Genomic DNA, 57,671 nt, shown 5'->3' on the forward strand with positions numbered 1-57,671 from the left:
TAACAATATTTTCGATGAATAACGGAATAGATGTCCACTGCTTCTTCAAAAACGGCATTTATGACACAAATAACGGAACAAATGTCCACTTCAAATCGGATTTATCCGGGGGAACCTTCACGGAACCAAAGACGCTCAGTCCTAATGACTTTACCGTTTCTCTAGCATCCATTATGAAATACTTGAACACCTTGACCACCACTCCGTCTGCCTACTTCGTTTAATGCAATCATTGCACTGATTTTAAACTTGTAAGATATTAAAAAAGAGTACCCGCTGGATACTCTTTTACGCTTTTTGTTTTTCTTTATCTTTTTTGATCTGTTTACTCCGAAGCTGTCCACATGCTGCATCAATATCTGTACCGTGTTCAACACGGACACCACAGTTGATGCCATTTTCCAATAATACTTGATAGAAATCTAAAATCGCTTTTTTCTCGCTTCGATCATATTGATTGTGTTCATCAACAGGATTATATGGAATTAAATTGACATAGGACAAATGACGTTTGTCTTTTAACAAAGACACTAATTGTTCTGCTTCTTTTTTATGATCATTGACATCTTTAAGCAAAATATATTCGAAAGTAATGCGGCGGTTGGTTTTTTCTAAATAATAATCGATTGCCGGCATTAATTTCTCTAATGGAAAAGCTTTATTAATTTTCATAATTTTTGTTCGCAACTCATTATTAGGAGCGTGTAGGGAAAGTGCCAAGTTCACTTGTAAATTCTCATCTGCAAAATCATAAATACGTTTAGCTAATCCACTTGTTGAAACGGTAATATGTCTTGCACCAATAGAAAGCCCTTCCTGGTCGTTTACAATTCGTAAAAAATCCATCGTATTATCATAATTATCAAATGGTTCACCGATCCCCATGACTACAATATGACTTACCCGTTCATCTTTCCCTTTAGCATCCAAGTGTTTTTGCACATTCATAATTTGTTCAACGATTTCGCCGGCAGATAGATCACGATTCTTCGTTAATAAACCACTCGCACAAAACGAACAGCCAATATTACATCCAACTTGTGTCGTCACACAAACTGAATAACCATAACTAAATTTCATTAATACTGTTTCAATTAAATTACCATCGGAAAGCTTAAACAAGAACTTAATCGTTCCATCTTTCGATTCCTGTTTAATTTCCTGTTCTAATGTACCTAAATGGAAGTTTTCCTCTAATACCAGTTGACAATCTTTATTTAAATTATACATTTCTGCAAATGTATTCACTCTTTTTTTATACAACCAATTCCAAACTTGTTTTGCGCGGAATTTTTTTTGACCATGTTCTATTAACCATTCTTGCAATTGATCAAATGTCAATGAATAAATCGAGCTTTTCATCCAAATCCCTCATTTCCATAATAGCTCTAGTTTCCATCATTACATCATACTAAATTTCCGTAACAATAACAAGGTCATTTTCGTCTAACAAGGTCTAGGTAAAGATGGACGATAAGTAATAGAATGCCAAATCCCCATGTAATCCACGCCGGAAAAATAAATACATGAGAAATATTTTTTAGGAAAGGTATCGCTAGTGCCTCTGATAACTGATAAGTAGATGTTGTATACATCGCAAGCGGGAACACCATTCCCCACATCTGATAATCATAATTAATCGGAAAACGATGGACAATATAACGCCAATACATCAAGATAACTAACAATGGAATCCACCATGTACCCGTTACCCAGAAAAACAATGTGAAACCTTTAATAAATGACACGAATTGCTCAACTAAAGGTGAACCGACTGCATTGATAATAATTAAGGAACCAGCAAGTGTTGTAATGGCGACTGCTCCCATATTAATCCAATAAGGAGGTGTTAAGGATGCATGCTTTAAATGCAAAAAAGTAAAACGATAAAATATTAACGTTATGATACTTAAATACAACATACAACCTAAAAAAAACATAGATAATGTAAAAAAGTTGATAAATTCAATTAATACTTGATTTTCATAAAACGGGATCAATAACACCCCTAATATAGCAACCGATTGGGTAGCAACGGTCGCAATTAACCATGCTCCATTAATTCCTTCTGCCAGTGTTGGTTTATCATCTCTAATTGTAACTGCAGTAAAAAATGCATACATGATAACAACCCATAAAACGATGGAACACATCCACAGAATAAATGCAACACTGTACTTTTCCTCAAGAATAACAAGCTGACTGCCAAAAACATTAGTCCCTGCTACCAAAGTAAAGAAACCTGGCCCCTTTAAATGACTTGTTAAATCTTCTTTAACATTCTTAAAATAAAAAATGACCCTTATAATGGTTAAAATAGTTATCACTGTATAAAAAATCATATTACAAAATAAGAGCACCTGACTTATTTTTATAAACCCAAGTAGATGTGAAGCAATTGATAATGCACCTGTTGCCATAACTAATGCAAAATATCCAGTAAATAAATGTTTAATCTTTTCTTTTAAAACTGACATTTCGTCAACTCCTAACTAGATCCTTTCAATAAATGACTTATCACCTCTGAGCTTTGTTGCCGTGATAAACATCACAGATGATGAGTTGACAGCACCTTACAATGATATGAAAAGGGTAAAGGGATGAATTCATAATGCAACAAAATAAGAAAGCCGCCCATCATGATTCCAATATTACACAATCATTAAAATATATTGGGGTGGACACCATTTTTGGCTCTGTGTTTCAGTCATTATTGTTAAAGCATGACAAAGATATCGTACACCAACAATTAACACATGAGCAATCGATTATTCATGCAGCAGATGGTTACGCTCGTGCTACCGGCAGAACCGGTGTTGCCTTTATTACAACAGATTTCGGGATAACCAATGCAATAACCGGGATAGCAACTGCCCAATTGGATAGCGTACCACTATTAGTCTTTATTCAAAAAACAAATACACAAGATGAGTGCTTGGACATTGAAACAATGACCAAACCTTTATGTAAACATTACTTTCAGATCGAACACCCAGAAGATTTTCCATCTATCATTAGGGCTGCGGAACAAATTGCAAGTAGTGGACGGAAAGGTACAGTTATTATTGTACTGTCTAATCAATTAATAGAACAACTCGATTCACAACCGGTTCACTCTCGAGAGCTCTACACTACCGAGAAGGCACTTCCATCCATCCCTCTACCACAACTTAATAAAGCAGTCCAGCAAATTAAAAGAGCTGAAAAACCACTTTTATTAATTGGTGGTGGTGTGATTAGTTCAGGATCCACTCATATTCTCGAAACGTTTATCAATCAAACAAACATTCCTTTCACAAGCACATTAATGGGATTAGGTGCCATCGATGTGAATCATCCACTGCATTTAGGAATGGTGGGTATGCATGGTACCTTCGCTGCTAATCGTGCCGTACATCGTTGTGATTTACTTATTTGCTTAGGAGTACGCTTTAGTGATCGAATTACAGGGAAACCGAAGGGCTTTTCACCACATTCACTTAAAATCCAAGTAGATATTGATCCAGCTGAAGTGAACAAAAACATTCATGTTGATATTCCTATTATTAGTGATATTAAACCTGTTCTAACTGCTTTCACAAATCAATTAAACAGCACTAATTGCAACCTTTGGCTTAACGAAGTGTTGAACTGGAACAAAAATTCACCACAGTTTTCAGCTTCTACCAGCAAATTAAAACCCGATGATATTATTCGAATAATAGATCAATATGCTGGTAAAAATACTATCGTAGCCACTGATGTCGGTCAGCATCAAATGTGGACCGCATTGCATTATCCATTCCGCCGTCCACGTCAATTATTAACCTCTGGCGGCTTTGGAACAATGGGCTACGGACTACCAGCTGCTATTGGCGCCGCAGTAGGCAAAAAAGAGCAAACTGTTATATGTTTCACTGGTGATGGCAGTATTCAAATGAATATTCAGGAGCTCTACCATGTCGCACGTCATAACCTAAACATTAAAATAATTATATTACGAAACGGTTATTTAGGTATGGTGCGGCAATGGCAGCAACTATTTTATAAAAGTAAATATTCTCAGGTGAAAATTTGTTCCCCAAATTTTCTTACCTTTGCAGAAAGTTTTGGTGTCAAAGGGTACCGTGCATCAAATAAAACAGAAGCAGAATCAATCATTAGTCAAGCTTTTGCGTCAAAGCAGCCGGCAGTTTTAGACTTTCTTATTGAAGAAGAAGTGAATGTCTATCCGATTGTGCCACCTGGTGGAAATAATACAGATGCCATACATGGACCTGAACAAAATCAGCGAAAAAAGTAAAAACGAAAATATTTAAACATTGACTTGCAATTTCGATTTTATCTTGCTATAATTGCCTTAGCTATTTTGTTCGATGACACCTTCAAGTATCGTAACGTAAAGTTTTCGTTTTGAGGCAAGAGCAAGAATAGTAATACAATTGTGTGAACGGTTCACACTAGGAGGAAAAGAAATATGGTACAAGGTACAGTAAAATGGTTTAACGCAGACAAAGGTTTTGGATTTATCGAAGTAGAAGGACAAGACGACGTATTCGTACACTTCTCTGCTATCCAAGGCGAAGGCTTTAAAACACTTGAAGAAGGTCAAAGCGTAACTTTCGATATCGAAGAAGGTAACCGTGGACCACAAGCAGCTAACGTAGTAAAAAACTAATTTAGTGCTTAACAAAAAACCGCTTATGCTTTTTAGCATAAGCGGTTTTTTTATGTGAGATAAGAAAGAATATAACCATTGGTATCACAACTTTTTTATGAAAGTATGATAAGAAAATGCCATATCTTGGACTTTCACAGATAACCCAAGTTGCCAGGTCTGACATATGTTGTAGAGCAAATTTTAACGAAGGCCGTCCACTTCAACTTCTGTAGGAATCGTTAGACCTGAAGATCCACTTTTTCGAGTGGGTTTTGCTCGAAAAAGTTAGCTGTAGGACACACCCCACGGAAAGGGAAGTGGGCAGCCGCAGTGGTTGTCATACGGTCTATATATTTCATAATGTCTACTAAACGGGTTGCAGATCAACTTATCATTTAGTGATAAAGATTGAGCAGGTTGGCCTGGTTTTTCTTATAAAATTAACTCCTTCAGTATCACTACATGATTATACTGCTGCTCTTTCGCAGCAAACACTAATGTAATGTTATGCTCATACTCCTGATCATAAGTACGCAATTGATCTAGTGCTTCCTGTTTTTCTGCATCATGTTCTAATTCTTTTAAATATAACTGCTTAAACCGCTCAAATTTAGCAGGATCATGATCAAACCATTTTCTTAACTTAGGTGAAGGACCAACTTCTTTTAACCACATATCTATCTGTGCTCTTTCTTTTGAAACCCCGCGTGGCCAAACACGGTCAACAAGAATGCGAAAACCATCTTCATGACTCGCTTCATCATATATACGCTTTAGTTGAATGGAAATCACCCCTAGGCAAATTATTAGACCTTTGCTCCTTTTGAGCGTATCATTTCTTACATGCTCAAGTAAAACAAGGAGTGATCACATGGGAAATGCATTCTCCAATGTTAAATTTTCGATATTAGACTTAGCACCTGTCTTACATGGACATGATGCTACATTATCTTTTCAAAATAGTGCCGATTTAGCACAGTACGTGGAAAAATTGGGATACCACCGCTACTGGTTGGCGGAACATCATAATATGCCTGGTATTGCAAGTTCAGCTACATCACTCGTAATTAGTCATATAGCTAGCCACACCGAGAAAATCCGTGTAGGTGCTGGAGGCATTATGCTTCCCAATCATGCACCATTAGTTATTGCCGAACAATTTGGAACTCTCGATGCATTATATCCGGATAGGATTGATTTAGGATTAGGACGAGCACCCGGCAGTGACCAAGCAACTGCTCATGCTTTAAGACGGACGTTAAACAGTAGCCCGGAAGATTTTCCAAGTCAGGTAGAAGAATTAGAAGCCTATTTTGCAGGTGCGGCTCGGGTAAAAGCAGTACCTGGCCAAGGAGCAAATGTGCCGTTATGGCTACTGGGCTCAAGTGACTTCAGTGCTCGACTTGCAGCTGAAAAAGGACTACCATTTGCATTCGCAAGCCATTTTTCACCTGATTATACATTACCAGCATTACGATTGTATCGAGATCGTTTCACACCTTCAAATCAACTAAGTAAGCCACAAGCCATGGTTGGTGTAAACATTATAGCTGCTGAAACGACTGAAAAAGCAAAATGGTTAGCTACTTCTCAACAACAGCAATTCTTGTCCATGATACGCGGAAAACCATCTCAACTGATGCCACCTATTGATGATATTGATCAAGAGTGGACAATTTATGAAAAAGCATCAGTAGAAAAATCTGTAAATAGCAAATCAACTATTGTGGGAGATAAAGATGTAGTAAGGGAAAAATTAGCTTCATTTATTGAAGAAACAGAAGCAGATGAAGTGATAGTTAATTCTCAAATTTATGATCATGAAGAACGTAAAAATTCTTATCAAATCGTTTCAGATCTTGTTCACGCATAATAACGATAAAGTGCACTACACATGTACCCTTGATCTAATGGACGTGTGTAGTGCTTTTTCATACTTATCCTCTTTCTATTGGTAACCATGCTAGCACTTCTTGAATCTTTGCATCCCAGTATCCCCACTCATGAGCTCCCTCTGAGAAAGTATGTACTAGCGGAAGATTATTCGCTTCAGCAAATTGAAAAAATTTCTGGTTGTCCTCCCACAGAAAATCCTCTGTTCCACACGCTTGAAATAATTGTGGTAATTGTTGATCATTCTTTAGCAAATTGTTTATAACAAAAAATAAATCATGATCTGTCCCCTGGAGACCTTGCTCCCCATATACATGAAATAGTGCATTACCAATGGGATCATCTTGCTCACGATCTTTTACAATGTGTGTGGCAATATCCAATACACCTGACAAACTTGCCGCTGCCGTAAATTGTTCCGGTTTACGCAATGCCCACTTAAAAGCACCATATCCTCCCATTGATAAGCCTGCTACAAAATTATCCTCTCTCTTTGCAGATAACGGAAAAAAGGATCGAGCAATTCGTGGCAGTTCTTCAGAAATGAAGGTCCAGTACTTTTTGCCGTACTGCATATCTGTATAAAAGCTATGATCGACTTGAGGCATAACGACCGCAATCCCATATTCCGCTGCATATCTTTCGATCGATGTCCGTCTCGTCCAGATTGTATGATCATCACTAAAACCGTGTAACAAATACAAAACTGGGACCTTTCCGTCTGATCGATTATTTTTAAGTCCAATTTGTGTCGTGGTTTCTTCCGGTAAGATCACCGTCATCGATGTACTAATCGTTAATACCTCTGAGAAAAAGTCGCATTTGATCAGTGCCATATAAATTCCTCCTTACAAAAGTGCGCCATAAATGACATTACGGATTCTTGGTTGATGATAAAACTCAAAGTTTGGCAGCATTTGCTGCATATAAACCGCCGAAAGTTTTTCTTTTGGATCAATAAATACATATGTACCTGCCAAACCTGACCAACCAAACTCACCGATGGAACTATTACTTCCTCCTCTAGTCTGATCGATCATCACTCGTACACCTAAGCCATAACCATAACCATTTTCATCATTCCAGCCTAACTCTGGCAGCAGCTCATCTGGTAAATGATTTTGTGCCATTAACTCAATCGTATGCTTGCTTAGAATCGTTACATGATTGATGGTTCCACCTAATGCTAAGCAGTGAGCAAATTTTTGATAGTCTTCCAAAGTAGAATGAAGCCCTGCGCCACCACTCTCAAAAACAGCGATCGGTTCCGCATAACTATCTAATTTTGTATTCTTTACTAGTTCACCAGTTTCTTTTCGATCATATAAAGTTGCTAATCGATGTTTCTTAGCAAGCGGGACGTTAAAGAAAGTATCCTGCATACCTAACGGCTGAAAAATGTTTTCAGCTAAGTATTCTCCAAATGATTGACCACTTACCTCTTCAATTAATGCACCAAGCACATCATGGCTAAGTCCATATTTCCAATGGGTGCCTGGATGAAACTCTAATGGATTTTTACTCAATTTTTTTGTCAACAATCGCAATTTTGATACATTTAAAGAACGTTCTTCATCGCGAACCTCTGCCATCACTTGACTGGTCATTCTCTCTACCTCTGTACGTTCCCCGCCATAGGTTAATCCAGAAGTCATCGTACACAAATCCTTAACCATTATTTCCCGTTTTGCTAGTACAAGCTGGCCATTTTCTAACACTTGCATGTTCTGAAATTCTGGTAAATAGGCGGAAAGTGGATCTGTCAGCAAAATCTTTCCTTGTTCCATTAATTGTAATCCTGCTACACACGTAATTACTTTAGACATGGAATAAATACGATAAATCGTCTTGCTATTTATCTCTTTTTGTTTTGACAAGTCTGCATATCCAAAATAATTTTCATAGATTGATTGCTTATCTTTCTTGACAGATAAAGCTACACCTGCTGGTCCGTTATTTAAAAACCCTTGTAATAAATCGTCTAACCGATTCTGAATCATGCTATTCCCTCCTTGTGTTATCGCTTTCTTTATTTTATCATATATGTTCCTCATTTGCTTTTTTCATACATGTTTGCTAATTTCTGATACAATAGAAACAGCTTATAAAAAGGGACGGACGCATATGCCAGAAAAACAGACGAATCGGCCACTCGTTCTTGTTTCACTTGTTTTATCGATGTTCATGGCAGCAATAGAAGGAACAATTGTAGCGACGGCAATGCCTAATATTGTTGCTGACTTGGGTGGTTTTTCTTTATACAGTTGGGTTTTTTCTAGTTTTTTATTAATGCAGGCTGTCACAACGATGATCTATGGAAAACTTGCAGATCTCTTTGGCAGAAAGCCTATCTTTATTATCGGTGTTGTGATCTTTTTAATCGGATCGATTCTTTGTGGACTAGCACCAACCATGGGACTATTAATCGTATTCCGATTAATTCAAGGACTTGGTGCTGGTGCGATTCAGCCGATTGTCACTACTATTGTAGGCGATATGTATACCGTTGAGGAAAGGGCAAAAGTTCAAGGGTATTTAGCTAGTGTGTGGGGCATCTCCTCTGTAATTGGTCCATTACTCGGAGGAATTATCGTTCAATTTATCGATTGGGCATGGATTTTTTGGATGAATGTTCCGATAGGGATAATCGGATTAATTGGTGTCATGGTCTTTTTCCACGAAAAAGTCGATACAGAGAAAAAATCGGTTGATTACCTAGGATCTGGTCTGTTTTTTATCGCCATATCTTGTCTTATCATCGTGTTCGTACAGGCAGGAACGAATTGGACATGGACATCCATTGAAACGATTAGTTTATTGCTTATTTTTACAATTTGTATGGCAATTTTTATATGGCAAGAAAAAAAGGCGACATCACCGATGATGCCACTAACCTTATGGAAAAATAAATTAATTGTCATTGCCAATATTGCAACATTGCTTTCCGGTATGATTATACTTGGGCTTTCTAGTTTTCTTCCTACCTATGTCCAAGGCGTTATGGGGGAATCTGCTATTGTGGCTGGTTTCACCTTAAGTACATTATCGATAGGTTGGCCAATTTCGGCTACACTTGCAGGACACCTTGTCTTAAGAATAGGGTTCCGCAAGACAGCATTCGCCGGTGGTTTTGCCCTATTTCTCGGTACATTCCTATTCTTTTTATTAGATGCAGATAAAGGACCAATCTATGCTGGAATCAGTTCATTTGTCGTTGGTGTTGGAATGGGATTATCTTCAACGACATTTATTGTCTCGATCCAGAATACGGTGTCGTGGTTTGAAAGAGGGGTCGCAACCTCGTTAAACATGTTCATGCGAATTATTGGCAGTGCAGTCGGAGCGTCACTTCTAGGTGGAATATTGAACATGCGGTTACATCACTTTTACCAACAAAGAGGCGAAGAACTTGAAGTTGCCAGTACAGATATGTTGTTAGATGAAGGAATGAGAGAAACCATTTCTCCTGAAACATTGGCATCGATGCAAGATGGTTTAACCTATGCTTTACACACTGTATATACTGGATTATTTATGATCGGAACATTAACCTTTGTTATTTTATGGTTCTTTCCAAAAGTTTCAATAAATAAGCAAAGTAAAAATTGAATGGTGTAGATTTTCCTACCAGTTATACTACTGCTCATGCAACTGGAATAGAAAATTATTCATATTCCAGTTGCTAAAAACTTTTTTTAATACTTCTCCATCTCGCTAAAACGCTTTGTATAGTGTTTTTAAAAAGTCCCAAATACACTCGGGCAATCTGCTTCGGTTGGGTTATAAAAACAGTGACTCTTAAAACGTCCTACATTCCATTGGCCAAACCATTGTTCTGGACAAGTCCCTTGCGGCATAAAGAACCATAAAGAATTACTTGCCGGATGATTGCGTTCCCCATTGATTGACCTTCGAGCTAAACGAATTTCTTTATCTCTTGCTCGTTGATAAAAATACCCTTTTTGTGTTGCTTCAAAGCCTCCTGGACTTTGATATACCATTCGTTCTATCGAATTAATATCTTCAAAATCTAAACAGCGAGCTCTCACCCGATTCACACCTACATTCCCCACCATTAGCATTCCGAGCTGACCGTCACCTTCTGCTTCTGCTCTCATTAAGCGTGCTAATAATCTCACATCCGCATCATTTGCTTTTATTACAGCCATTCACATACCTCCTCTATTCCCTTTATATTCATTCCTTTAAAAATGATGAATGTCCCAACCCTTCCTTGCAATGTAATCCCTTTCATTGTGTGGTATACTTGATTTAGGAGGTGCTTATTCATGATATTAAGTAACTTTATTCTACACAAGGATATCTTATTAATTCACGCTGATATTAATGGAAATGACTATATATTTACTGTGAAGTGGAAAACGATCAAAAATAAAAAAGGCGGCGAATGGGAATTGAAATCCTATCTTAACAATTCTAATGGAAAAAAAGACTTGTCAGAAGAACAGCTACAACAATTTATAGACCGAATAAATCCTCAATGGGACTGGGAAAAAGACCAAGAACAAATTATGAATGTGATCAACAATGACTAGTTATCATGATAACTAGTCATTGTTCTTTACATATAAGCTTCTGTTGACTCCTTATACCATTTAATTTGCTCCTGTAAACGAACTACTTCTCCGATTACAATTAGTGAAGGATTGCTGATTTCACCTAACCTACCTGATATCGTTTCTAAATCGGCAACAATCGTCTTTTGTTGTGGAAGGGTTCCCCAATGTATAATAGAGATAGGAGTGGTCTTACTTAATCCTGCATTTTTTAATTTCTCACAGATAATCGGAAATTTCTTTATTCCCATATAAAAACACAAAGTATCAGCTCCATTGGCAATATGCTGCCATTGTTCATCTGTTTTCGCCTCTGGATTGGAACCATTAATAAAACTCACTGATCCGCTGATGTGACGATGAGTGAGCGGAATACCAGCATATGCTGCAGCACTTATTCCAGAAGTGATTCCTGGTACCACTTCATATTCAATCTGATTTTCTTCAAGATGAATGGCTTCTTCTCCACCTCTGCCGAAAATAAAAGGATCTCCACCTTTTAATCTGGTTACAACTTTTCCATTAGAGGCATAATAAATAAGTTGTTCATTTATTTTTTCTTGAATCAACCCATGCTTGCGTGGTTCTTTGCCACAGAAAATCAATTCTGCTTGTTCTTTGGCATGATGTAGTAATGATAGGTTTACCAATCGATCATACAGGATGACATCAGCTTCTTGTATAGCACGTAACCCCTTTACGGTAATTAATTCTTCATCTCCTGGTCCTGCTCCCACTAAGTAAACTTTCCCCATGTTGATCCCATCCTTTTTTTGTATTAGCTTTTGTTGGTTTTTCTCGATATCTGACTAAAATATAAGTAGCAATAATGGCTAATGCTAACAGTATCACTTGATCAAAACTTTGATGAACCATCATTTCTGTTAAGCCAAAGGCAATCACTAATGATACTATTGGCGATGTAATCCATACTTTCGCTATTTGATGGATAATTTTTTGTTTCCAAACTTCTTTAAATTGTTTGCTGGCATTTATCCCGACTATCGCCGAAGTAGTTACCTGGGTCATCGGTATTGGAATACCTAACAAGGAGGCAACTACTACCAAACCTCCTGTTGCACCGGAAATCACAATACCATTTCCTAAAGTCAGTGAGGTAATCTTTTTGGCATTGGTTTCTAATACTCTGCCACCAAAAAAAATACTACCTAATGCTACAATGAGCGCCATCAAAGGTAAACCCATTTCCATAGAAGTAATCCCTGCACCTACTAACGGTCCTAATGCATTTGCTACGTTATTCATACCAGCAGCTATCGCTTCGATTATACCAGTTAACAGTAATAAAAAAGTTAAAAGCTTTACTGGTGGCCGATAATTTATTTTATTATTTATTTTTATTCTGATTTTTTCAAGACACAGTGTGATTAAAAAAGCCGCAACTGGTATAATGATCCAAAAAGCTATAATGAGTAATACCATTTGAAGATTCAGTTGTCGATAACTGAGGCCAACTCCAATGATAGCTCCCACTGTTACCTCGCTTGTGGATAACGGAATTCCAATATAATTCGTAATTAACAATGTAAAACCCGAAACAACTAAAATAATACAAGCAATTCTTACATCTAAAATTTCTTCGGAGATGATACCTTTTCCAAGCGTATTCGTAACATGCTGACCTCCAAGTATAGCACCCGTAACGGCACCTGCCCCCGCGATGATTAACGCATACTTACGTTGCTTGATTACTTTAGTACCGTACGTAATACTCATGCTAGCTGCTGAACCGCTCGCCCCAATATTAAAGGCAAATAGACAAGCAGCTAATATCGCGATGATTGCTAACATCTCAGATCCCAACTTTCACCACTACAATAAAGTGGAATTTTTTTAGTGTAAATATCCTATCCCAATAGGAAAACTTGGATTATAAATATAGAAAACTCCTACTTGACGATAAAGTAGGAGTTTTCCTCTTATCTGCCAAGTAATACCTGCTGGAAGTAGCACAGTGCTTTTTAGCCTGTTGCTGAGAATTCGCCGGGCCAGTTCCCTCCTTCTCTCTTGATAAGATCATATGTTATTTTCATTTTTTTCCACTGTTGATAATGTACATACTATAATCCATTCTTTCATAATTGTCAATAGATTCCATATAAATATTTTTTAAGATTTACCTTGTAATTATTTCCTTAGTATTGTATGATGTTTGTATTATATTTCCATAAATACAATATCTTATCGAGAGAGGTCTAGGGACTGGCCCGATGACACCTCAGCAACCAGCAATGCAATTGTATGGTGCTAAATCCAGACGGTATATTACCAAAGATAAGAGAATGCAACCTTAATCAAGGAGGTCTTCTACTTATCGAAGACCTCTTTTTTTATTTTAGAAAGGATGGAGCAAAATGAACAATATCGAAACTACTCTTGCGCAATTAGGTAATCGGAAAGATCCGCGTACTGGTGCAGTAGAAGCACCTATTTATCTATCAACTGCATACCAACACCCATCACTTGGACAGTCAACTGGTTATGATTACACGCGAACAGCAAATCCTACACGGGAAATTGTAGAAGATGCGATTGCAACATTAGAAAAAGGTGCAAAAGGTTACGCCTGTTCGTCAGGTATGGCTGCCATCCAACTAGTCTTCTCCTTATTCAAGCAAGATGATGAAATAATTGTAACCGAAGATATTTATGGTGGAAGTTATCGATTGTTTCAGCATTTTCAAGAATCTTATAACATCAGACCAGTATATGCAGATGTAGAAGAAATGGAGCAGTATATTAGCCCAAGAACGAAAGCTATTTTCATAGAAACACCAACTAACCCGCTTTTAATGGAAATTAATATCGAGAAATTAGCTACATTGGCAAAGAAGCATCAATTACTCTTTATTGTTGACAACACCTTTTACACGCCCTATTTACAACAGCCCTTAACACAAGGGGCAGATATTGTGATTCATTCCGCTACTAAATATTTAGGTGGACATAATGATGTACTCGCCGGATTAGTCGTAGTAAAGGATGTTACATTAGGCGATCAATTAACCTATCTCCACAATGCCATTGGTGCCATACTTTCACCACTGGATACAATGCTTTTAATAAGAGGAATGAAAACATTGTCACTTCGTTTGGAGAAGCAACAACAAAACGCCAGACAATTGGTTGCATTTTTAAAAGAACTATCCTTAGTCGAGGAAGTTCTATACCCTGGTAAAGGGGCTATGATTAGTTTTCGAGTACAGCATAAATCGTTGGTTTCTCCGTTTCTAGAAAAATTAAAAATTATATCATTTGCAGAAAGTTTAGGAGGAGTAGAAAGCTTTATTACCTACCCAGCAACTCAAACCCACGCAGATATTCCAAAAGAAGAACGGGAGAGACGGGGAATTAGTGATACATTACTTCGATTTTCTGTTGGGATTGAAGCTGTGGAAGATTTGAAACAAGACATCCAACAAGCATTAGGAGGGAAATAAGATGGGATATTCAAAAGAAACTACACTTGCACATGGAGGGAATCAGCAAGGCTATCATGAAAAACATACAGGTGCGGTTAACCCGCCAATTTATGTATCATCCACTTATCATCAGCAACAATTAAATGAATTTGGTGATTATGATTATAGTCGTTCAGGTAACCCTACACGTGACCAATTAGAAGCTGCGATTGCCAAATTAGAGAATGGGACAGCAGGGTTTGCTTTTTCATCTGGTATGGCCGCGATATCGTCAGCATTCATGCTGTTACAAGCTGGTGATCATATCGTCATTACGAAAGATGTTTACGGCGGTACTTTTCGTTTTGTTACGCAATTATTAACGCAATTTTCGATAGAACATACTTTTGTTGATATGACAAATCCAGCAGAAATAGAAGCAGCCATTCAGTCAAATACAAAGGTTATTTACGTGGAAACCCCAGCAAACCCGTTATTACAAATTACCGATATTAGTAAAGTAGTTCAACTTGCAAAGAAATACAAATGTTTAACGTATTTAGACAATACCTTTATGACCCCTCTGCACCAACAACCACTGGATCTAGGTGTTGATATCGTCTTACATAGCGCTACTAAATTTTTATCTGGTCACAGTGATATTGTTGCCGGTTTAGCAGTTACCAAAAATGAAGAACTGGCCGTTAAACTGAAGTTTGTCCAAAACACCTATGGTGCGATTCTTGGTGCAAAAGATTGCTATCAATTATTGCAAGGTATGAAAACGTTGGAACCGAGATTTTCCAGAAGTGTAGCATCAGCAATAAAGTTAGCTGAATATTTCGATTCACATGATGAAATTGAACATGTCTATTATCCAGGTTTACAACATCATCCCGGTTCTTCCATTCATGCCAAACAGTCTTCTAGCCCAGGTGCCGTATTATCTTTTGTAATAAAGGATCATGTCGATGCCAAAAGTTTTGTAGAACAATTATCTATTCCTGTGTTTGCAGTTAGCCTTGGTGCAGTCGAGTCAATTTTATCTCACCCGGCTACCATGTCCCATGCTGCAATGCCAGCGGAAGAAAGAGAAGCTAGAGGTATTAGTGAACGACTATTCCGTTTATCTGTAGGGATTGAAAATGTAGAAGATCTTATCGCAGACTTTAAACATGCTTTAACAGTGAAAGCAGGGGTATTCTAATTGATCATCCTCTACTCCATTCATGTTTAATTGATTCGATGTAGTTATCTACTGCAAAGTAATGAAGAGTTTGTTGAGTGGACATTTAGAGCGTTATTTGACGCAATAACACCCTTTTTTTGGTGTTAACGGACATTTAAAATTAACACTAATTTCGATGAATAGCGGAATAGATGTCCTCAGGGCTTAAAAAACGTCACATTTGTCACATATAACGGAACAAATGTCCACTCAGCACCTGATTACTGAAAGGTGATCTATGTCCAGATGTTTCGTAGATTTTGTTATATGGTAATGCTTATACCTTTTAGTTCAATGAAAAAAAGATGTCCTTAAACCCTGATTTACTCTATTTGCTTACTTGTTGTCAATCTATTAACCTATCAGAAGCCGAATCGCTCCCAAAGCAGCAAATGTTAATACTAATATTTGAAATACTTTTTGCGGCATGATTTTGATAATTCTTACTCCTATCCAAGCTCCAATCAGTATAGCAGGAATAAGCCATAAATTGAATGCTATTGACTCGACTGTAATAATGCCTAAAGAAATATAGAATGGCACCTTGATAACATTCACAAATAAGAAAAACCAGGCACCTGTGCCGACAAATTCTCGCTTTGGTAATCCTTTGACTAGTAAATATATTGCCATTACTCCGCCAGCAGCATTACCAATCATTGTAGCAAATCCTGCTAAAACACCCATACTAAAAGTAAAAATTTTTGATTTTGGTAAAAGTTTTACGAAGCGTTCTCCTAATTTCTCTCTACTAATATGTAATAAAATGAGTGCTAATATTAAGGTACCAATCATTGGTTTTAACTGTTCACTTGTGACAATATCTAACACTAGGTATCCAAGTACAATCCCTACTAATACCCAAGGTACTAAGGAAAACAAATAACGCCAAACAACATTTCTACGATAATAAATTACAGCAAATAAATCACCGACGATTAGTAAAGGTAATAATATACCTACAGATTCACGAGCTGGGAAGATCATCATAAAAATAGTAACCACCAAAATTCCCATACTCGCTACTCCAGCTTTGGCAAAACCTATTAATAAAGCCGAAAATATGATAATTACCCATTCTAATATAGTTAACTCAAATATGATAAACACCTCATTCTATGTTTACGTTGAAGTGAGCATTTAAAAAAACTCAATGACCATTAGCGAATCTTATTAGAAAAATCCTTCCATCTTAAATAACGATAGTCTGTTTCATTAGCTTTAGCAGCCTTTTGTTTTAAATCATCCATGTCATCATAAACCGTAACAATTCTCCCTTGAAAGGCTTGTAATTGATCGTCTATCATTTTTTCTACCCAACTAGGAGCACAATCAGGTGAAACATCAATATTATCTTCAAAAAGCTTTTCAACATTGGCTAAATATTTCTTTCCCTCTTTACTTGTTCGCTGATATTTTGTCATGTCCGTATCGTTTAAACCTGGATCAAGTGCATAAACTTCAACATTGGTTTCTTGTAATTCCTCTGCTAGATTTTCCGTAAACCTCGCAATGGCTGTTTTGGATGTGCCATAACCATTTCCATGTGGAAAGGCATTAAGTGTGCCTCCTCCAACCATATTAATGATTTTACCTGCTTGTTGTTCCAACATGAATGGAATAACTGCTGAAGCACAATGATAGGTACCTATAAGATTTGTTTCGATATCTTGTTTAAATAAGTCAGAAGATACTTCCCACGTTGGACCTATTGCCTGAAAAGACCCGGCATTATTAACCCACACGTCTATTTGTCCAAACGTATCAATGACATACTTTAAAGTGGTTTTTACATCATCTAAATCTGTTACATCCATAGCAACCATTCGGTGGTCTCCTGAATATTGTAACAACTCATCTCGAACTGCTTTTAATTGCTGTTCATTTCTTCCGGAGCCAATGACAATAAATTCCCGATCAGCAAAATAGTGAGCCATGTTTCGACCGATGCCCCTTGTTGCACCAGTAATAAAAATCACTTTTTGATTCATATCATCACCTCTTCTGTCGGATTATTTGCCTATCCACTTGTAGAAGGTTTATTTGGTTTTGATGGGTTAAAATATTTTGGCATGTTTGATGTCGGTAATGCATTTATTGTATTTGGACTCAGCTATATTATTGCTGGCGTATATGCAGGTAGTGCCGGGATGCTAGAGACAAGGTCGATTATCGTTAAATTATCGAAATCGATTCCGCTACAAACCTATCTAATTATGTGTTTGATCAATATTATCGGTTTTGAATTACCTGAGATAGTTTTAGATGTAACAAGTGTAATCTCTGGAGCTAATATGCCGCTATCACTATTACTATTAGGTTTGTACTTAAACTTTTCTTTTGCAAAAGGGTATGGAAAACTTATTGCAAAGTTTTTATTTACCAAGTATGGGATTGGTCTGATTGCTGGCTTTGCATGTTACCTGTGGTTACCGGTAGAGGAAATGTTTAAATTTACGTTATTGATCGGTTTTATATTACCAACACCTGCATCTGTATTACCATATGCCATCATGTTTGGTTATAATCAACGACTTGTCGGTACCGCGTCCAACATTACGATGATAATCAGTTTTATCTTAATTTGGTTAATTGTCAATCTGATAGTGTTTAAGCCTGGAACCATCATACCGAATGTACCTTTAATATCTTGCGGATGATTACGAAATACCATCAGAGCAAGTACCGCATTGATCACTCCGTATATAAAAGCAATAATCACCAAATAAAATAAGGAAGCTGAAAAGTCAACATCACTGAATGTTACGATAATTAAACATGGTAATGTTAAATTAAAGACTATCCTTGCTATTCCCTCGCCATCCTTTTCTTTAACAAGGTTAAATCGTTTTAATACATAGCCAATTGCAATAATAACAATTGAGATTAGAAATTGTTCATTAAATCCGTTCATTTTACTGTAACTCCCTGTTGTCTCGTTTCTTCTCACCCCTTCTACTATATCACATAGTGCAACAATTCGTTTTTATCTTAATCTTTTGACAGAAATATCCCCTAGATGTACCATAAATTATGGAAATAGTTTAAAAATTCTAAAAGGGGGACTAGTTTTCTCTTTCACGAGAAACTAATATGATATGACGGAGACATGGTATTTTATAGACACAGAGAAACAGACACCAGCTTATAATATGGCAGTCGACGAATGCTTACTTCATTGGCACAGCGAAAACAAAATACCGCCTACTATTCGCTTTTATGAATGGCTGCCAGCAGGATTGTCAATTGGGTATTTTCAGAAAACAGTCAATAAGATTGATTTGGAAGCAGTCCGAAAAAGTGGTATAGATCTTGTCAGACGGCTAACTGGCGGTCGTGCTGTTTTACATGATCAGGAATTAACCTACAGTGTGATCGTGACTGAGACGCATCCTAAAATGCCTAAGTCCATAAAAGAAGCCTATATGGTACTCTCAAAAGGCCTTTTAGAAGGATTCCATAGCTTAGGTATTGATGCATCCTTTGCTATACCTGAGGGTAAGTTAAATACAACACAGTCTGCTGTCTGTTTTGAAGAACCTTCATGGTATGAACTGGTAGTCGATCAAAAGAAGGCTGCGGGCAGTGCTCAAACAAGAAAACAAGGGGTTATTTTACAGCATGGCTCGATCCCGTTATCAGTCGACAATGATAAACTGTATGATTTGTTTATTTACCGAAATGAAAGGGTAAAGCAGAGAGCACGGGATGCCTTTGATGATAAGGCAATATCTATCGAGCAAGCAGCGAAAAGAAAGGTCACATTGGAAGAAGTGAAAGATGCCTTTAAGAAAGGGTTTGAAAAAGGCCTGGACATTGAATTAAAGGAATTTCAATTTACGAAGGAACAAGAACAGGAAATCAATGAACTGATGGAAAGCAAATATTTGAATGATGATTGGAACTTTACTAGATAGGAGCGATACACAATGGCAAAAGAACAAGAACATCTTCGCAAACCGGAATGGCTAAAAATAAAAATTAATACTAACAAATCATATAATCGTCTAAAACACTTAATGCGTGATAAACGATTAAATACTGTATGTGAAGAAGCAAAATGCCCGAATATCCATGAATGCTGGAGCGAGAGAAAAACAGCTACCTTTATGATTCTCGGTGATACTTGTACTAGAGGCTGCCGCTTCTGCGCTGTTAAAACCGGTTTACCAAATGAATTGGACTGGGGCGAACCAAAAAGAGTTGCTGAATCTGTGGAGATCATGGGCTTAAAGCATGTTGTTGTCACAGCTGTTGCACGAGATGATCTAAAAGATGGTGGAGCGGCAGTATTTGCTGAAACGGTGAGACAAATTCGCGAAAGAGTACCAGGTTGTACCATTGAGATTTTACCTTCTGATATGAAAGGTGATTATGAAAGCTTACATACCTTAATGGATAGTGGTCCAGATATTTTTAATCATAACATTGAAACAGTGAGAAGACTGACAAAAAAAGTTCGTGCCATTGCAATGTATGACCGTTCCCTTGAATTATTGCGCCGCGTGAAGGAAATTGCCCCTAATACTCCGACTAAATCAAGTATAATGGTTGGACTTGGTGAAACAAAAGAGGAGCTTATTGAGGCCATGGATGATTTACGTGCCAACAATGTGGACATTGTAACAATCGGTCAATACTTACAGCCTACTAAAAAACATTTGAATGTAGAACGATATTATCATCCAGACGAGTTTAATGAATTAAAACAAATAGCTTTATCCAAAGGTTTCAAACACTGTGAAGCAGGACCTTTAGTTCGTTCATCCTACCATGCTGATGAACAAGTAAATCAATCTGCTGCTCAACGTCGTATTAAGTATATGAAGGGCTATGAAGAAACAAGTGGCGAAGAACTAAAGAACTTTACTTTTTAATCAAGGGAGACTGAAGATGACCAACTACAAAGCTCTTTTTTTAGATATTGATGGAACTATTCTACGTCGTGATCATACGATTGAGGATACGACTAAGCTTGCCGTTAAACAAGCACAAGGTAAAGGAATTGAAGTATTCCTTGCTACTGGACGTCCTCTCCATGAAGTAGATGATATCGCTGATGAATTAGGAGTAGATTCCTTTATAGGTTATAACGGAGCATATGCGATTTATGATGGAAAAACGATAGTTGACGAACCAATATCTGGCTCTGTGATTGATCAGTTTTTAGATGTCGCTAAACAAAATGAACATGAAATGATTCTTTATACCAATGAATTAAATTTAGTGACTTCAGAATCAAAGCAAGTAGTAAAAGATTTCATCGATTATTTCGATTTAAAACATCACCAAGCATATGAAGCTATCTATCGAGATCAAATATTAGGGATTACGCTGATGGATATTCGACCTGATGAACCAGCTCTTTATGATGTTAAACAAGAGGATATTTATTTTTCACAAGTAAATGTAGCAGGCTTAGAGCATTGTTATGATATGATCAGGGAGAATGTCAACAAAGGGCAAGCTATTCAAAAAGTGCTCAAAGAGCTCGATATACCAGCTGATGCAACGATTGCCTTTGGCGATGGGATGAACGATAAGCAAATGCTGCAATATGTCGGTGAAAGCTTTGCGATGGCAAATGCTACACCTGAAGTGTTTCAATACGCCAAACATCGCACCACTTCCGTAGAAGAATCCGGTATCCATAACGGCTTGAAGCAATTAGGGATTGTTAACTAAACAACTCTTCCTTATTCACGTTAGATACATAATGTGAAAAATCTGTTTAGTTTTAAAGTTAATAGAACTGCTCTTTCGGGGATATACCTTGCTGTTCCCGGGATATCTTCTTCCCTTCCCGGGATATAGTCGTTTATCCTCGGAAGAGATGACTCTATCCCCGGAACAGAAAATCGCTTCCGGGGATATCCTCTTCTATGAGGCATAGAACACAAAGAAGCCAACTTCGTCTTGAAGTTGGCTTCTTTGTGTTTTGTGAAAACAGACACCTTAAATGGATAGGGGAGCAACAAGCTATCATACATATAAGCAGGCTAAAGTGGACTAATTATTTAGGCTTACATGTATATTATTAATTAATGAACTTTCCACATTCACTAATTAATAGAATGAATATAATATAACAAAGGTTTTTCAATCCAACAGCAAACTTGTAAACATATCTGACAATATATTTTTAAAACTTGCATCGCCCATTTTTTCTAAAACTAGTCATTTACCCTAACTTATCTGTAAAAGGTACATACATTATATAGTGACAATACACAAGGAGGTTGATAGGAATGAGCTATTACGGAGGCTGTTCTCCATACGGTGGATATGGTTCTGGATATGGATACGGCGGTGGTTATGGCGGTGGATTCGCCCTAATCGTTGTGCTTTTCATTTTGTTAATTATTGTAGGTGCTTCTTTCTATAGCTAATTATATATCCAGGATATCCTGTTCCATCATTAAGAAAGATCCCCGCTAACCGGGGATCTTTTCAATTCTAGAATAATTCTTACCCTATAATGAAGGTTCGTTTAACATTCGAACATGATATACGCCACCAGCAACCTTATTTTTTTCTGCATAAAAGGTAACCGTCACTTTGTCTTTATCATTGATAAGTGCCGTTGGTATCGGATAGGATTTAGAATATAACTCTCCAATATTTGGTTTATTAAAGTGTTCTCGAGCTAGCACATGTTCATCAATTTTGATTTCAAAATCTCTTTCCATCTTCTTACCATTGATTTCTAACATAAAATCACTTTTGTTATACGTGATGTACAAATAGTTCTCTTTTTCCGGGTCAACTCTTAAGTCATAACTAAAATACCCTCCATCCCGTGCATCTCTCCAACCGCTATGGACGTCATTACTATAACCAGAAGTTGAATTCTTCGCCTGTATATTGTGATCTACTTCTGGTTGCTGTTCATTAGGCGTAACCTCATCAACTATAATTTTTTGTTCTCGAGCTTTTCGTTTTCTTTCTTCATCACCGAATTCTTTGAACTCTTGTTCCGACATAATATTCCAATAGATAGTATAACGTTCATGATGAATATCATAAAAAGGTTTCAACTGTAGCTGTTGATGTCCAGGTTGTCCGATCGCTTCTGTTTCAAATACTAGCTTTTCAGCGTCTTTAACCTTTATCCAATCATTTAACGGTTCATTTGTCACCAATACTGGCACATCAATTAATGGATGATTATTTAGTGCCTGGTGATCATCAAGAATATCTGTTTCAGGATAATTCTCACGGCCTAATGCCCCTGCCAACACAATCGGTCCATACATGATTACTTGCTTTTTCTTATCATCTTTTCCATGATATCGATGTAAATGCAGTGGTAAATCATATGTAATCTGATCTCCGTTTTGCCAAGTGTGTTCGATGATTAGGTATCCATTAACTTCTTTCGTTTTTACTTCATTTCCATTAATTCTAATCGTTGATGCACCAGATAACCAGTAAGGCTTTCTAAAAGCAATCTCTTTTACTTCACTGCCTGCCTTTTCGATTGTGATGGTTGTGTTTGACTGATATGGAAAACTGGTTTGTTGACGAACAACCATATCATCATTTTTGGTTGATGCTTCTGCTGAGATAAATAAATGGACGTACAATCTGTTAGCTATTTTTTCAAAAATACGACGATTATATCTTGCCGGATTCTCCATTCCTGTACCAGTACAACACCAAAAGGAATGATCGTGTGAATGATATACTTTAAAATGTCCTGGCTCTGAAGATACAAAGTATGTTTTCATTCCTGAATCAGGATCTTGTGATGCAAGAATATGGTTATATAAAGCACGCTCGTAATAGTCATAGTAATGAGCCGATTGCTCCCATCCAAAAAGGATTTCCGTTAACTTTAGCATGTTATAGGTATTACATGTCTCCGTTGTCAATATCCCTAGTTCTTCATCATTTTCTGGTCCAAAGTGCTCCCGTATACTATTTCCGCCGATAGCATACGTGCGATAATGAACGACTTGATCCCAAAAGAATGTCGCTATCCGCTTATATTTTTCTTTCCCTGTGATATTGTATAGTTTAGCTACTCCTATCACTTTTGGTATTTGAGTGTTAGCATGCTTTCCTTCTAAATCATCATTGCCTTTCGCTAAAGGTTCTAGTACTTTCTCATGATAAAATCTTTCAGCTAACTCTAGATAACGCGTATCATTCGTTATTACATATAGATCAGCAAATGCTTCATTCATCCCACCATGCTCACAGGTCAACATACGTTGGAATTGGTCTTTTGTTAAACTCTGTAATCCGTTGTATGCCCAGTCAGCCAGTTTGGTCACGATCTCCAATGCTAATTTAGAACCGGTTATGTAATGGACATCGATTAGTCCTGCATAGATTTTATGTATGGAATACCACGGTACCCATGATCCCCCTAGGCTAAAGTTCCCTACTTCAAATTCACCAGAAAATACCTGATCAAAACAGTCTCTCGGGAAACCACTTACATAACCATCCTTATCTAACGATTGAACAGCAGCTAATTCGGATAAAGCATATTCTAATTTTTTATTTAATGCTTCATCTTCTGTTACCTGATACATTGTTGCTGCAGCTGACAACCAGTGACCTATGGAATGGCCAGCAATCTCCATTGATTCCCATCCGCCATACCGTTCTTTTTTAGCTGTTTTACCAGCAGCTTCATAACATGGCGCAACAAGTCGATCAATATCTAAATATAGTAAATATTCCTTTCCTTTCTGTTGAGAGTTTTTAAACATTCCGTCTAACAAGTTCACTTTTTGCATATTCTGCACCTCCACTAGCCTTTTTATAATAACTAGTATGAAGTGTTGAGATACAGTTGTACATTCACAATAACTAAAATTACATATCTTTTTTTTAGATTTCTGTTAAAATATAATCAAACTATTTTAAAGGAGCGATCGTTTTGTCTCATCCTATAACTATATCAAGTAGCTCATTCCCGCTTATTCATGAAATAGGTTTAATGACTGATGAAGATGGAGTGGAAAAACATCCAGATCGTGTGATGCCAATATTAAATGTATTCGTTTTCGTTAAAAAAGGGCAATTACAAGTTATAGAAGATGACGAGGTATATAAGCTAAAGAAAGGATCCTATCTTTTTCTTAGAAAAAATATCCATCATTGGGGAAGCGAATTCTACCAACCAGGTTCTGAATGGTTTTATATTCATTTTTTTAATCATGATATACAAGAAAGTGTTAATGAATATAGTATGTACGGAAAAACTTCACTAGTTCATCATGAAGAATATCAAAGAAAATTGACATTGCCTAAATTCGGGGAAGTGTCTCACCTCGGTTACACTCAATCACAACTTGAGCAATTATTAGAAATGTATGAATCATCTCATCCGATGAGACCTATATTAACCAGTATGCATACACATCAGTTCTTTTTAGAGTTATACTTGGAGAATTTGGAAACCTATACAAATAGAAAATCCAATAGAATGATAGCTAAAATGATTCGGTTAATTGATGAACAGCAAAGTAACAAATTATCGAGCCAAGAGATATCAGAAGCTTTAGGTATGAATTATGCTTATCTTTCCACGCTGTTCAAACAGCATACAGGTAAAAGCATTACACAATATCAAAATGAGCGGATGGTGGAAAAGGCAATTCAATTATTTCGCAAAGAAAACTATAATGTTTCAGAAGTGAGTGACAAACTAGGATTCTCTAATCCTTTTTATTTTAGTCGCGTCTTCAAGAAAGTAACAGGAATGCCTCCAACCGATTACCTGAGACAAATTTACCGAGGTTGAAAAACATTATCTATCTATAAGAAAAGCGCAGAGCGCCCGCTTAGAAACGTAGCGGCTTCAGAATCTACTGAGATAAAGGAATCACGGTGAGTTTGCGAACCGATGATGAATTATCGTAGGGCGATTCTTGAAGTCGCCTAGTTTTTAGGCGCTCGAAGCTAGACATCTGCGCAAGTTTTATACTTTCTGTCTTAACAGAAAAACTCGGAAAGCCCACCCGGTCCTGTGCTAAGTAGTTATTTTGACATGAATAATAGGCTTAACAACCGCTTCGGCTTGCCCACTTCGCTTTCCGTGGGCCGTGTCTTCAGCTAACTTTTGTAAAAAGAATCGCTTTACAAAAGTGGATCTTCAGATCACGCTGATCCCACAGGAGTCGAAGTGGGCGCCTACGCTAATTAACGTTCTACATTTTTTTAATGTACGGACATTACAGCTTTTATTTTACATGGTATAAAACCTCAAAAAATTAGCTGTCACTTACGGTGTAGAGCTGCTTTATAGCGGAGGCCGCCCGCGTCAACTCCTGTGGAAACTGTTTTACCTGAAGATCCCCTTTTTCAAGCGGTTTTTGCTTGGAAAGTTAGCTGAAGGTAAAACCCCACCGAAAGGGAAGCGGGAAGCGGGAAGCGGGCAGCCGGAGCGATGCTTTCCGTCTACATATCATTTCAAAATGACCACCTATGATACAAAAACACTATCATGCTGCGTATTATATACTTTCCTATCTGATAAGAAAAGACACGGTGAATTCCGTGTCTTCAACATTACTTATTTTCCTTTTGAGCCTTGGCCTTTACTGTGTAGCGAGAAAAGGTTGGTGTCGATGGAGAACTGGATCGATTGACGTTCTCTTTCTCGTTTTAACGCTAGTTGGATTAGTTGATCTGTTAATTGTTGAAAATCTTTTCCGCTTGGTTCCCATAAATAGAAAGACAGTGAACCTGGAATCGTATTGATCTCATTGACAAAAACCTCACCATCAGGATTTAACAAAAAGTCAATTCGAGAAACACCACTTGCATTCAATAAGCGAAAGGTTTTCTCTGCCAGTTCTTTAACCTTTGCAGTAGCTTCCTCACTAATTTCTGCAGGAATAATCCGGTTTACACTTTCCATTCCTTTTGTATCCCCTGTTTTACCGCCACTCTGATATTTGTCTGCATATGATAAAATTTCATCGGTGCTCAACACTTGTTCACATACAGAGCTTTCCACTTTTTCATAATCGCCTATGACAGAACAGTTAACCTCCGTGAGATCTGTTACCATCTTTTCAATAATTATTTTAAAACTATAGGAAATGGCAAGCTCGATTGCTTCTTCTAATTCTTCTTCATTCTCTGCCTTTGAAATCCCTACACTTGATCCTAGGTTTGCAGGTTTCACGATAACCGGATAACCTACTTTTTCTGCTAATTGTTTAATACGATCCTGTTCCTCGTGCCACTGACTAGAGTAAAACCATTCGTAATCCACTATCGGCACACCGGAATCACGTAGGATCTGCTTCATCATTACTTTATCCATACCGGCTGCTGATGACGCAACATCACAGCCAACATAAGGAAGACCTAATAATTCCAGATAACCTTGTAATGACCCATCCTCACCATTTGTACCATGAATAACCGGGAAGACAACATCTATCGTTGTAATAACTCCTTTTGAGAAAAGAGAACGCTCCTTTTTCTTTAATACAATATTCCCTTCCCCTTCTTGCTCCAATACGACTTTGTCAGCTTGTTTAAACAACTGGTCTAAGTCCTTATAATTTTCGATATCTGTTAATACATCGCCTGTATACCATTCTTTAGTTTTGCTAATATAAACCGGTACTGGTTCATATTTGGATCGATCAATTGCATTATATGCTTGAAGTGCCGAGATAACGGAAACTTCATGTTCTACAGATACTCCACCAAAGATTACGGCTACTTTCGTTTTCACAGCCTATTCCTCCCAATATCATTACTCGTTATATGTGTCAGGTAAATCATTCTCCAATAAGATAATTGCATCTTGGCGGTTCAATGCTTGAATTTGTGATATTGCGTGATTTAAATCTTTTGCAATAAATAATTGTTCCTCAGGGTAGCCTTTTTCACGAAGTCCATCCTGAATAGGTTTTGTTTGTTTTTCACCTACTAAAATCACATAATCACACGCATCACTCGCATATTCACCAAATGCTTTATTATATTGATATTCCTTATCACCTAATTCTACCATACCTGGTGTCACTAATACTTTAAATCCTTCCATCGAAGAAAGTACTTCTAAAGCCATTCGAGAACCAGTTGGATTCGAGTTAAAACTGTCATCAATTACCGTTAAATTACCGAATCCTTTCTTTATTTCCATTCTGTGTTTTACTGCCTGTATCTTTTTCACACCCATTTGCAGTTTGGCAAGAGGTACTCCCATTTCCCACGCCACACTAATGGCAGCCAAAATATTATATACATTGTGCTTACCTAATAATTTTGTTTCAAAATCTGCATCTAATGTGCCTGCTTTGTTTGTCACCCTAAAAGTAGTACCTTTTTTGTGAAAACGAATATCAGAAGCTAGATAGTCTGATTCTTTATCATCGATTCCAAAATAAACTTTACGGCACTGATTTTTCGGGGTATAAGACATAATGTTTTGATCATCACGATTTAGGAAAGCAATGCCGTCAGCAGGCAATGTTTCAACAATCTCATATTTTGTTTTTTTAATGTTTTCTAATGATTTAAACGTTTCTAAGTGTTGTTCCCCAATTGCTGTTAGAATCGCATATTTATGCCCTACTAACTCACAGATTTCTTGAATATTGCCAGGCTCTTTCGCACCCATTTCGGCAATAAATACATCATGATATGGCTTTAAAGAATTACGAATAGTAATGGTTACACCAATTTTCGTGTTAAAACTGTTCGGTGTTTTTAGCGTATTAAAGTGTGATGACAAAATAGTATCTAAAATAAACTTTGTACTTGTTTTGCCAAAACTACCGGTAATACCAACCGTATCGGTATTTTTCGCACTATCAATGATACGTTTAGCATCTTGATAATAATACTCTTTAATTCTATTCTCTATCGGTTTGTTAATAAGGTTCGCTAATAAAACAATAACATATGTGAAGATCGAACCTAGTACAATAACTAACCCAGCATAGCTTAACGGGTAATCATTCCAAATAAAATGCAAGCTAGTTGCTAATAAGAAAAGATAAATAATCGCAATAGTCGTAATCAGGCGTTTGACACGTGCGGTAACAGCTAATTTTTTCTTTTCTTGTTTAGTTTTAGGCACGAACAGACCTAGCAATGCGATCACGAATATGAGCCAATTCCACTCCAAAAATAATAGTAGGGCGAAAATAAGTGCTAACCACTCATGAACTGGTACAACTTTAGACCAATGCTCTGTCATCCATCGCCATAATCGATTGTTAAAATAACTGTTTAATTGCAGCATATGGATCGATTGTTTCACTCGAAAGAATGCATATACCATCCATAATACACTGACAATTGAAAATATAATCTGCATCATCAAACTGCTCCTTTATCCTCTTCTAAAAAAGTATCTACAATCACCGCGACACGACGTTTTTGTTCTAAAAACACATAATGGCCTGCATTCTCAATTAAAGCTAATCCTGCATTTGGAATTAACTTTTCCATCATTTTCGCATCTTGTACAGGCGTTGCCGTATCATTTGCACCCCAAATTAATAATGTCGGTGCTTTAATATTGGGCATATGGTGCTGTAGATCCTCGTTAACCACTTTACTTAATGTTTGCTGCATCACTCTAGATGCATTTTGATAATCCGAAGATCCCGCTTTACCACGGTATTTTGCAATAATTTCATCTTTATAACGATTTAAAATTGGTAAGCTTAACACTTTTTTCAGTGTTTTATACGTGTATACTTTTACATAATAATCTGCTTTACGCTTCGGTTTCACACCAGCACTGCCTATTAATATCATCTTATGTACATTATCCTGGTGTCGATCTGCATATTTTATTGATACTCTTCCGCCAAAAGAATGACCGATTAGTATCGGATTGTTTATATCTAACTTTGCTAAAAACTGCTCAAAGAAATCTGTGTATCTGCCTACATCCCATGCTTCAGGTGGTTCATGACTTTGACCAAATCCTGGAAAGTCCAAGGACGTAACCTGAAAATGAGCACTTAAACTATTTTGTAAATCCTCAAACAAATCGAGGCTCGTTCCCCAACCATGAAGCATAACGACAGGGCGACCCTCACCAGTTTGTTTATAATGTATTTTTAATTGGTCAATTTCCATAAACACGAATGAACGCTCCCTTATTAATCTCAACTTATAATTTTCGAACATTACTTCTACTATATGACGCAAAATTGCTATTTAGAAAGAAAAATTTCACATCCATAATCATACCATAAAACAAGACAGAGGGACAGATTTAATGTACCGATATCAGTCCATTAACCTGTCCCTCTTATCTACAATAAATTTGCCTTGATTAATCTATTCCTTATCATAATTCCAAGCCAGCTTGCAAGAATGGCTTTGATGATTCCAACGATTAGGAATGGATATACGCCTGAAGCCATTGCTGCACTCCAGCTTAATTCTGCCACGAATTTAAGCTGAGTCATGCCAATTGCCAAGGTAACAAACATTCCCATAATATTTGCGATCAATGCCATTTTGAAATTGAAGGATGTTTTTTCTAAAATGAGTCCAGTTATGTAAGCAGTCGCAATAAAGCCAAAAATGTAACCTCCGGTTGGCCCGACTAAAACTTGTGGTCCTCCTGTTAAACCGGAGAATACTGGAAGACCGATCAGACCGATTAACAAGTAGCCAAACATCGAAAGCGAGCCAAGCTTGCTGCCGATAATCGTTGCCGTCAAGCCTACAGCTAATGTCTGTCCACTGAATGGAACAACCCATAATTGTACTTGTAATTGTGCTAAAATAGCCGTAATTGCTGTGAAGATACTTGCTAAAATAAGTGCTCGTAATTTGCTAGAATGCATTATTCTCTCCCTTTCGTTAACCATCATAAAATAAAAGTTAACACAAAAACTTAAGAGAGACAACTATATTTTTTCAAGAAGATTAGACTAGCAACGATTCTTTGCAGTTTTTAGTTCTAATTAATAAATGGAAGACCATACACTAGGAACAAGGGGTGAAAACGAATGACCGTTCATGTTGTCCAAAGCGGAGAATCTTTATGGCAAATTGCAAATCAATACCAACTTTCAGTTTCTGGTATTGTTGAAGTGAATGGTTTGTCTAATCCGGATAGTATCATACCTGGTCTAGCTCTTTATATTCCAGAAGGACTTAATGGTCAGCTGAGACCTTATATCGTCAGAAGAGGAGACACGCTTTGGCAGTTGGCTAATCGTTTTAACACCACAGTAGAAGCAATATTACATGCAAACCCCACAGTAGGTCCAGAGCAATTATATATTGGTCAAAGACTCTTGATTCCAACATTATTGAAGCCTCAAATAGAAACATTAGGATTTATTGTTCCTTACTCACCACAAACCTTTTTACCTATTCTTCAAAATTTATCTGATATGCTTACATATTTAGCAGTTGTATCTTATTCATTTACTTCAGAAGGCAATGCCTATGTGTTATTAGATGATACAGAGATCGTAAGAGAAAGTAACCGGCTCGGTGTCACCCCACTATTAATGATTCGTAACTTTACATCGGAAGATTTTGATGCAGAGTTAGCTGGGAACGTGTTGGCTAATTCCGTTTATCGGAGAAATTTAATCGATAGTTTATTAAAGTTTATTCATGAAAAAGAATATGGCGGAGTTTCCCTGGATATAGAATTTATTCCTCCTGCACAAAGAGATAATTTTAATACATTTTTGAATGAATTGAAAACTGCGCTTGGTACGCTTATTCTACATGTTAATGTACATGCAAAAACAGAAGATTTGCCAACAAACCCGATTGTAGGAGCCTATGACTATCAGGCAATTGGAGCGATTGCAGACGTGGTAGCTGTTATGACCATTGATTATGGATATCCAGGCGGTCCACCCGATCCGGTAGCACCGTTGTGGTGGATGTACGAGGTTGTCCGATATGCAACAAGCTTAATTGATTCTCGCAAGGTACAAATTGCTTTTCCTTTGTATGGATATGATTGGAGAGTAACTGATAATACGACTGCTGCTTTATCAGTTATAGGTGCCCAAAACCAGGCAATCTCTGCCCAAACAGTAATTGCCTTTGATCAGGTTGCTGCCTCACCGTGGTATCGATATTGGGAGGAAATGGAGGAGCATATCGTTTGGTTTGAGGATATTAGGAGTTATCGGGAAAAATATAATGTAGTCGATCAGTATCAATTGTTAGGTGTAACATACTGGCAATTGAATTTGCCGGCACCACAGAATTGGAATTATTTAAGTAATCATTTTATGGTTACATAAATCGACTAGTTCTGGAGGGACAAACATAAAGCATACACTATCGATTACCACCCTTCCTTAGATATCGGGTTCTCTTCCTTGGATATATCTTACCAAAGGAAGAATGATGCTTTTCTAAAGCAAAAACACGAGCATCCATTGATGTTCGTGTTTTGACGTAAATCGAATAATTCTGTTAGCTAGTCTTATAACTTCTTAAGAAACAAGCTTCTTTTACTCAGTCTGTTCTTCGTCATTGTCTCCGGCCATATAGCTATCTGACACTTGTTCATGTGTTTCGGCTAAACCTTTGCTCATTTGATCATTTCGTTTATAATCTTCTACCTCATAATTTCGTTCTGCGATTTTGGTATTCTTTTTTGGATCCATACTATCACCTCACTTTTAGCATAAACCCACTGGCCAATTATATACTCTTTTTGTTGAATTGAATTAATTTATGTTCGAACTGATATTGTTTTTTCGGCTGATTGGTTTCCTTATAAAATTCTACTAATGCTAAATAAGCTTCTTGTTTGATCGCTTGATCATTTACTTTTTCAATTGTCCCGGCTCCAAGTTCATAATATTTTTCAGCTTGCTTTATCTCCCCTGCTTGATAATAGCTATAACCTAGTCTAATGGTAGTTAATCCTTTCTCATTGCGGCAATTGGATCCTAACTTTTTATAAATCGAAAGTGCTTCATGATAACGTACAATCGCATTATCTAAATCAGCTTGCATTAAAAAGTTATAAGCAATGGCTTGTAAGGTATTGGCATACGCTAATGTTCGCATTTTATCTTGTATTTCTAGACCATGTAAAAACTCAGTATACATATCCAATGCTTGATCATATATTTCTTGTTTGGAATAAATCTTTCCTAAAGCATATAAAAACTGCATGCGAATCTTTGGATATTTATCTGATAAGGGTAAACCCGCTTCTAAAAAATGCTTTGCTGTTTGGTCTTCGCCCATTTTTAACGCAATCGTACCTAATTTAGAATACAAAAACACGACAAGAAAATGGTCTATGTCATACTTTTGATTGATAATCTCCATGACTCGCTCATAATATTTTACTGCACGTGGAAATACTTTAAGATTTTCTTCAATCTCTGCAAGCAACATAAATCCTCTTACAGATAACGGATGCTCTGTATTCACCAGTTTTATAGCTTGATTAATGATCCGGCGAGCCTTTTTTAAATCAATATGAAAGTACAGCTCTCCTGTTTTCATCAACAGGGTTGCTTTGCCCTCATCTGAAAGCAAGGTGTCCTCTCTAGCAGTGATGTTATCAAACAATTGAATCGCTAGTTCCGGTTGTTCCAAAGCGAGATAGATATCAGCTAACTGATCGGTAACCTTCATTACCATTGGATCAACTGGTTCTAACTCTTCCAACATTAGTTTTCGAGCCTGTTCCATTTGGGTGTGGGCCTGATGTAATTCTTCTTCTTGATAAAACAGCCAGCCGATCCGTTGATAAATAAGTGCTATGTCGATACTATCCGCTTGTTTCTTTTCAAGATATTGCAATACCTTTGCTAATGTCATTCTTGCCTGACTGAATTGCTTAAACTGTTCATCCAATTTGGCAAAAGCAAAATGAGCCTGCAACCAAATCTGCTCTGCCTCCTGATCACGATAGCGGTGCTTCATAGCTTGTTGAAAATGATGAGAAGCTAAGGTATAGTTCTTCTCTGCCTGATAAAATAAAGCTACTGTGTAATGAAGAAATAGAAGTTCAGCATTAGACAATTCCTCTATTTTTTTCAACTGTTGTTCGATTTCCACCACATCTCGTTGTACCAGCTGATGCTGACCTAGTTTCATTTTTTTGATTATGGCATTTGCTTTTTGCTTCCATTCCATTTTTATCACACCTTTTTAAGCTTTTCGAACTTGTTTCTTGTAGATGACATAGCTTCTTGACAAGTAACGTATAGGGAAACTGAACACATGCACCATTCTAGTGAACGGCCAAATCGATGCAAAAGCATAATTGGCAAGTAAGTGAATTTTAAACCAAACAGGGACTTCCGCCATTAAATGCGGTTCAATTCGAAATATGAATAACCCTCTAAACCAAGGTGCAATCGTTGTTCGATAGTCAAACCCATGTGAATCGACATTTAAAAACGTTGCTGATAAACCTGACACGACAACAATCATTAAAAAGAATAAGACGGCCCAATCGCCTTTGGATGTTGTTTTTTTAATCCGTTGTACACTTAAACGACGATAACAGAGTAAAACAAGACCGATCACTGCTGCAATCCCTGCTGGAATACCAAATGCAAGTGCGATTATATGGTACTGATGCTCGGTAACACCGAATGATTCATAAACAGTTACAGGGACTAATATTCCAAGAAAGTGACCACCTAAGACAAACAACATTCCCCAATGAAACAAAGTCGAGCCGATTCGCAAATGTTTTTTCTCTAAAAATTCACTTGATTTGGAGGACCAGCCAAACTGATCCTTTTGATAGCGATAAATATGACCACCAATGAATATGGTTAACACGATATAAGGAAGGATTCCCCATAGAATCCAATCGATGGAAGCACTCATTGTTCTGCTCCTTTCTCCTTTAACTTAGCTGATTGTTAATTAATTGTTCACGCATCGATTGCATGATACGAACATCTTCTAAAGACAATGGCTTTTCATCTACAGTTAGCGCTTCTTCCTCTACTTCCAACCCTTCAGCCTTTATCAATGTGATTAATGCGTTTAATAGAAGATGATAAGCACTTTCGAATTTGACTAACTTATTCTTCGTTTCTACAATCGCTGCGACATGTTTTGCTAATAACTCGAGCCTTATTTCTTTTCTTGCTTCTCCACAAAATTCAAGCATTAAAGGCAAGAAATCAGGAAGTTCCTTATCCGTTACTTCAAAACCAGCCGCTTCATAAAATTTCTTCAGCTTTAATAGTTCTAAACCTCTTTCTTTTTGTTCCCCTAGCTTTAAATAAGTCATATATAAGTTAGAAGTTTTGCCGAAATCAAATACTTCGATATAATGTTCTACCCATTGATCCTGATCCCATTCAGAAATAGCATCGAGAAAACCTGTGAGCGACTTTTTAATGGATAGTTCCTCGATTTCAGCAACAAATCGTTGGGCTTCTTCAACCGCCAACCTATGCTCTTCAGTTGGGTAGCGAAGTAAAAAGCTGATTAACTGGTAGGTTGAAGATATCACTTCATGTTTCATACTATTTCCCTCCTTAGGACAAGACGCCACAGCTTCCTGGTCCACCAGCAAAATCAAGACCACATGCACCTTGATCCTCATATAAATCCCGAACATCTTCACGGTGGCTTTTTGGAATCACAAAACGATCATCATATTTCGCAATCGATAATAAACGGAACATTTTTCTAGTTTCTTCTTTCGTTAAACCTAATTCCTTCATAATCTCTTCATCAAAGGTTTTTCCAGTTGTTTCTGCTCGCATAAAGCTTCTCATTACCGCCATTTTTTTCAGTACAGTCCGTATATGATCCGTATTTCCGGCTGTTAAAAGGTTGGCGAGATACTCAATTGGAATACGCATATCATCAATCGCTGGGAAAATATCGTCAACGTCTGCAATACTGCCTTTTCCTTCGATTACGTTCATCACGGGGCTTAGTGGTGGAATATACCATACCATTGGCATTGTGCGGTATTCGGGATGTAAAGGTAATGCGATTTTCCAATCAATAATCATTCGATAAATAGGTGACTCTTGTGCAGCCTCAATCCAGTCATCATGTATACCATCTTTTTTCGCTTGTTTGATCACCTCTGGATCATTAGGATCCAAAAATATTTTTAATTGTTCCTCATATAATTTATCTTCATCTTCAACAGATGCTGCTTCTAATACGCGATCTGCATCATACAACATGACACCGATATAACGGATACGGCCTACACATGTTTCAGAACAAATCGTCGGCTGGCCATTTTCAATCCGTGGATAACACATTGTACATTTTTCCGCTTTATTTGTTTTCCAGTTAAAATAGACTTTTTTATATGGACATGATGTTACACAATGACGCCATGCTCGGCATGCATTTTGATCCACTAATACAATACCGTCTTCATCTCGTTTATACATTGCACCTGATGGACAAGAAGATACACACGGTGCATTGATACAATGTTCGCAAATTCTAGGAAGATACATCATAAATACGTCTTCGAACTCAGTTTTGATTGATTCTTCCATTTGCTCAACGTTAGGGTCACGCAAACCTGTTATATGACCACCAGCCAAGTCATCTTCCCAGTTCGGTCCCCATTCCAAATCCATAAACTCACCAGTGATAGCTGATTTTGCACGAGCTACCGGTTGATGTTTACGTTCTTCGGAATTCGTTAACTTTTCATAATCATAGTTCCATGGCTCATAGTAATCATCAATAGTTGGTTGATATGGATTATAAAAAAGGTTCATCAACCGTTTTGTTTTGGAACCTGATTTTAATTTTAATTCTCCCTTGCTATCTAGCTCCCAGCCACCTTTATAATGGTCCTGATCTTCCCAGCGTTTCGGATAGCCGATACCAGGTTTTGTTTCGACATTATTAAAGTACATATATTCTGCACCCGGACGATTTGTCCAGGTGTTTTTACACGTTACACTGCATGTATGACAACCAATACATTTGTCTAAATTCATGACCATCCCGATTTGTGCTTTAATCTTCAAGCCAATCAACCTCCTCTAGTTTGCGAATGACAACATGTAAGTCACGTTGATTTCCTGTCGGTCCATAATAGTTAAAGCCGTAGCTAAGCTGTCCGTAGCCACCAATCATATGGGTAGGTTTCATATGAATTTTGGTTGGACTATTATGAGTACCACCTCGATTTTTCGTTAAGTTGGTTCCAGGTACGTGAATATGACGGTCCTGTGCATGATGCATAAATGCCATCGTCCTCGGAATCCGGTGTGAAACAACTGCTCTGGCAACGACCACACCATTACGGTTAAAGCACTCGATCCAGTCATTATCTTCAATACCAGCCTCACTTGCATCATCTTTGTTAAGCCAAATAGTTGGACCGCCTCTGAATAAGGTCAGCATTGGCTGTGCATCGTAATACATACTGTGAATCGACCATTTGTTGTGTGGGGTCAGGTAATTTAACGTTATTTCTTTCCCTTCCACTGGCGGGCGATCCTTCTTAAACGGTGTATGGTGGAGCATTGGTTTATACGTCGCCATTTCTTCTCCAAATTCTTTCATCATTTCATGATCTACAAAGTATGACTGTCTTCCGGTTATCGTACGGAACGGAATTAATTTTTCGATATTGGTAGTAAAAGGGGAGTACCTTCTGCCACCTTTTTCTGAGCCGCTAAATGCCGGGGACGTAATGACTGTTTTGGGCTGAGCATTAATTTGCTCAAAGGTAAACAGTTCTTCCTCTCGTTCTTCCGCTAAATCTTTCAGCTCTAAGTTTGTTTGTTTTTCTAATGCTTCCCACGCTTTCACTGCTACTTTACCGTTTGTCGTTGATGACAGACGTAATATTGCTTCACATGCATCTCGAGCATCGGTGATATTGGGTAGACCTTTTGATATACCTTCCTCTTCTACTTGACCAATGGCATGCTTTGTTTGTTCATATTCCTTTTCCATGGACCAATTGATTCCTTTGCCACCGTAAGGATTTTTCGCAATATTATCCCCCAGTGAAGTGAACTTTTTATATAATTGTTTATAATCACGTTCTACGACATGAACATTTGGCATTGTTTTACCTGGAATTGGTTCACATTCACCTTTTGACCAGTCTTTGATTTCACCCAATGGTTGTGCAATTTCTTGTGGTGTATCATGTTGTAATGGGCTTGTGACAATTTCCTTAAATGCTTCAAAATCTACTTCTTCTGCTAAATCTGAAACCCCTTTTGCTAATGCTTTGAAAATATCCCAATCCGATTTTGCCTCCCATGGTGACGAAATTGCTGGGTTGAACGGGTGTACAAACGGGTGCATATCGGTACTGGATAAATCATGTTTCTCATACCATGTTGCTGCAGGCAAAATCACATCGGAATAAAGACCGGTTCCTGCCATACGGAAATCTAAGTCAACCAGTAAATCTAACTTTCCTTCTGGTGCTTGATCACGCCACTTTATTTCTGATGGTCGTAGGCTGTCTTGATCATCATTTAATAATCCATGATCTGCGCCTAGTAAATGCTTTAAGAAATATTCATGACCTTTTCCCGAGCTAGAAATTAAATTGGCTCTCCAGACAAAAAGAGTTCTTGGATAGTTGACCGGATTGTCCGGGTCTTCTATGGAAAATTCTAGTTGTTTCTCTTTTAATTGATCGGCCACATATTTACCGATTTCTTCTTGTGTTTGATTACCAGCTTTCACCGCATCTTCGTAAACTTTCGTACTGTTTTGCTTAAATGTTGGATAAGATGGTAACCAACCTAGCCTTGCTGCTAATACATTATAGTCTGCTGGATGTTCATATCTTGCCTCGTCAACCGTTTTGGCTGTTAACTCATTAATCGATGTTTCTTCATAGCGCCATTGATCCGTTGCAAAATAGAAAAAGGATGTTCCATTTTGTAGTTTCGGCGGTGCTTGCCAATCTTTTGCAGTTGCTATCGTGTTCCATCCTTCGGCAGGACGTAACTTCTCCTGACCGACGTAATGTGCCCAGCCACCGCCGTTTACCCCTTGTGCACCAACCATAATCACCAGGTTGACAACTGCTCTGTAGATCGCATCGGAATGGAACCAGTGGTTAATGCCTGCTCCGACAATGATCATCGAGCGGCCATTGGTATCAATCGCATTTTGCGCAAACTCACGAGCAATTTTGGTTACTAGATTTCGATCGACACCAGTAATTTTCTCTTGCCATGCCGGTGTGAAGGCTTCGATCTCATCATAGGATGACGCAACATCACCGCCAATGCCCCGGTCAATACCATAATTGGCGAGCATTAAATCATAAACTGTTGTAACATGCTCGATTTTCCCATTGATTACTACTTGTTTCACCGGAATGTTACGCTTCATCGTTGATCTTGTATTAGCATCGAAATAAGCAATTTCTACTGTTTTGATCTTATCCTCGATTCCTAAAAAGCCTAGAACTGGTTCGATCTTTTCCCCATTCCGTTCATCAATTAGCTTCAGATTCCATTTACCCTCTTTGTCCCAGCGACTACCCATCGTTCCTTGTGGCACAGCGAAATCCTCTGTTAAAGCATTGTACATTAACGGCTTCCATTCACTATTGGTCGTTTCTAATGCTAAATCCTTCGCATGCAGAAAACGGTCGGCAATATAAGTGTCTCCTTTTTGTTTTAATCTTACGGTAAAAGGAAAATCAGTATATTGTTTGGCATAGTCTTCAAAATATGGCGTGCGTTTTTTTTGATAAAACTCATTTAAGATCACATGCCCCATCGCCATCGCAACAGCACCATCTGTACCCTGTTTCACCGACATCCAATCATCTGAAAATTTGGTCGATTCAGCATAGTCCGGACTAACGGACACTACTTTTGTTCCTTTATATCGTGCTTCTGCCAAAAAGTGTGCATCTGGTGTACGGGTTAACGGTACGTTTGAACCCCAAGTCATAATATAACCGGAATTGTACCAGTCAGAGCTTTCAGGTACATCTGTTTGGTCTCCCCAAATTTGTGGAGATGCTGGTGGTAAGTCTGCATACCAATCGTAAAAACTAAGCATTGGTCCACCGAGCAATGACATAAAGCGACTTCCTGCTGCATGACTAACCATGGACATCGCCGGAATTGGTGAAAAACCGATGTTACGATCTGATCCATATGTTAACGTGGTGTATAAAACAGAAGCAGCCACTAATTGAGTGACTTCTTGCCAATCTGCACGAACTAAACCACCTTTGCCTCGAGCACTTTTGTACATTCGTGCTTTTTCCGGGTCCTCCACAATACACTTCCAAGCATCTAACGGATTTTCATGTATCTTTAAAGCTTCACGCCATAACATTAATAATTTTTTTCTAACATAAGGGTATTTAACACGCAGCGGACTGTAAATATACCAAGAAAAGCTTGCTCCCCTTGGGCAGCCACGTGGTTCAAAGTCTGGCATGTCTGGTCCTATAGAAGGATAATCAATTGACTGCCCTTCCCAGGTTACAATGCCATCTTTTACAAATATATTCCAACTACAAGAGCCCGTACAATTGACACCATGTGTAGAGCGAATCACTTTGTCATGCTGCCATCTTCTGCGATAGACATTTTCCCAATCCCGATCACCTTCCTGTAATTGGCTATGATCGTTTGCATATTTTTCTTTTGGTTTTAGATAATTCATACGTTGCCATAATGGAGATTTTTTGTTTGGCATCTTGATCCCTCCGTGTTCCCAATCTCTATTGCTTATGTTCATTAAATCACGAACACACCAATACAAGGTGTGAACAACATCACACCAGACCGTGACGATTTTGTGACAAACACTGAGATATCAAGCTTTGATATATTTTTATATTTTTTGATTGAAAATGTTTGAAAAGTTTAATCAGTTGAAGTAAATATGCAAAGGTGGAATTCTTACTTTCCTATCTTAATGATTCGTTTCACGAGCAAAAATTCTAAATGAAACTGTAAGATTTCCCTGTAAAGTTAGGTTAACAAGGAAATCTGTCAATGAAAGTGAACGGTTTTCCCGGTAAACGAATCATTACCGGGAAATCTATCATTAAAATGGGAGGTTTTCCGTGTGAAATGTTAGTTTATGATAGTTCGATGTATGCTTTACGAACTTTTTTTAAAGAGATAACTTTTTTATGATGCAGCTGTTTATTTTGAAATGGGACTTGTTTATTGCGAAACTCTGCTTCTTTATTGCGAAATCGCTCTTGTTTATTGCGAAACACCGCTTCTTTATTGCGAAATCGCTCTCGTTTATTGCGAAATACCGCTTCTTTGCAATATAAAGTGAGTTCGACTAGTTTTTTGCGCCTACATAGACATCTCCATTTAAACTGCCCATAAAATGCTTACGGACACAACTCCATAAGAAAATCCTACAGCAACAAACTGTAGGATTAACATTACGAGTTAATCAGCACTTTTCCAAATCAGAAAAAGCTTTTTATAATTTTTACTGGAGTTTTCCAATTTCAGTAATACAATTGACTATCTACACAATAACTTCTGCTTCACAATGTCTGATAATAGTTCCATCCCCGTTACTTTACTAACGTGGATCACTTCTTCTGGAATTGTCGGTGTTTCTACCCAATTCGTTAAGATATTTTCCTGGCTAGTCACGTAAGAAGGTTCAAATCGAACACCTTCTTCTCCATCAAAAATAGCGGCATAAAAAATATCTGATTCAACAATATCTTGAAAGAAGTGACTGCCATAGGATAATTCCGGCATAAAACCTTTTTCTTGCGAGGAGACCTCACAGATAGCAGACACATGCTGAATTTCTGAAAAGTGGACAGGAACACCTAATGATGGTGTAGACGTACCCCATCGTCCCGGACCAATCAGAAAAACACGTTCATTCTTGAGATCTCTTGTTATTTTACCTATGGTGCGGGCCACACTGTATTTATCTTGTTCACTTAAATGGAGGTAATCATCCATATCTACATAAATACAATAATCGATTGGAATACGTACATTACCTCCCATAAAGTTACCCTTTGTTTGTATAAAACAGGCTTCGTCAGGTTTTATTTCTGGTATCTCTACTGATTGCCCCAATCCTTTTGTTTGCAATGGTCGACATTGGACAATGTTAATCTTAAAGTCATCTTTACCACGGAAATTAGCAGTAAACTCTACATCGACAGGATAATCATAAACACGCGCTATTTCTGCTAAAACTTCTCTCATCACTTCTGGAAATGTAGAATTTTTTAATAAGTTTTTAAAATCGAGAATATATGGTGTCGGCATATTCTTATAACCTAAATCCTTTAAACGGAAAGCTGTTTCGGTATCAATCGACGCAAATAGATTACGCTCAACATCCCAAACATTGGCTATTGCCTCATCAACCTTCACACTAGTCAATCGATTTTTCGACATCGATAAAACGTCGACTCCATGCTGTGAAAATTTCTTTAAATCATCCATATGCATTAACGGCTTCCTTGTCGGCTGATCTAATGTAACAATTTTGGCATAGTCATCAACGGTTCGGTCCACCGCTCTAGTACCTAATCCAAATACTAAACGAATCATACCTGCATCCATATCAACGCTTTTGTCCCATACGTAAAGATTGGAAGAATTACCAACTCCAGCAACATGCGGGAAGAAGTTATCTTCATAGTGATCACCAGATACTCGCTGAATCAAAATTGCCATTTGTTCATCTTTTTCAAATAACCCACGATTCATTCGATATTCCAGTGCATCTTCATTCATCGTACTGGCGTATACAGTACGGATCGCATCTTCTAATGCCTTATAACGCTCTTCCGGTGTGCCCTGATTCACACAAAAGACGCTATCATATTTTCCGGCAAATGCATTTCCGAAATTATCTTCCAACAACGAACTGGAACGAATAATAATCGGAGATTGACCGAAATATTCGAGTACCTGGACGAATTGTTCCTTAATGTTGGAAGGGAATTCTCCATTTAGTAATTTCTCTCGTAGTTCCCTTGCATACTTATAATAGCCTTCTTTTGTTTTTTGTTTAACACGCAATTTCCATCCACCATTTTGCACAATATACGTATAGAAAATATCAGATCCAATATAAAAAGAATCATGTGCTTCCATATATTTTGCAAAGCGATTCTTTTTGTCTTCTTTTAATATTTTTCTAGCTAACAGCATCCCGACACTTTTCCCACCAATAAAGCCTGTACCTACTTCTCTAGACGCAATTGTTAATATGTCTTGTAATGTAAAATATTGATCACATAGGTCAAACATTCTCGACTTTTCACCTAGTAAAAGAGTCACCAAAAATCTTTTTGTTTTTTCTTGCGTCACCTGATCTTTTTGCAAGTCATCATATGCTCTTGAAAAAATAACATCCCAATAATCCATCCGTTCTTCCACACGATTGATATTAGAAAATAAAGCAGATGCCTCTGCACTTGCTGTAATACTCTTTACTCGCTCATCTTCAATTAAATGAGGGAAAAACATCGTAGGGGAGTAGCGTTGCCATACTTTTAATGGATGAATATAGTGTTTGCCATCCACTTCATACAAATCTAACAAAACTTGTGTAGTTTCACGTATTCGGGCGATCGTTGCATAAGTATGAACATTCCGGTTAATCGCAAAATATGCAACTGTATCTAATTCATATAAATAAGGACAGCACACTTTAAAAAAGTTGCCGATCATTAAATCCGAACACCAACTTGACAATAAATCCGTCAAACTATCGAATACATAAAACGTTTTAAATCCTTCATTTTCAATTAACCGATGAATTTCAGTAGCAAAGCTTTCAAATCCTTTTTTAGCATCAACATTATACTGTTGAACTCCTTCTCTTTCGACCAATGGTTCATGTTTACCGAAGCGTACATAGATAACTTTTCGACCATCTTGTAAAGCTTTGTCAACATACGGAGTAATAATATCTTTATATGCATGAATGTTATCCACTTGCCATACTACATTATCTCCTAGTCTCAGCGAGTCAATCGTCTTATCAAACCCAGGAATTCCTGTGGATATTTTTAATTCCATTTCCATCTTGATCACCAACCACTTCTTTAAATACCTTATATTCTAATTATAACATCATATCATCATAATCCTATATCGATTAGGCATCAATACATTCCAATAAGTTGATAAGTAAAGTGTTGTGTGTATTCGTTTGATGCAGAATGGATTTAGTTACCATCGATTAGAAATGGTCTAATTGACACGAAATGTTAGAAAAATAGGCATTCTTAATGATTAGGAGACCGCTATACTACACGAGTTACTTGAAATAAGGTGCTTCAGGAGGTTTACAAGAGGACTATTCGAAATGAATTGTTTTAGTGACCATTTTGAAATATATCAATCACATAACCATCGCTTCGGCTGCCCACATCCCTTTCCGTGGGGTTTCCCCTAGGAGCGGAAGTGGGCGGCCTTCACTATGATCATTCTCTACAACGCTAGCATGAAGTAATACGGTTGCTTTTATAATTACAAATAGCATTTGCCACTTTGTCCATTGTAAAAAATCAACCTATTTTATGATAAAAATTGTTGCACCTTCTCAGAGCGGAGACTAATTGCGAAGACTCCTGCGGGAATAGCACGAGCCGAAAATCCACTTTGCAAAATGTTTTTCTTTGCAATGTTAGTTGAGGCCGTGCCCGTGGAAAGCGAAGTAATTAGTCGGAGTGTTGGCAAATACACATAAAACATTTCAAAGTTACTACTTCGATTAACACGATCATTGAGTTGATTTTATACTTCCTTTGAACATAAACTCTTTTATTCCCATCTGGCCTCTTCCTGAGTCTGTGTGTTTAGTAATTTCTGTAATGCTCTCTGATCATACTTTATTCTTTCCTTTATTTCCTCATTTATATGTTCGATTGCTTCACTTGTAATAGCCTTTCCACCATGGAAATCTTTCATCGCTACATCCCAAATAAATTTAATGTCTTGATCTAAAGATTGAGGTCTACCTGGGACTTCTTTGTTTAAAGCAATCCAGTATAGTTGTTTTAAATCGGGATTAATGAAATATGGATCGTTTTCTACATGTTCATACATATATAGCATGTCATCAGCCATCTTTTTTGCAAATTCCCATGCCAATTCCTTATGTTGACTTTTTTCAGAGATGGCAATAGACATACTTGCCTGCTTGTCGACACCTGCTAATCCAAAAGGTAAAGTCGTGATTCCCCATTTTCCATTTTGCTCTGGAACCCACTCCTGTAAACGACTTGCAACATAACTAGCCATTTGAAACATTACTAAGTTATCATTTTGAAATGCTTCTCTTCCTCTTTCATCCCAAATATTAACATAAGGGCTAAGGTCTTTTTCAACTACCTCTGTTGCGATATTAAAAGTAGTAACAAAAGGCTCATCATCCCCCAAATACTCGAATTCTTCGTCTAAAAAGTAATTGGTTCTTAATACCATCTCTAGTAACATATGCTCCGAATCTAAAATATAGTGGCCATTTTCTTTGAGGTCTTTAGCCATTTCTAGCCAATTTTCATAGTCATTTATATATTTGGATAATTCTAGTGGGTCACTAGGGTAGCCATATTCACTTAATATATCTGCTCTATAGTAAGTAACATAAGGGAAAAACAATAACGGGATCGCAAACATGTCGGTTCCATCTTCACTTTTATAATGATTTAACAAGCTTTCTGGTCTTCGGTCAAAAAAACTTTCGTCATAATAGCTTTTTTCGTATAAATTTTCAAAACCGCTTATACCAGTAAATTCACCTAAAGCATAATCAGGTAAAATATATAAATCAGGTGTTTTTCCAGCTAACATACCTTGTCGATATTCTTTGATTAGATTATTTTCATCAATCACTTTTATATTGACATCAACACCTGGATGCATGTCTAAAAACTCTGGTAATGAATCTTCAAAGACGTTACTATGCGTCCAAATAACCAATTCGTTCGCTTGTGCAGACTCCTCTTCTACCTCAACCAAGTCACTACTTAGAGAAGATTCCTGAAGGGGCTTAAAACTTGAAGAATGACAACCTACTAAGATCAGTATACTTATTGCAGCTATCCATATTGTGAATGGTTTCAATCGTTTTCCTCCCCTTATGTCAAATCTTCTAGATCATGATGACGTTTTTTCTCTTCATACATTAACGAATCAGCATGATGCAATAAGGCATCTAAAGTCTTTCCATTCTCAGGATAAAAACTTATTCCAATACTAGCAGTAAGTGTTATTTCCGTTTGATTAATCATTAACGGTTGAGTAATGGCTTCAAGTAATTGTTTGCACAACCTTTGTACTTCTTCCTCTGTTGTTAATTCCACAATTGCCACAAACTCATCACCAGCTAAACGATAAAATGTAATAGCTTTTCCTTGTTCAAATTTCTTTAACCGTTTAGCAAATAATTTTAATAATAAATCTCCTCCACTATGTCCAAGCGTATCATTGACTTGTTTAAATTTATCCAAATCAATAAATACAATCGAAAATCGATCTAGCTTCGCTTGTTCCTCTAACATCTTAGTTAAATCAAGATGAAATGAATAACGATTTGGCAAATCTGTTAATGTATCAAAGTGTGCTAAACGATATAGTTTTGACTCAGATTCTTTTAATTGATTAGTCCTTGCAGTAAGCAAGTCATTCTTCTTTTTAGCATCAGCAAACATTTGCTGCAGCTGGTTTGCTACTTTTTCAATGTTTTGTCCCAATTTTGAAAATTCATCAATCGGTGTATTTTTCCAATAAAAGGTTTCTTGTCGCTTCATTTTGCCTGGTAAATCGGTCGTCATTTGTGTCAGATGTGATAAAGAATTCGATAATATTCGATTCACTAACATACCAAATACTAACGCAATGAATAAAACAAACAATGCGAACAATAGGTAATCAGTAAGGTTAGTTGCTAAAGCTAGTACACTACTACTAATAGGAATAATTAATAATGTTGTTTTGTTTAAAAAGGCAGTTTCCCCGATATAATAGCCTTGATACCAATCAGATAAAGTTTGGTGACTGGACGGTAGCCAAATAAAACCATGTGAATGAATCTCCTTAACAAACCCAGCTTCCATTTCTAGGTTAGAACTTGATTCATTTTGATTATTCGTATCAAGCCATATTTGCTCTCCTTGATCCATAATCAAGATTCGTTTGTTTGAAGTGCCAATAAACTCATCTAAAATCGATTTAATTTTAGCTTTTTCTAAGTTAGCGTCTAATTCATAATTTTGAATGTCATTAGAGTCCATTTCTGCTATTTTCCGTTGTAATCTCTCTTCCAACTGTTGATAATGAAGATAATATTCCTGATATATATCATTTTCCATTGCTCTAGCATTAACTACAATGATGATGAGTAATGGGAATACAGCCGAAAAAATTAGTATGTGAGAAATCACCTGTCCAAAATATAACTGGTTATGTGCAGGAAACCAGCTTTTTAATTTGGAAATAAGCGGAAGGTAATCACATAACATATCTGCAACTAAGGCAGAAACCAAAGTAGCGGTAATAACCTGAAGGATCATAAAGTTAGTTAAAATCTTCATACTTGCAAAAACCTCTGGAAAGAGTAATTCCACCACAAAATATAGTATAAATAGAATGATAGAATAAGCAAAACTCCACGTAAAAAGGTCTTTTCCTTTTTTAGAATAAAACGCTCCTATGATCAGTACTTCAAGAATACTAATGAAGACAAATGAATTGCCAATATGAAGAAATTCCGTAAGTAAACTCATACAAATGGTTAATAAAAATGCAAATCGGAAGCCGAATACCCGAATGGATGCTAGGTATAAAACCGGTGCAAAGGATAAGGTTATACCAAAAATTAATGGAACAGCATATATTTGCGCAAAGACAGATAAAGTTAAAATCAATATAAACAATGATATTTTTTTACTCATGACATTGCGCATATGTTTGTCTCCTCACTCAATTCACTCTTTATTTAGGTATTAAAAAAACACTATACAAAAAACGTATAGGTTTCCTGTTGTTTATATCAGGTAACCCAGCCATCATTGTGATTTTTCACCTTAGATCTGTGGTTTTGCGTCTCTATTTTTCAATAGATTTGCCTTTTTCTATTAGTACTATTATATCATAAAAATTAACATAACTGACATAGAGCATAAATCTATTTTCCTACAATCATATAACAATCATCTAATAATAATCAATACAATTTAGAATTATTTTAATGAACACGATAAATTCAGGGGGCCAACCACATTCTTTACTACTCATATTATACAATAATTTTTATCTTAGTTTTGATCAAAAAAATAAAGAGTAATCCTTCTAAAGATTACTCTCAGCATTTTTTCAGGCAATTTAGCATCATTACTCAGGTACTTCAGTTTCATCCTCCCAAGCAAGCATGCCGCCTTCCATATTGGTTGCTTCAATTCCATTTGCCTCTAAATATTCAGTTGCTCTCCCACTTCGAGCTCCAGAACGACATACCATATAGTAATGTTCGTCTTGATTAAATTCTTCTAAACGGTCAGGTATTTCTCCTAATCTTATGTGCTTTGCTCCAGGAATTATACCTTGTGCCACTTCATCATCTTCCCGCACATCAATGATATTTACTTTCTCGCCATTTTTTAATTTGTTTGCCAATTCTGTTGCTTGTATCTCCTTCATGATTATACCTCCAATGAGTTTATACTTTGTATAGCAATCATACGCTAGTTGACGTATAGATTAGTATGTGATCAAACTCTCATTGAATCATATCATTATTACGTTTTCTTTTCTAACATTTAATCTAGCTTCTTACTATTAAGAAAACTGCCATTATCCTAATTGATAAAAAAGAGACAGACATATAAGTCTATCTCAACAATATTATACAATTTTAAACTTTTGAACTTCTTTTTGTAATTCCTCGGCTAAGACATCTAATTCATGGGCACTTTTTGATACTTCTTCCATTGAATGATTAGTTTCCTCCGCTGAGGCTGCTGTTTCCTCAACAGCAGCAGCAGATTGTTCACTTACAGTTGCAATTTCATCAACCGATTTATTCATTTCTTCACTATTTTCATTAACTTCTTCCAAGCTTTTAACCATGTGTTTCACACGATTTACCATATCTGTAATGGATTGATTAATTTGTGTAAAAGTCTCACCAGTTCTCTCCATTTGTTCTGTACCTTTTTCCACTTCTTGAAATCCAGATTCTAAGGAGTGAGCCATTTGTGCTGATTCATCCTGAATATTCGCTACAAGTCCAGTTATATCAGCAACTGAGTCTGTTACTTGTTCAGCAAGTTTTCTTACCTCATCAGCGACAACAGCAAATCCTTTACCTGCCTCTCCCGCTCTTGCTGCTTCAATGGCGGCATTCAATGCAAGTAAATTTGTTTGCTCAGCAATCTCTTTAATAACAATTACAATTTTATCTATTTCTTCCGTACGCTTGTCCAAGCCTGATACTTTTTGGTAAGAGTCCTGAACCATTTGATAGATGGTTCTCATTTGGCTAACAGACTTTTCTAGTTCCGTACGTCCCCCCTTACTTATATTCATAACATCCTGTGACTCACTTGCTACTTGATTACCTTGGTCCGCTACTTCTTTCACTTTTCGATTATATTGTTCAACAGAACCGGATAAGTCAGACGCAGAATTTGCCTGTGATTCACTTCCTGATGATAATTCTTCCATAGTAGCAGCTATTTGTTCACTACCTTCACGTACCTGGTCAGCAGATTGATTTAATGTACTGCTTTGCTGCATCACACGCCCAGTAGCTATCATCACCTGATTAACCATTCCATATAAGTTATCTTTCATTTGATTCATTGCATTTGCTAGTTCAGTGAATTCATCCCTACTCCTTACTTCTACTTCCTCTCCTGATAAATCACCTTGTGCCAAACGATTCAATTCGCTCTTTATTGTCGAAATATTATAGTTAATCACTCTAACGATTAATGTAACAATTACTATACCGACAATAACGGCGATAATTCCGGTAATAAGAGTCGAGGTAACTAAATCTTGACGCATATTCGAAGCAATTAGATACATATCAAAATCAATTGCACCTACCCCAATTAATTCGTTATCATCACCATAAAATGCTTTGGCCAAAGTTACTACCGGTTTACCAGAAGCAGTATCAATATACGGTTGTGTCCATATTACATTTTCAGGTGACTGAGTAGCCTGATTATACCAGTCCGTTGTTGTCGAATCGTAATCATTTAAATCCACTTCACTATCAGGAATATTATTTAAATATAAAGCACCCTCAGGTGTTCCTAAATATAAATTAATAATATATTCATGATTATGAGCTTGCTCTGTTAAGTAACTTTCATAGTAATTCGTTAATTTGGGATCATTAACTGTAGGCATATGAGAATAGTTTGCATCTTGGAGATCAGAAGCGGAAACCTTTTCATAGTTTAATTCTTCTGATTCAGTAAGTGTAGTTAGAAACGCTTCGTATTCTTCAAAAGTTTCCTGATATTTTGGTGACATTTCTACAATATCATCTTTTTGTATTATTGCTTTTTCTAATACCGCTGTCTTTGCATAGGCTATGTAACCCACAACTCCCATTGGAATGACTAATAATAAAATCATAATAGCAGGTAATTTGTATTTGATTTGCTGAAACTTTTGCATGATTGTCCCCTTCCTCTTGTAGTATATAGTTCCTCTTTCTATATTACCATTAATAAATTTTCATTACTATATGCAATAAACAAACAGTCATAAAGTACTAAAAAACTACACTCTTCATTTAAGTGTAGTTAGTCATTTATATGCAATTACTATACCGAGAGGTTTATGTTCCATTTGAGAACCCTCTATCGGCTCTATTAATGCGCCTCTTTGATAGAAGAACTTCTTCTTTTGGAATTGATCAAACATAGACATAAATTCAGTTTCTGTCATCTGATGGACATGGAATGGCGAACCGCATGGCTTGCCTTTACCTTCACCGAAGGGAGTAGATAAAATCAATGTCCCTCCAGGCTTAAGGAGATGATAAATATTATCCATAAATTGATCTTCAGCTTCAATATGTTCAATCGTTTCAAAACTTAGAATAACATCAAATGTTCCTAATTGATCAGGTAATGTAGGGTCTAGTACATCTGCTACCTTGAAATCAGATAGTGGGTGATAATAGTTTGCTTTTGCGTACTGAATCGCATTAAAATTAATATCAACACCGATAATTTCTTCAAGTTCATGTTTGCATTTTTTTGCAATAACATGTGCTCCATAGCCAACACCAGTTGCAAAATCCAATGTTCTACCGTAAATATGGGGCACCGAAAAATGATAACGTGCTAAGTGTTCTATTAATAACTCATTTGTAATGTCCATCTTCTCTGGTATTACACGCTCTCCATTATCCTTTAACAACATAATCACCGCTTTTTTTAATTTCCTATCAAGCGTAACATATTATGTCTATTTGTTAGAACAGAAAGAAAAAAAGATAACAGGTATAAGTTATACCTGTTATCTCTAAAATTATTTCACTATTAAAACTGGGCAATGTACTCGTTTTGCAATTTTGTGACTGACACTACCTAGTATCATCGTTTGTACTTGATTTAATCCACGGCTTCCTACTACAACAAAATCATATTCATTTCGGTTCGCAAAATCTACAATTGCAGGACCCGGTTCGCCGTGCACTACATGTGTTTCACATTCAAGGCCAGCCTCTTCAATTACTTCTATTACTGGCAACAATTTTTTCTGTCGTTCTTTTTTTACGTCATATTTATCTAAACCGTGTAAAACATCCTCTTTTGATGTTTTACCATCTACTGCATAGACAATATCTATTTTACCTTGATCAATCTGAGCAACCTTTACTGCATGAGACGCTGCTCGAATAGAGTGATCTGATCCATCAGCTGCTAATAATATCTTTTGATACATCACCACACCTCATTTACCGATTAATGACCTGAAGCTTTGGAAAAGCCGCCAATTTTCTGCTTCAATTGTTTACTTTCCGCATTTAATCCTGTATAAGTTACTTTAACATGGTTTTGTTCAAATTTCGACTCAATTTTGTCCAAAGCACCAATTGCAGAATCATCCCATAAATGGGCTAGGCTTAAATCAATTTCAACCTCTTCGATTGCTTCATTAAAATCGAACTTAGCTACTAAGTCATTAACGGAAGCGAAAAAGATCTGTCCATCTACTTTATAAACCTTTTTCTTACCCTCAACAGCTACAATTTGAGTCACTTTCACTTTTGAAATCTTAGCTGCGAAGAAAATAGCACTTAGCAGTACACCAACTAAAACTCCCTTAGATAAATCATGTGTAACCACCACAGTTCCAACTGTGAGTACCATTACAACAGCATCTGATCTAGGAACTTTATGAATATTTTTCACAGAAGACCAATCAAAAGTACTGATGGATACCATAATCATGACACCGGCAAGTGCAGCCATCGGTATTTGAACTACAATATTTCCTAAAACAAAGATTAAAAACATCAAAAATACACCAGCAACTAATGCAGATAATCGGCCTCGACCACCAGATTTTACGTTAATGACGGATTGACCGATCATTGCACATCCTGCCATTCCTCCAAAGAATCCTGATACAATATTGGCAATACCTTGTCCACGACTTTCTTTGTTTTTATCACTCTCAGTATCAGTCATATCATCTACGATATTAGCCGTTAACAATGATTCTAGTAAACCAACAATGGCCAGTGATAATGAATAAGGAAAAATGATTGCTAATGTTTCAAAGTTTAATGGAATATCCGGAATTAAAAAGACCGGAAGATCAGAACTTAAATTACCTAAGTCACCGACAGCACGTACATCAAATCCAAAATAAATGGCTAAAGCTGTCACTACTATAATTGCTACTAAAGTAGAAGGCACAACTTTCGTTAGCCGAGGGAAAATATAAATGATTGCTAGTGTTAAAGCGACTAAGCCATACATTACCCAACTTTCTCCTTCAAAATGTTCCAATTGTGAAGTAAAGATGAGAATGGCCAGCGCGTTAACGAAGCCTACCATTACCGATCGTGGTACGAATTTCATCACTGCTGCTAATTTGAAGACACCGAACAAAATTTGTAGTACACCAGTCAAGATTGTAGCTGCTAGTAAATACTGCAAACCATAATCAGCTACTAGGGTAACCATCAACAACGCCATTGCACCTGTTGCTGCAGAAATCATACCTGGTCTACCGCCGACAAAGGCAATCACTACTGCAATACAGAATGATGCATACAATCCTATCATTGGATCAACACCAGCGATAATTGAAAAGGCAATTGCCTCCGGAATTAACGCTAACGCTACTACTATACCGGCTAGAACGTCCCCTCTGACGTTTCCAAACCAATCTTGTTTAATTTTTGCTACGTTCATGAAGCACCTCTTTCTAATTTTTTTGGCATCTCTAATCCCCTCAGAGAAATTTTCCGAAATGAACAAAACGAATCATACCACAATTCACAAAATCGACAAAACTTAATGAAAACGCAGACATCCACTTCATACTTCCATTTTCATGTATACACGCTACTATACTTCTATTTTTTCTAATGCGAACAAAAAGTATATTTTTTAATATATTGCTTTTCTATCAGAAAATATATCTATTAATACAAAAAACTGACTATTAAATAGCCAGTTTCATTGTTAATCTGTTTTATTTTTTTAAAAAACTTTACTATACCGATAATTGGAGAGATAAGCGATCAATTATTATATTTCATCATAAGAAAAACCGGCTAACCTCGCCGGTCCTTTATTACTTTAGTAGTAATGATGAAATATTTGAACAGCTTGACCACCACTCGGGCTGCCCCCTTCCCTTTCCGTGGGGGTTGCGCCCTTCAGTATAAAAGTTGTGATATCAATGGTTATATACTTTCCTTACAAGCAAAAAAAGGGAAGTCTCCCTCCCTTTAAAATAACTTTTGCCATGTTTCCGGACCTACGATTCCATCCACCTTCAAATTATTCCGTCTCTGGTATTGCTTCACTTTTCGCTCTGTCTCTGGTCCAAAAATGCCATCGACTTTAGCACCTACTTTACGTTGTATAATTTCAACAACTTCTCCTCTACTACCCCTTTTTAAAATTCCAGGGTAATTAGCAACTAAAGTAGTTTTTTTATCTAGTCTTGCTCTAGTTACTGGACCTACAATTCCATCAACTTTTATACCTTCTGATCGCTGAAAAGCTTTTACAGCTGATTCTGTTTCATCTCCAAATACTCCGTCTGCCCCATATTTATTTAAACTAAAACCAAGCTTTATTAACTCTCTTTGCAGGTTTCTTACTTCCGGTCCATTGCTACTTTCCTTTAGTGTTTTATTTGAACTAAACTGATCCAAATAAGAAATCGGATTTACGGTAGATGATGGTTTATCAGCACGATATCCATATGGAGGAGCGGTTTCTACCTTTTTACGTACTTCGAAATGCAAATGTGATCCTGTTACATATCCGGTTTGTCCTTGATAACCAATTATTTGATTGTATGATACTGTTTGGCCACTATTTACGGCAACAGAATCGAGGTGTGCATAAAGCTGGGCTCTGTTATTTCTATCTCGAATTAACACTACATTCCCGTATCCTCCTAAGCCTGTACCACTTTTACCAAAGCCAGCATAAATAACGGTTCCAGAAGTAAAAGCATGAATCGGTGCTCGATGTGATTTCACTAAATCAACACCGGCATGAAAATCTCTTGAACCCCTTATCGGATGAGTTCTATAACCATATGGACTCGTAATTCGATATCCACGAAATTCCGCCATAAACTCCCCTCCCTTATAGTTTCTCTGCTCTATTACAAGTTTGCTTTACTACTTGATGACTAAATACAGCCAACCCAGTTGCAATAATTCCTTCCGCAATGGATCGTATGTTCCAACCATACAAATTACACGCTGCTAGGACTCCAATGGTTAATAAAATCCAAATAATCAGCCAATCAGGTATAAATGGTGTTCTTTTGCAGGCGTATCCGATAAACCAGAGTGCTGGTATAATAAAGTGAAAATCCTCTGGTAGCAAATGCCATAAATCATCCATCGAACGAACACCTCCTCTGATTTCTTCATTTGAGCCACTTAGCAGTTGAGTTCTTCCGCTTCGAACAGCGCAAAGTAAGGACTCATATTACAATATGTATCGACCTCCAATCATGACTTGGCATTTGACATGGAATTGTCTTATTTTTATAATCGGTGAGATACAAAAGAAAGTGTCTAAATTAATTTATTATTTTCAAAAAACTGTCTATGCTAACAATAATAGATTAAATATTATAAAATGAAGGATTACCTATTTAAATTAACTGCAACAAGAAAGGGGGAACTATGTCAATAATTGACATAGGTACATATGAAAAAAGAGGACTCGATAAGTGGTAAGGTTGGAAAAGTTGGCATTGTATTTATTATATCGGCTATCTTCGTTGCTATCTTCGTACTATGGGGTGCTATATCACCTTCAACCCTGAGCGATGCTGCAAACTCAGGGTTAGAATGGATGATCACTAACTTTGGTTGGTTCTATATGCTAATCACTGCCCTGTTTGTTATTTTTGTAATTGCGTTAGCCGTCAGTCCTTACGGGAAAATTCGATTAGGTAAAACCGATGACAGACCAGAATATTCTTGGTTTTCATGGATTGGCATGTTATTTGCAGCTGGTATAGGTGTTGGTTTTGTATTCTGGGGAGTTGCTGAACCAGTTCTATATTATATGGATCCACCTCTCGGATATGAGCCAGGAACTAGGGAATCCGCATTAGCTGGTTTACGTTACGGTTCTTACCACTGGGCTTTACATCCTTGGGCTATTTTTTCAATCGTTGGGATGACATTAGCCTATGTTCAATACCGAAAAGACCGACCAGCATTAATCAGTTCAGCATTTTACCCGATCTTGGGTGACAGAGTGAATGGTTGGGCTGGTAAAACGATCGATACATTAGCTGTATTGGCTACATGTACAGGGGTTGCGACAACATTTGGCCTAAGTGCCATGCAAATCACAGGTGGTTTATCTCATATTACACCAATCCCTAACTCACCATGGACACAACTAGTCATTATATGTATCGTTACCGTATTATTTATGCTTTCAGCAGCTCGCGGCCTTGACCGGGGAATCAAAATATTAAGTAATATAAACCTAGTTGTGGCTGGATTACTTCTACTATTTGTTATTATCGTTGGACCTACATTATTTATTGCTGAAAGTTTTGTTACGACATTAGGTGGTTACATAACAAATGTCGTTCCAATGGCACTTACTTTAACACCATTCTCAGAAAGTGAATGGTTAGGGACAAATACCATCTTCTTTTGGGCATGGCATATTGCATGGGCTCCATTCATGGGAATTTTCATTGCACGTATTTCCAAAGGGAGAACGATTCGAGAATTTATGGCTGGTGTACTGATTGTCCCTTCTCTACTTGCGATCATTTGGTTTACTACATTTGGTGGTACAGGGTTAAATATCGAAATGTACGGGACAGGAGGTCTAGCTGAATTAATTAATTCGGAAGTTGAATTAGCCTTATTTGCAACACTTGCTGAACTTCCGTTAAGTTTTATTACTAACACCTTAGCGATACTGTTAATTTTAATTTTCTTTATAACTTCTGCAGATTCAGCGTCATTTGTACTAGGGTCCATGACATCTAATGGCGATTTAGAACCAAAAAACTCAGTAAAATTAACGTGGGGATTCTTGATTGCAGGTGCCGCAAGTGTACTATTATTCAGTGGAGGTGGCGGTTTAAGTGCACTACAAACCGCTTCTATTATTGCTGCATTACCTTTCGCGATTGTAATGGTGCTCATGATCATTTCCATTGTTATTACACTAGGGAAGGATTGGAAGCTGGATCAAAGGCTCCATAGAAAAAGACGAGAAAAACGTGTAAAAACGGAGTTTAAAGACGAGTTTAAAGATGAAGTAAAGGAAGATATCCGTGATGATTTTAAGGACGACGTCAAAGAGGATATTTATCAAGATATGAAAAATGACTTCTATGATGACTTCAAAGAAGAAATTTACGATGAAATGAAAGAAGAGTTATATGATGATTTCAAAGAAAAAATATATGATGAAATGAAGGACGAAATTATCGAAGAAATAACAGACGAAGATAACATAGAGAAAGATAAACCCAACAAATAAGTCTTATAGCCCAATAGTGCTGTATTAACAAGTAGACACCTCCTTAAGCAAATTGCTTTCTTTGACAGCTGTATTTATGTCAGAATAAGATAGAAGCTTAAGAGAGGTGTTTTTATGCAAATTGAAATATGGTCCGATTTTGTTTGCCCATTTTGTTATATTGGTAAAACAAGATTAGAACAAGCTTTAGAAAGATTTCCACAGAATTTAGATGTTTCGATTCAATATAAAAGTTTTGAATTAGATCCAAATGCAGCTAAATATTCAGGGAAAAATATACATGAATCTTTGGCAGCTAAATACAATATGACAATCGATCAAGCAAAAGAAGCTAATCAACAAATTGGTGAACAAGCAAAAGCTGTAGGTTTAGATTTTGTTTTTGACACGATGAAACCAGGTAATACGTTTGATGCGCATCGGTTAAGTAAATATGCTCGCACATTGAACCGCGAGGCAGAATATATCGATACGATGCTTTATCAATATTTTACTTTATCAAAAGATCTTAGTGATAAAGGAACACTTCAATCTATTACAAATGAGCTTGGTTTTGATCAAAAAGAAGTTCAACGTATTTTAGAGGATGAAACAATCCATGCTGATTCTGTCAGACACGATGAAACAGAAGCACAACAATTAGGGGTAACTGGTGTTCCATTTTTTGTGATCAACAAAAAATATGCTATTTCTGGCGCCCAACCTATCGAAACATTTATGCAAGCATTAGAAAAAGTAGCAGAAGAGGAAAATAGTCAATTAGAAAATTTAAACCTTCAACAAGGTAGTT

48 protein-coding genes, 1 pseudogene and 3 riboswitches (1 of these 52 running past the window's edge) are annotated in these 57,671 nt (G+C 37.0%); of the genes and pseudogenes, 17 read left to right on the plus strand and 32 right to left on the minus strand.

Annotated elements, in window-relative coordinates; all coding sequences use genetic code 11:
* On the plus strand, positions 1–224 hold a 224-nt coding region (locus tag GHT08_RS22215; protein ID WP_238343568.1), incomplete at its 5' end, for a hypothetical protein.
* A gap of 64 nt (positions 225–288) precedes the next feature.
* Here GHT08_RS22215 and rlmN read toward each other — a convergent pair.
* A complete protein-coding gene (rlmN, locus tag GHT08_RS12830; RefSeq protein WP_018934366.1) occupies positions 289–1,362 on the minus strand; it encodes a dual-specificity RNA methyltransferase RlmN in 1,074 nt (357 codons plus the stop codon).
* A 74-nt stretch (positions 1,363–1,436) separates the two neighbouring features.
* Positions 1,437–2,477 (minus strand): tellurite resistance/C4-dicarboxylate transporter family protein, encoded by a 1,041-nt coding sequence (locus tag GHT08_RS12835; RefSeq protein WP_163581794.1) that lies wholly within the window; start codon positions 2,475–2,477, stop codon positions 1,437–1,439.
* Positions 2,478–2,611: 134 nt separating this feature from the next.
* Between GHT08_RS12835 and ilvB the strand changes: the two genes are divergently transcribed.
* Positions 2,612–4,282 (plus strand): biosynthetic-type acetolactate synthase large subunit, encoded by a 1,671-nt coding sequence (ilvB, locus tag GHT08_RS12840; protein ID WP_163581795.1) that lies wholly within the window; start codon positions 2,612–2,614, stop codon positions 4,280–4,282.
* Between the two features lie 174 nt (positions 4,283–4,456).
* The gene (locus tag GHT08_RS12845) at positions 4,457–4,657 is read left to right on the plus strand and encodes a cold-shock protein (protein ID WP_018934369.1); all 201 of its coding nucleotides are present in this window, start codon (positions 4,457–4,459) and stop codon (positions 4,655–4,657) included.
* 414 nt (positions 4,658–5,071) lie between these two features.
* On the opposite strand, the gene GHT08_RS12850 is transcribed toward GHT08_RS12845, so the two are convergent.
* Positions 5,072–5,431, minus strand: coding sequence for a DUF488 domain-containing protein (locus GHT08_RS12850; protein ID WP_193568299.1), 360 nt, complete (start codon positions 5,429–5,431; stop codon positions 5,072–5,074).
* A 79-nt stretch (positions 5,432–5,510) separates the two neighbouring features.
* On the opposite strand from GHT08_RS12850, the gene GHT08_RS12855 reads away from it, so the two are divergent.
* Positions 5,511–6,512 (plus strand): LLM class flavin-dependent oxidoreductase, encoded by a 1,002-nt coding sequence (locus GHT08_RS12855; protein ID WP_163581796.1) that lies wholly within the window; start codon positions 5,511–5,513, stop codon positions 6,510–6,512.
* A 64-nt stretch (positions 6,513–6,576) separates the two neighbouring features.
* Here GHT08_RS12855 and GHT08_RS12860 read toward each other — a convergent pair whose 3' ends face one another.
* Positions 6,577–7,368: an alpha/beta hydrolase gene (locus GHT08_RS12860; RefSeq protein WP_163581797.1), complete on the minus strand. Its 792-nt coding sequence runs from the start codon at positions 7,366–7,368 to the stop codon at positions 6,577–6,579.
* A gap of 12 nt (positions 7,369–7,380) precedes the next feature.
* Positions 7,381–8,532, minus strand: coding sequence for a serine hydrolase domain-containing protein (locus tag GHT08_RS12865; RefSeq protein WP_163581798.1), 1,152 nt, complete (start codon positions 8,530–8,532; stop codon positions 7,381–7,383).
* Between the two features lie 124 nt (positions 8,533–8,656).
* Here GHT08_RS12865 and GHT08_RS12870 point away from each other — a divergent pair, with 124 nt between their 5' ends.
* Positions 8,657–10,141 (plus strand): MDR family MFS transporter, encoded by a 1,485-nt coding sequence (locus GHT08_RS12870; RefSeq protein WP_163581799.1) that lies wholly within the window; start codon positions 8,657–8,659, stop codon positions 10,139–10,141.
* A gap of 128 nt (positions 10,142–10,269) precedes the next feature.
* Here GHT08_RS12870 and GHT08_RS12875 read toward each other — a convergent pair whose 3' ends face one another.
* Positions 10,270–10,701 (minus strand): cell wall hydrolase, encoded by a 432-nt coding sequence (locus GHT08_RS12875; RefSeq protein ID WP_018934375.1) that lies wholly within the window; start codon positions 10,699–10,701, stop codon positions 10,270–10,272.
* Between the two features lie 120 nt (positions 10,702–10,821).
* On the opposite strand from GHT08_RS12875, the gene GHT08_RS12880 reads away from it, so the two are divergent.
* Positions 10,822–11,088, plus strand: a complete 267-nt coding sequence (locus tag GHT08_RS12880; RefSeq protein WP_018934376.1) for a hypothetical protein — start codon at positions 10,822–10,824, stop codon at positions 11,086–11,088.
* A gap of 26 nt (positions 11,089–11,114) precedes the next feature.
* On the opposite strand, the gene cobA is transcribed toward GHT08_RS12880, so the two are convergent.
* Positions 11,115–11,864 carry a uroporphyrinogen-III C-methyltransferase gene (cobA, locus tag GHT08_RS12885; protein ID WP_163581800.1) on the minus strand — a complete coding sequence of 250 codons (750 nt, stop codon included), beginning with the start codon at positions 11,862–11,864 and terminating at the stop codon, positions 11,115–11,117.
* Positions 11,824–12,921 carry an inorganic phosphate transporter gene (locus GHT08_RS12890; protein ID WP_238343569.1) on the minus strand — a complete coding sequence of 366 codons (1,098 nt, stop codon included), beginning with the start codon at positions 12,919–12,921 and terminating at the stop codon, positions 11,824–11,826. Before GHT08_RS12890 ends, cobA begins: the two co-directional genes overlap by 41 nt.
* 125 nt (positions 12,922–13,046) lie before the next feature.
* A riboswitch (SAM riboswitch) is annotated at positions 13,047–13,147 on the minus strand.
* Positions 13,148–13,308: 161 nt separating this feature from the next.
* Positions 13,309–13,411, plus strand: a riboswitch (SAM riboswitch).
* A gap of 73 nt (positions 13,412–13,484) precedes the next feature.
* Between GHT08_RS12890 and GHT08_RS12895 the strand changes: the two genes are divergently transcribed.
* Both GHT08_RS12895 and GHT08_RS12900 read left to right on the plus strand, forming a co-directional pair.
* Positions 13,485–14,570, plus strand: a complete 1,086-nt coding sequence (locus tag GHT08_RS12895) for a methionine biosynthesis PLP-dependent protein (protein WP_163581802.1) — start codon at positions 13,485–13,487, stop codon at positions 14,568–14,570.
* Between the two features lies 1 nt (position 14,571).
* Positions 14,572–15,738 carry an aminotransferase class V-fold PLP-dependent enzyme gene (locus GHT08_RS12900; RefSeq protein WP_163581803.1) on the plus strand — a complete coding sequence of 389 codons (1,167 nt, stop codon included), beginning with the start codon at positions 14,572–14,574 and terminating at the stop codon, positions 15,736–15,738.
* Positions 15,739–16,113: 375 nt separating this feature from the next.
* On the opposite strand, the gene GHT08_RS12905 is transcribed toward GHT08_RS12900, so the two are convergent.
* Both GHT08_RS12905 and GHT08_RS12910 read right to left on the minus strand, forming a co-directional pair.
* On the minus strand, positions 16,114–16,869 hold the full coding sequence (locus GHT08_RS12905; protein WP_272953897.1) for a sulfite exporter TauE/SafE family protein: 756 nt from the start codon (positions 16,867–16,869) through the stop codon (positions 16,114–16,116).
* Positions 16,870–16,919: 50 nt separating this feature from the next.
* A complete protein-coding gene (locus GHT08_RS12910; protein WP_163581804.1) occupies positions 16,920–17,750 on the minus strand; it encodes an SDR family NAD(P)-dependent oxidoreductase in 831 nt (276 codons plus the stop codon).
* Here GHT08_RS12910 and GHT08_RS12915 point away from each other — a divergent pair.
* Positions 17,742–18,419, plus strand: coding sequence for an AEC family transporter (locus tag GHT08_RS12915; RefSeq protein WP_193568300.1), 678 nt, complete (start codon positions 17,742–17,744; stop codon positions 18,417–18,419). The genes GHT08_RS12910 and GHT08_RS12915 overlap by 9 nt on opposite strands.
* 17 nt (positions 18,420–18,436) lie before the next feature.
* Here the strand turns inward: GHT08_RS12915 and GHT08_RS22220 are convergent.
* A pseudogene (locus GHT08_RS22220) lies at positions 18,437–18,673 on the minus strand (AEC family transporter); the annotation flags it as partial.
* Between the two features lie 184 nt (positions 18,674–18,857).
* On the opposite strand from GHT08_RS22220, the gene GHT08_RS12925 reads away from it, so the two are divergent.
* The 4 genes from GHT08_RS12925 to GHT08_RS12940 all read left to right on the plus strand — a co-directional run bounded on the left by GHT08_RS12925 (position 18,858) and on the right by GHT08_RS12940 (position 22,148).
* Positions 18,858–19,676, plus strand: coding sequence for a lipoate--protein ligase family protein (locus tag GHT08_RS12925; RefSeq protein ID WP_163581805.1), 819 nt, complete (start codon positions 18,858–18,860; stop codon positions 19,674–19,676).
* Between the two features lie 12 nt (positions 19,677–19,688).
* The gene (gene lipA, locus GHT08_RS12930; RefSeq protein WP_018934385.1) at positions 19,689–20,636 is read left to right on the plus strand and encodes a lipoyl synthase; all 948 of its coding nucleotides are present in this window, start codon (positions 19,689–19,691) and stop codon (positions 20,634–20,636) included.
* 16 nt (positions 20,637–20,652) lie between these two features.
* Complete coding sequence (locus GHT08_RS12935; protein ID WP_163581806.1) at positions 20,653–21,444, plus strand: Cof-type HAD-IIB family hydrolase; 792 nt, start codon at positions 20,653–20,655, stop codon at positions 21,442–21,444.
* Positions 21,445–22,007: 563 nt separating this feature from the next.
* Positions 22,008–22,148 (plus strand): YjcZ family sporulation protein, encoded by a 141-nt coding sequence (locus GHT08_RS12940; RefSeq protein ID WP_163581807.1) that lies wholly within the window; start codon positions 22,008–22,010, stop codon positions 22,146–22,148.
* Between the two features lie 84 nt (positions 22,149–22,232).
* Here GHT08_RS12940 and GHT08_RS12945 read toward each other — a convergent pair whose 3' ends face one another.
* Complete coding sequence (locus GHT08_RS12945; RefSeq protein ID WP_163581808.1) at positions 22,233–24,509, minus strand: glycoside hydrolase family 127 protein; 2,277 nt, start codon at positions 24,507–24,509, stop codon at positions 22,233–22,235.
* Between the two features lie 143 nt (positions 24,510–24,652).
* On the opposite strand from GHT08_RS12945, the gene GHT08_RS12950 reads away from it, so the two are divergent.
* On the plus strand, positions 24,653–25,519 hold the full coding sequence (locus tag GHT08_RS12950) for a helix-turn-helix domain-containing protein (protein ID WP_163581809.1): 867 nt from the start codon (positions 24,653–24,655) through the stop codon (positions 25,517–25,519).
* 771 nt (positions 25,520–26,290) lie between these two features.
* On the opposite strand, the gene GHT08_RS12955 is transcribed toward GHT08_RS12950, so the two are convergent.
* The 4 genes from GHT08_RS12955 to GHT08_RS12970 form a co-directional block, all read right to left on the minus strand.
* Positions 26,291–27,469, minus strand: a complete 1,179-nt coding sequence (locus tag GHT08_RS12955; protein WP_163581810.1) for a D-alanine--D-alanine ligase family protein — start codon at positions 27,467–27,469, stop codon at positions 26,291–26,293.
* A gap of 21 nt (positions 27,470–27,490) precedes the next feature.
* Positions 27,491–29,065 carry a UDP-N-acetylmuramoyl-tripeptide--D-alanyl-D-alanine ligase gene (locus tag GHT08_RS12960; protein WP_238343571.1) on the minus strand — a complete coding sequence of 525 codons (1,575 nt, stop codon included), beginning with the start codon at positions 29,063–29,065 and terminating at the stop codon, positions 27,491–27,493.
* Positions 29,065–29,835 carry an alpha/beta fold hydrolase gene (locus tag GHT08_RS12965; protein WP_238343574.1) on the minus strand — a complete coding sequence of 257 codons (771 nt, stop codon included), beginning with the start codon at positions 29,833–29,835 and terminating at the stop codon, positions 29,065–29,067. Before GHT08_RS12965 ends, GHT08_RS12960 begins: the two co-directional genes overlap by 1 nt.
* Before the next feature lie 179 nt (positions 29,836–30,014).
* Complete coding sequence (locus tag GHT08_RS12970; RefSeq protein WP_163581812.1) at positions 30,015–30,554, minus strand: biotin transporter BioY; 540 nt, start codon at positions 30,552–30,554, stop codon at positions 30,015–30,017.
* 165 nt (positions 30,555–30,719) lie between these two features.
* Between GHT08_RS12970 and GHT08_RS12975 the strand changes: the two genes are divergently transcribed.
* Positions 30,720–31,985: a glycoside hydrolase family 18 protein gene (locus GHT08_RS12975; RefSeq protein WP_163581813.1), complete on the plus strand. Its 1,266-nt coding sequence runs from the start codon at positions 30,720–30,722 to the stop codon at positions 31,983–31,985.
* A gap of 213 nt (positions 31,986–32,198) precedes the next feature.
* Here the strand turns inward: GHT08_RS12975 and GHT08_RS12980 are convergent, their stop codons facing one another.
* The 16 genes from GHT08_RS12980 to GHT08_RS13055 all read right to left on the minus strand — a co-directional run bounded on the left by GHT08_RS12980 (position 32,199) and on the right by GHT08_RS13055 (position 54,757).
* Positions 32,199–32,354 (minus strand): YozQ family protein, encoded by a 156-nt coding sequence (locus GHT08_RS12980; RefSeq protein ID WP_163581814.1) that lies wholly within the window; start codon positions 32,352–32,354, stop codon positions 32,199–32,201.
* Positions 32,355–32,391: 37 nt separating this feature from the next.
* A complete protein-coding gene (locus tag GHT08_RS12985; protein WP_163581815.1) occupies positions 32,392–33,846 on the minus strand; it encodes a tetratricopeptide repeat protein in 1,455 nt (484 codons plus the stop codon).
* Positions 33,847–33,861: 15 nt separating this feature from the next.
* Entirely contained in the window at positions 33,862–34,551 is a 690-nt protein-coding gene (narI, locus tag GHT08_RS12990) for a respiratory nitrate reductase subunit gamma (protein ID WP_163581816.1), read from the minus strand.
* Positions 34,552–34,570: 19 nt separating this feature from the next.
* On the minus strand, positions 34,571–35,200 hold the full coding sequence (narJ, locus tag GHT08_RS12995) for a nitrate reductase molybdenum cofactor assembly chaperone (protein WP_163581817.1): 630 nt from the start codon (positions 35,198–35,200) through the stop codon (positions 34,571–34,573).
* 13 nt (positions 35,201–35,213) lie between these two features.
* Positions 35,214–36,689, minus strand: coding sequence for a nitrate reductase subunit beta (gene narH, locus GHT08_RS13000; RefSeq protein WP_163581818.1), 1,476 nt, complete (start codon positions 36,687–36,689; stop codon positions 35,214–35,216).
* The gene (locus GHT08_RS13005) at positions 36,679–40,362 is read right to left on the minus strand and encodes a nitrate reductase subunit alpha (protein WP_163581819.1); all 3,684 of its coding nucleotides are present in this window, start codon (positions 40,360–40,362) and stop codon (positions 36,679–36,681) included. The genes narH and GHT08_RS13005 overlap by 11 nt, the downstream gene beginning before the upstream one ends.
* 794 nt (positions 40,363–41,156) lie before the next feature.
* Positions 41,157–43,703: a PEP/pyruvate-binding domain-containing protein gene (locus tag GHT08_RS13010; protein WP_163581820.1), complete on the minus strand. Its 2,547-nt coding sequence runs from the start codon at positions 43,701–43,703 to the stop codon at positions 41,157–41,159.
* A gap of 741 nt (positions 43,704–44,444) precedes the next feature.
* A complete protein-coding gene (locus GHT08_RS13015) occupies positions 44,445–45,749 on the minus strand; it encodes an ABC transporter substrate-binding protein (protein WP_163581821.1) in 1,305 nt (434 codons plus the stop codon).
* A gap of 14 nt (positions 45,750–45,763) precedes the next feature.
* Complete coding sequence (locus GHT08_RS13020; protein ID WP_163581822.1) at positions 45,764–47,590, minus strand: diguanylate cyclase domain-containing protein; 1,827 nt, start codon at positions 47,588–47,590, stop codon at positions 45,764–45,766.
* 86 nt (positions 47,591–47,676) lie between these two features.
* Positions 47,677–47,763, minus strand: a riboswitch (cyclic di-GMP riboswitch).
* 254 nt (positions 47,764–48,017) lie between these two features.
* Positions 48,018–48,323 carry a rhodanese-like domain-containing protein gene (locus GHT08_RS13025; protein WP_163581823.1) on the minus strand — a complete coding sequence of 102 codons (306 nt, stop codon included), beginning with the start codon at positions 48,321–48,323 and terminating at the stop codon, positions 48,018–48,020.
* Positions 48,324–48,527: 204 nt separating this feature from the next.
* A complete protein-coding gene (locus GHT08_RS13030) occupies positions 48,528–50,318 on the minus strand; it encodes a methyl-accepting chemotaxis protein (RefSeq protein ID WP_163581824.1) in 1,791 nt (596 codons plus the stop codon).
* 132 nt (positions 50,319–50,450) lie between these two features.
* Positions 50,451–51,071, minus strand: a complete 621-nt coding sequence (locus tag GHT08_RS13035) for a class I SAM-dependent methyltransferase (RefSeq protein WP_163581825.1) — start codon at positions 51,069–51,071, stop codon at positions 50,451–50,453.
* Between the two features lie 108 nt (positions 51,072–51,179).
* Positions 51,180–51,596, minus strand: a complete 417-nt coding sequence (locus GHT08_RS13040) for a universal stress protein (RefSeq protein WP_163581826.1) — start codon at positions 51,594–51,596, stop codon at positions 51,180–51,182.
* 20 nt (positions 51,597–51,616) lie between these two features.
* A complete protein-coding gene (locus tag GHT08_RS13045) occupies positions 51,617–53,077 on the minus strand; it encodes a SulP family inorganic anion transporter (protein ID WP_163581827.1) in 1,461 nt (486 codons plus the stop codon).
* A gap of 542 nt (positions 53,078–53,619) precedes the next feature.
* A complete protein-coding gene (locus GHT08_RS13050) occupies positions 53,620–54,480 on the minus strand; it encodes a peptidoglycan-binding protein (RefSeq protein ID WP_163581828.1) in 861 nt (286 codons plus the stop codon).
* A 13-nt stretch (positions 54,481–54,493) separates the two neighbouring features.
* A complete protein-coding gene (locus GHT08_RS13055) occupies positions 54,494–54,757 on the minus strand; it encodes a phage holin family protein (RefSeq protein ID WP_163581829.1) in 264 nt (87 codons plus the stop codon).
* 312 nt (positions 54,758–55,069) lie between these two features.
* Here GHT08_RS13055 and GHT08_RS13060 point away from each other — a divergent pair, with 312 nt between their 5' ends.
* Entirely contained in the window at positions 55,070–56,881 is a 1,812-nt protein-coding gene (locus GHT08_RS13060; RefSeq protein WP_163581830.1) for a BCCT family transporter, read from the plus strand.
* Positions 56,882–56,995: 114 nt separating this feature from the next.
* Positions 56,996–57,671, plus strand: the 5' portion of a protein-coding gene (locus tag GHT08_RS13065) for a DsbA family oxidoreductase (protein WP_163581831.1). The gene runs 26 nt beyond the window's last position; only the first 676 of its 702 coding nucleotides appear in the window; it begins with the start codon at positions 56,996–56,998; the stop codon falls past the right edge of the window.

Source organism: Gracilibacillus saliphilus, assembly GCF_010994085.1.
GTDB classification, from domain to species: domain Bacteria; phylum Bacillota; class Bacilli; order Bacillales; family Amphibacillaceae; genus Gracilibacillus; species Gracilibacillus lacisalsi.

What these genes read in the sequence shown, in the direction of transcription:
- GHT08_RS12970 (WP_163581812.1), bottom strand. Translation starts at nt 30,554, where the DNA reads ATGCATTCTAGCAAATTACGAGCACTTATTTTAGCAAGTATCTTCACA.
- GHT08_RS12845 (WP_018934369.1), top strand. Translation starts at nt 4,457, where the DNA reads ATGGTACAAGGTACAGTAAAATGGTTTAACGCAGACAAAGGTTTTGGA.
- GHT08_RS12910 (WP_163581804.1), bottom strand. Translation starts at nt 17,750, where the DNA reads ATGAATCAAAAAGTGATTTTTATTACTGGTGCAACAAGGGGCATCGGT.
- GHT08_RS13040 (WP_163581826.1), bottom strand. Translation starts at nt 51,596, where the DNA reads ATGTATCAAAAGATATTATTAGCAGCTGATGGATCAGATCACTCTATT.
- GHT08_RS13020 (WP_163581822.1), bottom strand. Translation starts at nt 47,590, where the DNA reads ATGCGCAATGTCATGAGTAAAAAAATATCATTGTTTATATTGATTTTA.
- GHT08_RS13030 (WP_163581824.1), bottom strand. Translation starts at nt 50,318, where the DNA reads ATGCAAAAGTTTCAGCAAATCAAATACAAATTACCTGCTATTATGATT.
- GHT08_RS12875 (WP_018934375.1), bottom strand. Translation starts at nt 10,701, where the DNA reads ATGGCTGTAATAAAAGCAAATGATGCGGATGTGAGATTATTAGCACGC.
- ilvB (WP_163581795.1), top strand. Translation starts at nt 2,612, where the DNA reads ATGCAACAAAATAAGAAAGCCGCCCATCATGATTCCAATATTACACAA.
- GHT08_RS13055 (WP_163581829.1), bottom strand. Translation starts at nt 54,757, where the DNA reads ATGGATGATTTATGGCATTTGCTACCAGAGGATTTTCACTTTATTATA.
- GHT08_RS13005 (WP_163581819.1), bottom strand. Translation starts at nt 40,362, where the DNA reads ATGCCAAACAAAAAATCTCCATTATGGCAACGTATGAATTATCTAAAA.
- cobA (WP_163581800.1), bottom strand. Translation starts at nt 11,864, where the DNA reads ATGGGGAAAGTTTACTTAGTGGGAGCAGGACCAGGAGATGAAGAATTA.
- GHT08_RS12870 (WP_163581799.1), top strand. Translation starts at nt 8,657, where the DNA reads ATGCCAGAAAAACAGACGAATCGGCCACTCGTTCTTGTTTCACTTGTT.
- GHT08_RS12900 (WP_163581803.1), top strand. Translation starts at nt 14,572, where the DNA reads ATGGGATATTCAAAAGAAACTACACTTGCACATGGAGGGAATCAGCAA.
- GHT08_RS12945 (WP_163581808.1), bottom strand. Translation starts at nt 24,509, where the DNA reads ATGCAAAAAGTGAACTTGTTAGACGGAATGTTTAAAAACTCTCAACAG.
- narI (WP_163581816.1), bottom strand. Translation starts at nt 34,551, where the DNA reads ATGAGTGCTTCCATCGATTGGATTCTATGGGGAATCCTTCCTTATATC.
- GHT08_RS12895 (WP_163581802.1), top strand. Translation starts at nt 13,485, where the DNA reads ATGAACAATATCGAAACTACTCTTGCGCAATTAGGTAATCGGAAAGAT.
- GHT08_RS12860 (WP_163581797.1), bottom strand. Translation starts at nt 7,368, where the DNA reads ATGGCACTGATCAAATGCGACTTTTTCTCAGAGGTATTAACGATTAGT.
- lipA (WP_018934385.1), top strand. Translation starts at nt 19,689, where the DNA reads ATGGCAAAAGAACAAGAACATCTTCGCAAACCGGAATGGCTAAAAATA.
- GHT08_RS12865 (WP_163581798.1), bottom strand. Translation starts at nt 8,532, where the DNA reads ATGATTCAGAATCGGTTAGACGATTTATTACAAGGGTTTTTAAATAAC.
- GHT08_RS13045 (WP_163581827.1), bottom strand. Translation starts at nt 53,077, where the DNA reads ATGAACGTAGCAAAAATTAAACAAGATTGGTTTGGAAACGTCAGAGGG.
- GHT08_RS12835 (WP_163581794.1), bottom strand. Translation starts at nt 2,477, where the DNA reads ATGTCAGTTTTAAAAGAAAAGATTAAACATTTATTTACTGGATATTTT.
- GHT08_RS12975 (WP_163581813.1), top strand. Translation starts at nt 30,720, where the DNA reads ATGACCGTTCATGTTGTCCAAAGCGGAGAATCTTTATGGCAAATTGCA.
- GHT08_RS13025 (WP_163581823.1), bottom strand. Translation starts at nt 48,323, where the DNA reads ATGAAGGAGATACAAGCAACAGAATTGGCAAACAAATTAAAAAATGGC.
- GHT08_RS13060 (WP_163581830.1), top strand. Translation starts at nt 55,070, where the DNA reads ATGAAAAAAGAGGACTCGATAAGTGGTAAGGTTGGAAAAGTTGGCATT.
- GHT08_RS12855 (WP_163581796.1), top strand. Translation starts at nt 5,511, where the DNA reads ATGGGAAATGCATTCTCCAATGTTAAATTTTCGATATTAGACTTAGCA.
- GHT08_RS12890 (WP_238343569.1), bottom strand. Translation starts at nt 12,921, where the DNA reads ATGTTAGCAATCATCGCGATATTAGCTGCTTGTCTATTTGCCTTTAAT.
- GHT08_RS13035 (WP_163581825.1), bottom strand. Translation starts at nt 51,071, where the DNA reads ATGTTGTTAAAGGATAATGGAGAGCGTGTAATACCAGAGAAGATGGAC.
- GHT08_RS12960 (WP_238343571.1), bottom strand. Translation starts at nt 29,065, where the DNA reads ATGATGCAGATTATATTTTCAATTGTCAGTGTATTATGGATGGTATAT.
- GHT08_RS13010 (WP_163581820.1), bottom strand. Translation starts at nt 43,703, where the DNA reads ATGGAAATGGAATTAAAAATATCCACAGGAATTCCTGGGTTTGATAAG.
- GHT08_RS12880 (WP_018934376.1), top strand. Translation starts at nt 10,822, where the DNA reads ATGATATTAAGTAACTTTATTCTACACAAGGATATCTTATTAATTCAC.
- GHT08_RS12935 (WP_163581806.1), top strand. Translation starts at nt 20,653, where the DNA reads ATGACCAACTACAAAGCTCTTTTTTTAGATATTGATGGAACTATTCTA.
- GHT08_RS12980 (WP_163581814.1), bottom strand. Translation starts at nt 32,354, where the DNA reads ATGGATCCAAAAAAGAATACCAAAATCGCAGAACGAAATTATGAGGTA.
- narJ (WP_163581817.1), bottom strand. Translation starts at nt 35,200, where the DNA reads ATGAAACATGAAGTGATATCTTCAACCTACCAGTTAATCAGCTTTTTA.
- rlmN (WP_018934366.1), bottom strand. Translation starts at nt 1,362, where the DNA reads ATGAAAAGCTCGATTTATTCATTGACATTTGATCAATTGCAAGAATGG.
- GHT08_RS12965 (WP_238343574.1), bottom strand. Translation starts at nt 29,835, where the DNA reads ATGGAAATTGACCAATTAAAAATACATTATAAACAAACTGGTGAGGGT.
- GHT08_RS12985 (WP_163581815.1), bottom strand. Translation starts at nt 33,846, where the DNA reads ATGGAATGGAAGCAAAAAGCAAATGCCATAATCAAAAAAATGAAACTA.
- GHT08_RS12925 (WP_163581805.1), top strand. Translation starts at nt 18,858, where the DNA reads ATGACGGAGACATGGTATTTTATAGACACAGAGAAACAGACACCAGCT.
- GHT08_RS13050 (WP_163581828.1), bottom strand. Translation starts at nt 54,480, where the DNA reads ATGGCGGAATTTCGTGGATATCGAATTACGAGTCCATATGGTTATAGA.
- GHT08_RS12940 (WP_163581807.1), top strand. Translation starts at nt 22,008, where the DNA reads ATGAGCTATTACGGAGGCTGTTCTCCATACGGTGGATATGGTTCTGGA.